The sequence below is a fragment of the Colwellia asteriadis genome, assembly GCF_039523295.1.
GTDB classification, from domain to species: Bacteria; Pseudomonadota; Gammaproteobacteria; order Enterobacterales; family Alteromonadaceae; genus Colwellia; species Colwellia asteriadis.
In genome coordinates, this window is sequence record NZ_BAAAFA010000001.1 from 57,672 (window position 1) to 115,342 (window position 57,671).

Below are 57,671 nucleotides of genomic sequence, written 5' to 3' on the forward strand. Positions count from 1 at the left end.
TAATGAACTTGAAGCAATAGCTGAACCACAACCGTAAGTTTTGAATTTTGCATCTTCAATAATGCCAGCATCAGAAATTTTAAGTTGTAATTTCATTACATCACCACAAGCTGGTGCGCCTACCATGCCCGTTGCTACTGATGGATCATTTTTATCCATAGAGCCAACGTTACGTGGGTTTTCATAATGGTCGATTACTTTTTCACTATAAGCCATAATACTCTCCTAGCCTTTGCTAAATAACTTCCAGCAGTTACTTAGCTTAATTGTTAGTTAACCTAAATTAGGTTGGTTAGCACTTACCTAAATAGGTATTAGTGCGCCGCCCATTCAATAGAGTCTAAATCTATGCCATCTTGAAACATTTCCCAAAGTGGCGACATGTTACGTAAATGACCAATTGAGTTTTTAATAAGCTCAATTGCATAATCAATTTCTTCTGTGGTCGTGAAGCGACCAAAACTAAAACGAATTGAGCTGTGTGCCATTTCGTCATTTAAGCCTAAAGCGCGAAGTACATATGACGGCTCTAAACTTGCTGATGTACATGCTGAGCCTGACGATACCGCTAAGTCTTTAAGTGCCATAATTAACGACTCACCTTCAACAAAGTTAAAGCTAACGTTTAAGTTACCAGGGTAACGTTTGTCAAAATCACCGTTAACAAAAACTTGCTCCATTGAGTTAACGCCTGCCCATAAACGGTCTCGCATTGCGGTAACATGAGCAAGATCTTGTGCCATTTCTTCTTTAGCAATTCGACAAGCTTCGCCCATACCTACGATTTGGTGTGTCGCTAAAGTACCTGAACGCATACCACGCTCATGACCACCGCCATGTGTTTGCGCTTCTAAGCGAACACGTGGTTTACGACTTACATACAATGCACCAATACCTTTAGGTCCGTACATTTTGTGTGCTGAAATTGACAGCAAATCAACTTTTAATGCTTGCATATCGATATTAATTTTACCGGCACTTTGCGCGGCATCGACATGGAAAATAATTTTACGTGCGCGACACATTTCGCCAATTTCTTGAATGTCTTGAATAACACCAATTTCATTGTTTACGTGCATAATGCTCACCAGTACGGTGTCATCACGCATTGCGTCATTTAACTTAGTTAAGTCAATTAAACCATTATCTTCTGGATCTAAATAAGTCACTTCAAAACCTTGGCGCTCTAATTCACGACAAGTATCAAGTACTGCTTTATGCTCAGTTTTAGACGTTATAATGTGCTTACCTTTTTTCTTATAAAAGTTAGCAGCGCCTTTAATGGCTAAGTTATTCGATTCTGTAGCACCTGAAGTGAAAACAATTTCACGTGGGTCAGCATTAATTAATTCAGCAATTTGATTACGAGCAACATCAACCGCTTCTTCTGCTTGCCAGCCAAACTTATGTGAGCGAGAGGCAGGGTTACCAAAGTGGCCGTCGGTTGTCATGTATTGAACCATTTTTTCTGCTACGCGTTTATCAACAGGCGTTGTCGCAGAGTAATCAAAATAAATAGGAAGCTTCATTAGCTAACACTCTCCAATAGTAATTCAGACTAAAACTCCAATAAAACCGAAGCTCTAATCGACTAAAATAATAGTTAAACAAGCACGGTGGTAACTACCAGTCGTGCATTATATTCTTTGTAGTAATCAAGGTTTCTAGTGCTATATTTTTCTTGGCACCGAGTTGTAAGTCATCTTGACGCTTGGTAACTTCTACAACATCTTCTTTAGACACTAATTCAGCTAAAGTAATATTTTGTAAAAACTCTTCAATGCGTTGGCTTAAGCCTAACCACAGCGAATGAGTTAAACATTGTTCGCCATCTTGGCAATTTCCTTTTCCTAGGCACTTAGTCGCATCAACGCTTTCATTAACGGCACTAATAACATCTGCAACAGCAATTTGAGCTGAGCACTTACCTAATCGGTAACCACCACCTGGCCCACGTATGCTTGTTACTAAGCCCTTTTTGCGTAAACGAGAAAACAATTGCTCTAAATAAGAAAGCGAGATCCCTTGACGCTGAGAAATATCAGCTAAAGAAACAGGTCCATGTGCTGCATGTACAGTAACATCCAACATTGCAGTAACTGCATAACGACCTTTAGAGGTAAGTTTCATAATTCGCTCTCAAACACTCACTATTGAGCTGGTAAAAAATATCATTTAGCAGGACAACCAAACGCTAATACCAAAACATAGTTTAAACTGGCAAATGCCGCGCAATTTTACATAACCTTATAAATTAGTCAAATATATACCCGACTCTTTTACTCAAGTATTATATACCTTATAAACTAAGAGAGAAAGTAATACTTGACCTTTTTAGTCAAGTATTACTCATTTATTTATAGGTGTTTGAAATAGAATTAAATTTCAGGATCAAAGCTAGCTATTTTACTTTCGCGGCGTTTAGCGGCTTCTTTTTCATCTTCGACGAACTCCCCTACTTTTAGCTCGGGTAAGTTATTAGAGCAAACATCACCACCTAAGCGGTTAACTTCTTTGCATAAGTCTGAAACTCGTGAGTCCATTAAATGTACGTGATCAAGCAAGCGGCCAATAGCTTTGGCGACAGGGTCAGGGTTTTCTGTAGATACAGCATAAGCATCGAAGCCAAACTTTTTCGCCGCCTTTTCACGTTGTTGGTTTTCTTCAGCGCTATCTTTATCTGGTACGATACGACCCGGAATTCCTACAGCAGTAGCATTAGCAGGTAAATCTTTTACGACAACTGAATTAGAGCCAACTTTACCACCTTTACCAATAGTAATAGGACCTAATACTTGTGCACCAGCGCCAATGACAACGTTATCTTCTAAAGTAGGATGACGCTTACCGGCTTTCCAACTAGTACCACCTAAGGTAACACCTTGGTATAAGGTAACATCGTCACCAATTTCAGCCGTACCGCCAATAACAACACCCATGCCGTGATCAATAAAGAAACGTCTACCAATAGTAGCACCGGGATGTATTTCAACACCCGTTAACCAGCGCGAAAAGGTTGATAAAAAGCGCGCCAATAATTTCCAGTTAGCACGCCATAGCTTATGGCTAAGACGGTGAAACCAAATAGCGTGTAAGCCTGGATAATTAAATAAAACTTCAAAGCTATTACGTGCGGCTGGATCTCTATCAAAGACACTATTAATATCTTCTTTGATACGACTGAACATATTCTTCCCTTCCTATTTACATTTTATCGTTATTTTTTTGCCGTTCTTTCCATTGATGCCAAAATACCACGCATCATTTTAATCTCTTTAACATCAGGACGAGCGCGATTAAATAATCGTCTTAATTTTGTCATCACTAAACCCGGATGGTTTTCAACAATAAAGCCTGTTGCTTTAAGCGCTTTTTCAAAGTGCTCATAAAAACGCTCGGTTTCATCAACAACAGGGTAAGCTTCATCATCTTCACTTATTGGTTTTGCAATAGAGTTACCGTTACCTGTACTACGCTCTTGATAAGCTTGATCGTGAGCTAACAAATAACTCGTTCTTACTTCGTAGCTTAAAGTTTGTACTGCCATCGCTAAGTTTAATGAACTGTAGTCTGGGTTTGCTGGAATTTGTACATGAAAATGACAAAGTTGTAGTTCTTCATTAGTCAAGCCACTACTTTCACGACCAAAAACTAACGCTACAGGATATTCGGTTGCTTCTGCAATCATCTTTTCCCCACAACCGCGCGGCTCAAGCATAGGCCAAGGTAAAGTACGTGAGCGTGCACTTGTACCAACCACTAATCCACAATCTTCAATCGCTTCTTCTAACGTACTTACGACTTTTGCATTAGCTAATACATCCGTTGCGCCAGCAGCAAGTGCTTGTGCTTGACCATTAGGCATTTCAATGGGATCAACGAGGATTAATTGACTTAATCCCATAGTTTTCATTGCGCGAGCTGCAGAGCCAATATTACGACAGTCTGAGGTGTTCACTAAAACAATTCTTACTTGGTCTAACAATGACTTAACTGGTTTTTCTTGATGAAGATCTGACATTATTTACTCTACATAATTGTGTACAAAGGCTAATTAGCCCATCTAGATGGCTATTATACTATCATAAAAGATTACTACTGTAGCTAAGAAAAGCACCAATATTGATGATTTTCCCCTATGGTAATTTGCTATTGGCTAGTTTATTTTCCTCTATAAAATATTTACTAAATAGAGAGAATAAAGGCCCTCTAATCATTGATGCACAAATATCACACAATATTTTATGATAGTTGTCGCTTCCTATATTTTTTTTTGCTATAATTCGCGCCCTTGATTTTCTGGTATCTATGAATACTTGAAATCCACTTGCTCTTTTAAAAATTATTTACAAATAGGTACTCTATTATGCATCCAATGCTAAATATTGCCGTGCGTGCTGCCCGCACCGCAGGTAAAGTAATCGTTCGCTCTTTTGAGCAACTTGATAAAGTTGAAATTGAATCAAAAGGCACTAACGATTTTGTTACTGACGTTGATATTAACGCTGAACAGGCAATAATCGAGACTATTCGTAAATCATACCCTGATCACACTATTATTGGTGAAGAGTCAGGTATTTTAAAAGGTAAGGATGATGACTATCAGTGGATTATTGATCCTCTTGATGGCACAACCAACTTCGTCAAAGGCATTCCTCATTTTTCAGTATCTATTGCTTTAAAAGTAAAAGGTAAATTAGATCAATCTGTTGTTTTTGACCCTATCCGTGGTGAATTATTTACTGCAAGTCGCGGTAAAGGTGCTCAACTAAACGGCTTCCGCATTCGTGTTAAAAATCATAAAGACTTGTCTGGTACAATCTTAGCGACAGGCTTCCCATTCAAGCAGAAGCAACATAGCGTGGCTTACATGGCAATGTTCAGCGCTTTATTCCTTAAATCATCTGATATGCGTCGTACTGGCTCGGCAGCATTAGACTTAGCTTATGTTGCTGCTGGTCGTGTTGATGGCTTTTTCGAAATTGGCTTAAAACCATGGGATACTGCCGCAGGTGAATTACTTGTAATTGAAGCAGGAGGTTTAGTAACTGATTTTGTTGGCGGCCATAACCATGTACAAAGTGGTAATATTGTTGCTGCAAGCTCACATATTCTTAGAGCCGTATTAAAAGAAATTCGCCCACATTTAGGTGATGCGCTAAGTAAGTAATGATTGCCGTAACTTAACACATATTAAGTTACTCATGAGTTATGATAAATTAAAGCGCCCTGGGCGCTTTTTTTGTATTAACTCAACAATATGACAATAAAACCCACAGCTGAAAAGTACTACCGTTATACTAACTTAACGGTAATCAAAGTAAGCATATTGCAAAGACCGAGAGCATGGAAAATTTACATTCAACTAAACAAGCATTTGTTGCCGGTGAAGTGGCCTTAGTTGGCGCAGGTCCTGGTGATCCAGACTTACTTACCTTACAAGCATACCGCTTTATTCAACAAGCAGAAGTAGCAATTTACGATCGTTTAGTAAGTCAAGAAATTATGGCTTTATTACCTGATACTTGCGAAAGAGTTTATGTTGGAAAAATGCAAGCCTCTCATCGTGTACCGCAAGAAGATATAAACCAATTATTAGTTGATCATGCTCTGCAAAACAAAAAAGTAGTGCGGTTAAAAGGTGGTGATCCTTTTGTATTTGGTCGTGGTGGCGAAGAAGCGCAATTTTTACTCTCTCATGATATTGCTTGTCATATTGTTCCTGGTATGACTGCTGCATCAGCCTGTAGTAGTTATGCGGGCATTCCTTTAACCCACCGTAAAGTTTCTCGCAGTTGCACTTTAATCACAGGTCACGTACAAGAAAATGGTGAGTTAGATTTACCGTGGCAATCGCTCAATGATAGTGAACAAACAGTTGTTTTTTATATGGGAATTAAAAGCTTACCTATTATTACTAAGCAGCTGATTAATGCGGGCCGTGATGCCAATACGCCAGCAGCATTAATTAGAAATGGTACCCACGCTGATCAACAAATCGTTCACGGTAATTTGATTACGCTACCAGACTTAGTGCTTAAACATAACATTAAGCCGCCAACATTAGTCATTATTGGCGATGTGGTAAATACATTTGATAGTGAGCAATTAACCAATTTAGGTTACTTACAACCAAAAGGTTAGTCAAAACATTGAAAAGGGCTAAGTTAGCAATAACTTAGCCCTTTTCATTATTTATTACGGTTAGGCTGTGCCGAAGTATTTCCTGTACTTTTATTATTAACGTGGTTTGCACGTCGAGGCTTTGCTTTAGGCTTATTTTGCTCGCTTTTAGCTTGATTATTGTTAGCTTTCGCTTTGTTTACGGCTTTACCTTGATTTGGTTTACCGCGGTTAGTACGCGGTTGATGGCCTCGAGCATTCTCACCAGAGCGCTGGCCATCTTTATGTTCAACCTTATCTTGTTTTAATTTTTTAGGTTTTTTCGCTTTTAATGGCTTCAATGGGCGTGAAGCGCCTAATTCATTAACTGGCACAAATGCTTCTAACACTTTACGCTCAATGTGCTGTTGAATAACATGCTCTATATCCCACAATAACTTCAACTCATCAGCACAAACTAACGAAACGGCTTGTCCGGTATTGCCTGCACGAGCCGTACGGCCAATACGATGAACATAATCTTCAGGCACATTAGGTAAATCAAAGTTAACCACTTGAGGAAGTAAGTCAATATCAATACCGCGCGCTGCAATATCAGTGGCAACAAGTATTTGTACAGTACCATCTTTAAAAGACGCTAACGCTTTAGTACGCGCACCTTGACTTTTATTACCATGAATAGCCGCAGCGGTTAAGCCCTGCTCTTCTAAATACTTAGTGAGTTTATTAGCGCCATGTTTGGTTTTAGTAAATACCAAAACTTGTCGCCAGCTATTTTCTTTGATCAATGACGTTAATACCGCTGGTTTACGCTTTTTATCAACCGCTGTTAGCCACTGCGTTACCTTTTCTGCCGTACTATTTTCAGGACTAACCGAAATTTCTAATGGGTTATTAACCAGTCCTTTAGCTAAGGCTCGAATATCTGGTGAAAATGTTGCTGAAAATAATAAGTTTTGACGCTTTTTAGGCAGTACTGAAATAATTTTCTTAATATCACGAATAAAGCCCATATCTAACATACGATCAGCTTCATCTAAAATCAGCACTTCTAGCTGGCTAAACTTAACCGCATTTTGATTATATAAATCCATCAAACGACCTGGAGTGGCCACCAAAACATCAACACCTTGGCGTAAACGCATCATTTGTGGATTAATTTTAACCCCGCCAAAAACTACCGTTGAATGTAAATTTAAATACTTACCATAATTAGTAATACTCTCACTTACTTGTGCCGCTAATTCACGTGTTGGTGTTATGACTAACGCTCTAACATTATTGGCTTTAACAGCCGGCCCTTTACTACTTGAAAGGCGCTCTAATAACGGTAAGGTAAAACCAGCAGTTTTACCTGTACCGGTTTGAGCTGCTGCCATAATATCTCTCCCTGAGATGACCGCAGGAATCGCCTGTGCTTGAATGGGAGATGGTGTATCGTACCCTTGGTCTCGAACGGCTTTAAGTAGTGGCTCAGATAAACCGAGGGCAGAAAAACTCATAAATTATCTCTTATGTTAAACAAAGTGAATTCAGTAAAAAAGTTCAGTAAAGGATATGCTGATAGCAATTAGAATGAACGGGCGTGCAGCATACAGTATGCGTAAGTGTAGTGCAATTTACTCTTAAGTTTTTAAATATTGTAGCAGCAACGAGTATTGTATCGAAGTACCGATGGCCCTATAAGAAATACCATATAAAAAAGGACTAAAGCCAACACCTTAGTCCTTTTTAAAAGCTATTAACGCTATATTAAATAAACAATTTACATAGCAATTAATACTAATGCTATTACACTTTAAATTGTGAAACTAGCTTACCTAAGGTTTCGCCCTCTGTAGCTAAATGGTCACTCACTTTAGAAGTATTTTCACTAGAGGTAGTTAACTCATTAACGATTTCTTGTATCGCAAAAACATTACGATTGATTTCTTCTGTCACTGTACTTTGCTCCATAGCTGCGGTCGCTATTTGAGTACTCATATCGTTAATAGCAATCACAGAAGACGTTACCGCCCCAAGGCTCTCTGAAATAGCTTGAGAGCTTTCCACTGAACGATTACAGCTTTGCTGACTTGAGTTCATGGTACTAACCGCATCAGAAACAAGCTTGTGCAGCTCAGATAACATATCGCCTATTTCTAACGTACTTTCTTGTGTTCTACTTGCTAAATTTCTAACTTCATCGGCAACAACAGCAAAGCCTCGCCCCTGCTCACCGGCACGTGCTGCCTCTATGGCAGCATTCAATGCTAATAGGTTAGTTTGTTCGGCAATACCGCCAATAACGGTTAACACGCTATTGATCTTTTTAGATTGCTCACTAAGCGAGTTAATTTGTGATGCTGCGGTATCTATTTCAGACATTAACTGAGAGACTTCTGTTAATGATAAGTCAACACACTCTTGAGCTTTAGCAACATCACCTGTTGCTGATTGAGTCGATTCAGCTACCTGCGTTGTATTTTGAGCAACTTCACTTGCCGTTGCTGACATTTCAGTAATGGCCGTTACGACCAGTTCGGTTTCATTGTTGTGATTACCTAACTGAGTTTTCATCAAGTTGGTTTGTTCGTTAATATTATCAGCGGCCGCTTTAACATCACGAGTTACATCAGTTACGTCTTTAATGATGCCTTGTAGTTTATCAACAAATAAATTAAACGAATTACCTAGTTGGCTTATTTCATCGTTACCTTCAACTAGTAGGCGTTTAGTTAAGTCCCCCTCCCCTTTAGCAATGTCATCTAAATTCATCACCATACGCTGTATTGGTTTAACAATAGTATTTGCCGCAAATAAAACGCCCAATATGGTCAACACCACCCAAAAAATAGCGATTAATAGTAAGTTAATTGCTTTGTCTTTCATGTGGTTTCTGGCGGTAGTATTATAACTAGTTAACTCTCGCTCAATATCATCCATATAAGTACCCGTACCGATTAGCCAATTAGTATTAGGCACCATAGCAACATAGCTAATTTTTTCGATTAACTGATCAGTATTGGGTTTTTGATAATGATAGGTATAAAACCCGCCACCAGCTTTGGCTTGCTTAATTAAGCCAACAATAATTTTTTTACCATTAGGGTCGGTAAGTGCTATTCTGTTTTTCCCTTCGTTTTCCGGCTGTAGCGCATGAAAAATTGTTTCACCTTCGGTGTCGTACATAAAGAAATAACCATCATCACCAAAGGTCACATTACGCAAAGCATCATTCACTTTAGCGTTTTCACCTAGGGATAGTTGATATTCAATAATTTTTATTGCAATTTCAATTTCTGTTTTTAAAAGGTTTTGCTTATCAGCTAATAACCGCTCCGAGAAAGTATTCATCTCTACTTTCAAATTCTTTGACTCAATATAATAAGTGCTTGCCAGCAAGCTAATAAGTAATAACGTTAATGGTAAAATAGCTAATAATAATAGTTTTTGCTTTAATCCTAACCTGGCCATGTAACTCTCCTTGCATTGATTAACGCTTATTAATCAAGACGAATAATTTTTCTGTATCCATATTGTATGCACAGAAATGGTTTTTAGCTAGAAATTAGTACTATGCACAAGGAAATAACCTTTAATAACAAAAAGATAATAATATGAGGCAGTAGAAAGTAACGTACTAACGGTGAAAAAAATCCCCAATCAAAGATTGAGGATTAAATTAACCTGAGTTCAGATTAAATTCCAAACATAAAACCAATTAACGCTTAATAGCAGTACGCTTATTGACTGAGACCGTTGCCATTATACGACGGTTTTGGGCATGAGCTGCTTCAGTATTAGCAGTATTAATAAGTCGACTTTCACCGTAACCAATAGCAGTTAGCCTACTCTCATTAATGTGGTATTCATTAACCAGTATTTTAACAATAGCATCAGCTCTTTGTTGAGATAGGTTTTTATTGTAGCTATCAATGCCTGGCGTTGACGCATGCCCTTCAATAGTAATTTTCGTCTCAGGGTTAGCGATAAGAAAATCAGCCATTGCCTGAATTTCAGTATGATATTCAGGCTTTACAATAGCTTGGTTATTATCAAAAGCAACTAACAGCTCAATTGACAATTTATCATTAATAAATACTGTACAGCCCTTCGCATCAACTTTATCAATAATAGGTGTATTAGCACAGTTGTCACGTGAGTCTTCCACGCCATCATTATCTGCATCTAATATTGCTGCAGTAGCTGCCGCGGGGGCTGCTTGACTCTTATCATTATCACCAAAGAAGTACACAAAACCGAGCTGCGCAGTAAGATCATCATAATGCTCTGAAAATTGATAGTGCGCTTTGGTCTCAAAATACAACGCCATGCGTTCGTTTAAGTAGTGGCGGTAACCTGCACCGATATTAGCTGAGATTTGTGACTGTTCAATATCTAAACTATTAACTCCCGTTAATAGATAGAAGTTTTTCTCTGTTGGGAAATATAACATATCAACAGACGCTGCAGAGCCATCCGAAGCAGCATAAGCACTATTGCGACTCTCTAAGTTAAATTGACTATAAGAAAAACGAAATTCTGTTGATGGTAACCAGCGGTAGCCGACCTCAAGACCTGCACCATTACCATAGTCTAACGATGACTTAGGATCAGCAGTCATCAGACGCTCATGGTCAGTTTCAATATGCATAACATGAACACCACTATACACTTTACCAACTAAGTCAATTGCATTAGGTTGGTCTGCTGCGGCATAAAAAGGCAGTACTAATGTAGAAGATATGGTCAGCGCTAATAAGCTAGGTAATAAAGATTTTTTCATTTTGGGGGCCTTATCAAGTTGATTACCTTATTGTATCTATAATAAAGTCATTGATACATAACTATCAAAGATAAATTATCGAGTTTAACGTATTAATAATTATGCGGTTGCGCAGCTTTTTTATGGTGGCTTTGTCCTCGTAATAAATGTCGAGATTGCCACGCCAATGTTAATACCAACACAAAATAACTAGCGTTTGCTGGTGACTGTAAATTAAAGTCAACACTACTATGAATAAGCATGCCAATGATTGCCATCATACAACCAAAAGCAGTGCCCTTCATCAAGCTGTTTTGTCGTTTCCGCATTGTATAAATTGTTTGTTTCAAACTCATTAAAACAATAGCAGCCAATAACATAGTAATGGGAATACCGTATTCAATAGTAAACTGCAAATAGTCATTATGAGCATGATCATAAAACAGCTTGATATCATCGCCCTTTACCATAGGAAAAATGGTATAAAAAGTTCCAGCGCCTGTACCCGTTATAGTAAAATCATTAATCAGTTCCAAACCATAGATATTAACTTCGTCGCGACTTTCCTGACTAAGTGCCGTTTGCTCAATACGAGTTTTTAGTTTATCTAAACCAAACCACGCACCTAAAATAAAGGTATCTATAACCAATAGGCTAACAAGTAAAATACTCAAACCTTTGCTGCGATGCTTATAATAGATAAAAGCGAAAATCCCCGTTGCACTCATTGCGATAAAAAAAGCAGCATTGCCCATGCGTGAGCGTGACATAACTAAACCAATAACCATTAATGCAAGCGCAATACGAAGAATGGCTTTCCCTTTTAACAAACTACCAATAAGCTCCCTTATTTGAGCCCTTTTATTGATGAATTTATTCTTTGATAAGCTGGCAACCAACAAACCAACTCCCATTGAAAGGCATAATAATAAAAAATTCGCAAAGTGATTTTTATAAATAAAACTCCCTGTAGCAATCGTGGAATTTTGCACTTCAAATATCCATGATAATTCATTACCAGACATGGCTTGTAAGCTACCATAAACGGCTTGAAAAGTTCCTGAACATACCATAACAAGCAAAAGCTGCTTTAAACGCTTTTCGCTTGTTACTAGTAATATAGAAAGTAACATTAACGCTAAATAGGCTACCCCTTTCAGCGAAGCAATATAGCTATCACTCGGTGATACAGAGAACGTTTGGAACTCATTTTTAGGTGCGCCATAAACGTCAATTAAATGAGGGCTAATCGCATAAACTAAGGAGCTAGGCAAAGGTGTATATTGAATAACAACCCATAGCTGAACCAGTAAAAAACTAACAATTAAAAGCTTGTAAGGTTTTAAAGCGTTAACTACGTTTTCATTAGTTTTAATCGCTAACAACAAGTAAGTAGCCAACATCAAAAAAGCAGCAACTTCTATGATGCCCCACGCCCAAGCTCGGTTAGAGCCTAAAGGGATAGGCAGCCAGAAAATAAGCAGTAAAAAACAGTTAAATAAAAGTACGTTAATATTTTTTATAGAGTTTGAAAACATAGGTATAAAGTAATATGTGGCCTGTATTCAATAAAAAAGGCCCTATAAAGGACCTTTGATAGCTGAGTTAAACTAATAATTCAGTGAATTAATTATCGGACGCGATCACGCCACCGTTTCGGCCACCTATAATTGGAGGAGCTGTGGCACCTGAAGGTGGAACAATAGCTAAATTACCACCTGCTGTAGGCTCTGATAAAGTTGCAACATCTCCGCCGCCAGCAATAGCAGCTAATAAAATATCGCCTGGTAACATCACACCTGTGTTAGCAACAGTCTGCATAATTTCTTGATGTTGTGCAGCAGGTGCTAACCCAATAGCTTGTTCGACTATTTGATCACCAAAATTAGGGCAACTGGTTGTTAAAACAGATACCGTATCTAATAAGTTAGTATTTTGTGCTGCTGTGAGTAACTCGGTAAAATTAGCACAGTCAACTTCTGTCACTTGACCTACTGTAGATTCTGCCGCAAAAGCAGTACTTGTAAGGGCAATACTTAAGCTTAAACCTAATACAACATTTTTCATGGTTTTCTCCTTTAACTAACTTAAAACACTTAAGCTAGTTAGTACATATAGTTATTATTCTAAATGCCATAGCATAAAAAATCAACAAGCTCTTTGCTATATCAATACTCTAAACACATTATTGATCACCATTGTAAAGGTTTATCAATGAAGTAGCCCTGAAAATAGTCAACAAATAATTTCTGAAGCTGGCTTTCCTGAGCTTCATTTTCAATTAATTCAGCAATAACTTCTATCTGTAAACTGTGCGCGATATTAACTAGAGATTGCACAAATAACTGATTTTCAGGTGATGAATCAATTTGTTGACTATAGCTGCCGTCAATTTTGACGTAGTCTGGCTTCACTTTCATCAGTTGAGTAAACGATGAAGTACTTGCCCCAAAATGCTCAAGGGTAACCTTGCAGCCTAACAGTTTCAGCTGCTTACTTAAGTAACAAACATTATTTGCATGTTGAATTAAGCTTTGTTCATTAATCTCAAATATGAACAATTCACAAAGCGGTTGATTTTCTGCTAGCGTATCAATTAGCCACTGACAAAAGCTTAAGTGCGCCAATGAAGCAGAATTAATATTAATAGCGACAGGAACAGTCAAAGCAGCCGCTTTTTGAATCACAGTATTAATAACCAGTTTATCAAACTCATGTGCTAAATTAACGCGCTGAGCCACAGCCATTAAGCTACCTGTAGGTATTAAGTCCCCCGTTTCAGTATGATTGAAACGTACATAAAGCTCCTGATGAATAACTTCACTTGCGCTATTTTTTATGTTTTGAGCAAAAAAGCTGAACTCCTTATTAGCTAATAGTTGCTCTAATTCTGCTTTCCATAATGTATTACCATGTTGCATTACCGAGTTAGGGGCAAACTCCCAACCTTGCGTTGTTGATGAAGCCATCATTAACGCCGTATCAGCTTTCATAAGTACTTCAGCCATACTATTTTCAGTTGAAAAGTCAGTAATACCAATATGCGCAAAATGATTCATATATGTATTATCCTCAACTTGACTAGCAGCTTGGTTAAATTTAAGCATCAACTCAACAGCAAGGTGGTGACAATTTTCTTTGTCTATATCTGGCAAAGTAACAGCAAAATCAGCACCCGCTAATCTATAAGCATTACTTTTACTCAGTAATTTGGAGTAGTTTAATGTGCTATTAATAAGCGAGACTGCTGTTTTTACATATTCATCACCAGCGGTATAGCCACTTTCTTTATTGATACTGTCGAGGTTCGACAAACGAATTATCATCAAAAAACCTGTTGTACTTTGCTCTTTATTGATCAGTAATGCTTCGAATTGATTATTGAAAGAGCGCCTATTGGCGAGTAAAGTCAACTCATCAATATAAGCGACTTTTTGGTAGTTTTCAGTTTGCTTAGTTAACTCATTAAAGAGGGTTTGTAAAATACGAGACATTCTATTCATCGCATTAACAAATAAGTTAAGCTCAATAGGTTTTGGAATTTCATTAACCTGAATAAAGTTACCTTGGCAGATTTCATCAGCTTGTTTAGCGGCTTTTTTGATAGGTGTAGTTATTGTTTTAAGTACAAGAGAGACTAAAGTGCCGGCAATCAAAAATAAGACTAAAATCATCCCTGTACTTTTTACAGCACTCTGCCAGAGCTGCTCATAGCCAATACCGGGGTGACTAGTTATTTCTAAAGTGCTCGGTTTTACCCAGCCATCATGCACCTCTGTTGATGATGTTGGCGGTGAAAGAGGAAATAAGCTAACAAACCATGAAGGCACACTTTCAAAAGTCATCGGGTTATTTTTACTTAAAATCACTTCCCCTTTGCTATTTTTTAATAACATCGATTGATAATAACCACTATCAAATATTGCACTCATCATGCCATCGACCATAGGTAAATCATCAGGATTACCAATAAACGGCTTAATCGATAGCCCTAAAGAAGTGGCAGTGTCTTTTGCATGAGATGATAACTGGCTATCAATATAATGACGTGTGTTATCCACATTAATCCATAAGCTCCCTAAAAATACTAAAGCTAAAACTAACGTTAATCCCAAATAAAGCTGTCTAGATAAACTCATAATTCTTTATCTCTTTATTAGCCTTATAAATATAAAGCAAATTAGTAGTGTAAATATACCCGATAAAACTCATAAACTAATGACCATGTTCAATTTTATTCATCAGACTTTCCCATGCACTATGCCCACCTTTATTTTTAATTTTTCTTCCTCGACCTTGTGCTTTAGCAGCCCATAAACCGTCAGCATTAAAACTATAAATAGGCTGTAGATCTCGTCGATAATTAGCAGGTAGTATTTGTTTATTGATATTATCAAGAATTAAAGGCATGGATTCAGGCTCTTTAAAGTAAGCCAATACCATATGTGACTGTTTGAGCTTGAGCGCTCGAACATACATTAGTCTTAGTTTTTCGGGTGCTATACCTAAAGCACGTAAAGTAAAATACTTTGCAATAGCAAAGTCTTCACAGTCACCTGCATTTCTTCCTAGAAATTCAATCGGAGTTGCCCAATAATCCTCTTGTTCCCAAACACGAATATCATCAACAAATCTTACTCGATTAAAAAAACGATTTACTTGCGCTAACTTTTCTTCTTCTTTTTCAGCTTGAACCGATAACACTAATTGCTGCCATTGCTCAACACGCTCTCTAGCTTCTTGGTTATATTCTTTTTCTACTTTATTAAATAAGTCAGGAGAAAATATATCAATAACAGCATCCGCATATAGCAAGCCAGAGCACCAAAAGAGCACAAACAATGTGAGGCGCAATTGCTTTTTAATTTTAATGCTTTGTACTACTATGCGTTGTGAGTACACTCAACGACCAACATTAGTAATAAATATTTGCTGTTTATAAAAGAATGCAATAAACATTATAAGTCTTCGCTATAAAGTAATTAATAGTATTGTATACATAAATTATAGAATCAATCCTCGGCAATAGTAAGCGTATTTGGTATTTTTCATGAATTTGAATGAATTAGTAACAAATAATTTAGTTATAGTCAGCTATAAACAAAAAAGACCTTAAGCTTTTCAGCAAAAGGTCTTTCTATACACTATTAGTAAATATTACTTATAGTAAATTATTTACTAAAACGTCTAAAACCAAATAGGCATAGCGCGGTACCAAATAAAACAATAGCTGCAGGCTCAGGCACTTCAACTTTAGCTGCGGTAATTACTCTAAGTTGGTCAGAATAAGGTGCTCTAGCAAATAAAGATAAATCTATTTGATTACCTGATACTGTAAATACATCATTTGTACCGTTAGCACCATAAAAGTCAGCCTCTAACTCTAAACCACGACCTAAAAAGTCAGTTGGGTAAGTAACACCTGCAACACCTAAAACACTGTCACTTTTACCTAAGTTCTTCGCAGTTTGTGGTTGAGCACCAGGTCTGCTTCCTGTCCAGATAACAGCAAGAATTTTAGTGTCGAAAAAGTGTGTACCCGTAGCATTGAAAGAGCCACGACTATAGTCGGTACCCACAGCATCATAGTTAAAAATAAAGCTATTCACCGTAGTACCAGCAAGCAAACTACCTGAAAGACCCGTTGCTGCAAGAAAATCAACATCAAGGTCTGCACCCAGCATTACATTTTGACGTTCTGCATATAAAAAGATATCGGTATCACTTTCAGGGTTAGAGTTAACCTCTAATGATGATGGAATTGCGTTACCCGAAATAATACCTGCATTAGCAAAATTAACTAATGAAGATAAAGTGATAAGTGAAATAAGAATACTTTTAAGCATGGATGTTACTCCTATAAATTATATTAACCATTTCAATACAGCATGTTAGTGCAATATAAATGGACTGCAAACATTATACCGAGAACTATGCATAATTTACGCCAATAAAAATAAATACTTTATTTACAAAGTGTTAGAAACGTCGTATTTTTAAAGAATGAAATAAAAAAGCACTATGTAAAGAAAGCTGACACAAAAAACATCTAATATTTCAATAATTTCGCTTTATGTTATAAAGTACTTAGGGACTGTTGATCTTTCGAGATTGTTTTTGCAGTTTTTTGTTGGTGTTTGTATTTATACAAGGCAGAGCCTTAGTAATGTAGTTATTCAGGACAATAAGCGCCTGCATTGTCTAATAAGCTACATCCATGTAGCGTTACCTAAAAAGGCGATAACGCAGTAAAAATGACCTACAAACGCTGCCCTAAGGATTCCGCTAGATACTATTTGGCTATTATTCCTTGCAATGACAAAGAGACTAATATGAACACCAAGCTCACCGTAATAACACCTGTTCTAAATGGTATTAACACCATTGCTGATTGCATAGCCTCAGTTAAAGCTCAAAATTACAAGTATATAGAACATATTATTATTGATGGAAACTCCACTGATGGCACCGTAGCTTTTGTTTTATCACAAGGGCTTAGATGTGTAAGTGAAAATGACACGGGTGTTTATGACGCTTTTAATAAAGGGATACTCATGGCTGATGGTGATGTTATACATATATTAAATGCCGATGATTGCTATGCACATGAGCAAGTCGTTAGCAATGTTATGGCGACCATAACACAAGAAGAGTCTGACTTATGTCATGGTTACATTCATCAGGTTAACAGCCAAGGGAATGTAGTACAACGCGTTGGTAAGCAATTAACTAAGAATGAATTATTACAAAAAATGCGAATTGCCCACCCCTCCGTTTTTGTGAGAAAGTCGGTTTATGATAACTACGGTCGCTTTAGCCAAGGCTTTAAAGTAGCTGGCGATCATGAGTTTCTTTTGCGTGTTTGGTCTAAAGTACGTATCAGCTTTATTCCTGAGGTTTTAGTTAACATGCGCTTAGGTGGATTAAGCAACTCGCAAGTAAGTTTAAGTTATCGTGAATCTATGGCTGCTGCGCTAATACACGGTGCAAATCCTTTAAATGCCTTAGCAAGATATTACCTTGAGCTGTTAAAAAATAAGTTACTCAGCTTTCGGTCCATAAAATAATGAGTGAGTATTAAGCGATGACATTACGTCCCGTATTATGGGGGTTTAGAACATTAATAATCCTGTGCTACTTAAAAATATTTCATCAAGCAAAGGGTTGGAAGTACTTTTTTGGCTCCTGGAATAACTTTAGATGCACACAAGGTAAGCTGAAGCTTTCAGGCGGAATATGGATTGAATCACTGGCGTTATGTCATTGCACTGGCGGCAACATTTCCATAGGGAAACGAACCTTCATTAACCGTTTTGCAAGTATTGTCAGTAGAGAAAATATTATAATTGGCGATGATGTGCTTATTGGCGATCATGTATCTATTTATGATCATGATCACCGTTTGTCTAATTTACCTACCACTTACGGACAGCAAGGTTTTGTTTCAGCTGAAATACATATTGCCAATAATGTATGGATTGGCTGCCACAGTACAATATTAAAAGGGGTAAATATTGGTGAAAACAGCGTTATTGGTGCAGGCTCAGTAGTAACAAAGTCAGTACCTGAAAACGAGCTTTGGGCTGGTTCGCCAGCCAAGTTTATAAAAAAAATAGCGAACTAACCAAAGCGCTAGTTTTAAAACGAATATTAACCCGAATTTAACAGAAATAAGATTAATAATATGACGCCAGTATTTATATTTTCTACCCCTAGGGCAGGCTCCACTCTGCTACAAAGAATACTTGCTTGTCATGAAAAAATAGCAACTAGCCCTGAACCATGGATTTTACTCCCGTTACTGTCAATGACAAAAAGCAGCTCAGCTTGTCATACTTATACCTCAAGTTACTCTGTTGAAACCTGTGCAAAAGCCATTAAAAGCTTCACCAGTAACATCAATCAAGTAGCGGATAAAAATAACTCCGCGCATTACCAAAAGCTACTTGAAAACTTTGTCTTATCACTATACCAAGCAGCCTCAGAAAATAATGAAGACTTTTTTGTTGATAAAACCCCTCGTTATTACTACATCGTTAATGAAATTATTAAGTTACTTCCCCATGCAAAATTTATTTTTTTATTCAGAAACCCACTGCAAACATACGCCTCAGTACTAACAACATGGAATAATAATAATTTCTTTAAGTTGTATAGAAATAAAGATGATTTATACCTCGCCCCCAAGTTATTATCGAGTGCTTATAAAAATCATCAAAACCAGTCTATTGCTATCAATTACGATGATTTAGTCACTAATACTGCCGTAACTCTCAAGCAAGTTTTTGAATACCTTAACATTGCAGAATTAGCTCCCGAGAAACTCTGCTTAACAGAACAAAAATTTGCTCCTAATGAGATGGGTGACCCCACAGGACAATACAAATACAAAGAAGTAAGCGCTAACTCCATTAATAATTGGCAAGAAATAATAAATAACCCAGTACGAAAATGGTATATGAAGCGCTACCTAACTCACTTAGGTGAAAACGTTGCACAACACTACGGTTATTCAACGCAAGCATTACAACAGCAAGTAGACTCTCTCCCCACTCAAAACAATGCCGGATTACTTTCTGATCTACTTGGTATTATTTATCATAACTTAGTTTGCAAGTTGAAATTAAACTTAATATTTTCAAAAAAGCACAACCAACGTAATAGCGGCTTTTATGACTAAGAGCACTCCTCAGGTAGAAACACCTATAGTTACTAAACCAAGTAAAGTGATGAGAATACTATTTTGTCATAATTATTATCAACAAGGTGGCGGAGAAGATGTCGCTTTAGAAAATGAAATGGCCTTACTTAAAAAGCAGGGTCACGATGTGCAACTTTACAGCGTGTCGAACCATCAAATAGTGAGTTTTTGGCAAAAATTGTGCGTCAGTTTTCACCTTACTTACTCATGGTACTACAAGGCAGAGTTTACAAAGTTTATTCAAGACTTTAAGCCTGATGTGGTTCACGTACATAATTTTTTTCCACTACTCACGCCTGCAATATTTGATGCTTGCTATGAACATAACACCCCTGTTGTACATACCTTGCATAACTATCGACTATTATGTCCTAGCGCTACGCTGTTTATTCAAGGTACAAACAACCAAGAAAGCATTACCAAAAGCGCCTATGCCGTAGTGAAGCATAAGCCTTATAAAAACTCCTTCTTGGGTACTTTTATCCTTGCTAGAGCCATTGAAAAGTATAAAAAATCACGCATCTGGGTTACAAAAGTAAATCATTTTATCGCCCCTTCCTCTTGCTTAAAAAACATTTACGTTAATGCTGGTTTCTCCGCAGAAAGCATAACCGTAAAACCTCATTTTATAGACTCTATTGAAACACCTATAACATCATTAACACGCACTGATAAATATGCCGTATTTATTGGCAGGCTTACACACGAAAAAGGTATAGAGCTATTATTAGAGAGTTGGCGTGAAAGTGACATTGAGCTACGTGTTTATGGTGCTGGCCCACTCACTTATAAAGTAGGCGCTAAAAAACAAAAAAACATTCGCTATATGGGTGAGGTCAGTAAAGAGCAAGTATTAAAAGCGCTGGCCACTAGCCAATATTTAATCATGCCAACATTATGGCAAGAGCCCTTTGGTTTTGTGGTTATTGAGGCATTCTCACAAGGTATTCCTGTGATTGCCAGCAACATTGGGGCTATGCCTGAGCTAATTAAACACCATAAAAACGGTTTATTGTTCAAAGCAAATAGCCGTAATGAATTGCAAAATCAAATAGATGTAATGAAAAATATTGAAAAACGCGATAATATGGCACAACAAGCGCAACTCGACTTTAACCAAAAATATAGCGCGCAAGTAAATTACCCACAACTGCTTTCTATATATCAAAGTGTGATTGCTAGGAAACCACAACGTGCTAACTAAAAGTAACATTTTATCGCTCAGCGTAAATGTCATAAGTATTGCCCAAGCGGTTGAGCATATTATAACGCTCGCCGTTAAAAAGTCAGCCGCTTACGTTTGTGTCTCGAATGTGCATATGTGCATGGAAGCCTTTGACGATATAAGCTTTCAACATATCATTAACAATGCTGACTTAGTTGTTGCTGATGGTAGGCCTATTTATTGGGCACAAAAAATATTAGGCCACAAGCAAGCACAACAAGTACGAGGTCAAGATTTAATGACTGAACTTTGTGCATACAGCGCTGATAAAAAATTAAATATAGGTCTTTATGGCGGGAGTTGCGATAAGGTATTAACTAAGGTTATTCACGAGCTAAAACAACAGTTTCCTAATATCCGCATTACTTATTATTTCTCGCCGCCATTTCCTGAGCTTGCTGAGTCTAATGCGGCAAAAAAATCAGGTATTAATGCCGAGTTAAGTCGTGATACAGACCAGCAATTAAATGTCACTGTAATCGACAATATCAATAACGCAAACGTTGATATATTATTTGTAGGTATTGGTTGCCCAAAACAAGAACGTTGGATGGCTGAAAACTCCGTAAAAACATCCTGTGTTATGCTAGGTGTTGGCGCTGCTTTTGACTTTATTGCAAGAGAGAAAAAACACGCGCCTAAGTGGATGCAACAGTCGGGGCTGGAATGGTTCTATCGTTTATTAGCAGAGCCTAAACGTTTAGCGGGTAGATACCTAAAGCAAAACCCCAGATTTGTTTACCATTTTTTAAAGCAATTATTGAATAAAAGCATACAATAGCACTCTTTTTGGATGATGAACCTTGAAAATTAAAGTAACTCCAACGCCACTAAAAGCAATAATTGCCTTGTTGATATTGGTTGCTCAGTCTTTTATTCAAAAGTTAGCAATATCTGAAAGCATCTCATTTTTAAAAATTATTGATGAGCTAGTAGTGCTCTACTGTATTCCTTTTGCAATAAGAGTAGGCTTGCGTTTATTCCATCAAAGTAAAGTATTTAAAGGTTTCTTCTTTCTAATAAGTATCTATTGGTTATTTGCCATAACTTCATCATTATTCGGTGTAGGTAGTATTGCTCAAGCACTTTATCAGTTTGTACTCGACTCAAAATACATTATTGTTTTTCTTTATTGCTATGGTGCATATCGCGAAGGCATTAGTGAACTTTACTTAAGTCGATTTTTCAAAATAATGGTGCTTGTTAACGTTCCTTTTGTATTACTACAGTTATTAGCTCCTTCCGCTTACGATGCTATATTTCCAACTGGCGCGCATCACGGATCATTTTTTACCACTAGCGGCGATGCATTAACAAGAACAGCAGGAATATTTTGGTTTACTGGGCTACTGGCTTTCTTCTCTTCCTTAGCCTCAGGTTTTTTCTTAATAAGCATATGGAAGGGAAATGCAAAAAAATCTAATTACCTTTATTTAGCATTGTCATTACTACTTTTAATATCAACCTTATCACGCGGTGAAATAGGTGCGTTTATCTTAGCCATTGCTGCAACCTACATATTCTTTATTTCGAGTCAGAAAATCAGGCATATCAATTTAATATTCATTAGTGCTATTTTAACCTCTCTAATCTTAAGCAATCTGGATATGATTAGGATATCACTAGAGGAAATAGGCTTTTCGCAAACAGGTGCAGGATTAACCCCTTCTCCCAGAGCTCAAATGATGTCATCAGCAATCAGCGAGGCCAATGAAAATTTTCCTTTAGGCGCAGGACTGGGAACTTTAGGCGGACAAGCGGCGGTTGTGTACGATAGTGATCTTTTTTACAAACATGGCTTTCAATATTTGTGGTACTTTCACCATGGTTTATTTCTAACGGATACTTATTGGCCCAAAGTGTTTGCCGAGGTCGGTTGGGTTGGTGCAATAATATTATTCTTAGTTTATGGTTACTACCCAAAATCATATTTGCGACAACCAAACAACCTCCCATTTGCTGGAAAATTTAGTTTCTTTGCTATGACGGTATTATTAATTAATAGTTTTTCAGCACCTGTATATAATTCTGTGGACTTAATTATTATGGTTTTATTTTTAGCGGGCTTTGAGAGACATAACAACATGAAAAATATTAATAGTGCTCAATAAAATTAATAACAAAATATTGCCTCTGATAACGGTTGGTTTTCCTGGCGGCTATAAATTTCTCATTGTCTTGGTTGTTACTTCTCTTGCCAGTGCAGCAATAGCAACAGACTTTTCTAAAATGTTCTTTTGGGTAGCCTTACTAGTTACATTTTCAGGACTGCCTGTAGCATCATTAATGGTTTCACCGCAGTTTATACTCACAATCAAACATAAAGGCATTTTGATTTTGCTATCATCAATCATCGCCTTTATTGTTGCCTATTCCATTGAGTTACACCAATACAGTTATATCGATAATTTATTTATTTATTCCTCGGCATTATGCTTATCAATATACGAAATTTTAAAGCGTGATTTTCTAAATAACGCAGACTTTAATTCATTATTTATGGCCTCATGCCTTAGCTTAATGATAGTTTTCACCTTACTTTTAGTTTTATACCTTTTTAAAACCTCAAGCGCTGAACTTATACTAATAGCAACATTTACTGCGCTAATGCTACCTCTACTTTATTTACATACAATTAAGAAGCCAGCACCCATAGCGAATCAATCATCGTTTTCTGATATAGCAGCAGGCTTTGTCAAATACACTTTATCTAACGCAACATCAACATCACTGTTGTTTGCACTCCCACTTGTATTACTTGCTGAAATGGGTGATGTAATCGCGGCCGATTTAGCTCAAGTTTTTTACTTTACCTCACTCACCTATTTAATTCCTCATGCTTTATCAGCTAAGCATATACCCAACATGCGTCAATACGGTATAGTACCAGGTGATGTAACAAGCTTTTTCTTGTCTATTTTTATCTTTGTAGTATTTACTTCACTTCTTGCCCTACCGCTCATTCAACACTTTTATACACAATGGATAGTTTACTTGATGTTATTCATTGCAATGCAAATATCACAGCTGAGCCTACCATTTTCTAATGTTTTAATGGTAAAAGGACAAGCGAATAAGATTTTAAAAGTAAATATTGTTGCCAGTACAGTACTTGTTATATTAATTACACTAATTATGTTTAATGTAACCGCAGGGGATAATCGTGCGAAATTATTATTATTAAGCTTTATCGGGTTTCAACTACTTAAACTACTCCTAAACTACTCAAGCGCCAAAGAGTACATTCGAGTAACTCATTAAATCATCTGATTAAACGGACAAGAGCATGTTTTTATACCGAATAGGCCACAAATTACATCAATATAAAATTCCTTTGATACCTAAGGTTATTAACGCACTCATTCGATTAATTCATAATTGTGCGATTTATAGCGAAACAACAATAGGCAAAGGAACGATATTCGGTTATGGCGGTATTGGCGTTGTTATTCACAAACGCTCAATCATTGGAAGCAATTGTATCATTGGTACTAATGTTACCATTGGAGGTCGCTCCAAGAGCTTAGGTGTCCCTATTATTGGTAACAATGTATATATTGCTACTGGAGCAAAAATATTAGGTGATTTAACAATTGGCGATAATAGTGTTATTGGTGCTAATGCTGTCGTTATTAACAATGTAGCCGCTAATTGTGTTGCTGCAGGCGTGCCAGCAAAAATAATTAAAACTAACATCGATATTAATGATTTTATTTAAATCATTTTAAGAGTGTGAGCGATAAACTATGGTAAAAGATTTTTTTTGGTGGCTATTTAAAGAAAACATTGTAATTAATCTTATTTATCGAGAGTTTTTTACATTGTTCTTTTCTAAAAAACAAGCTCAATATAATTTAGAACAAGACGATGTGATCAGTAAAGAGTATATAATTGAGCATTATAAAAATAAGCAGCCCCGTTGGGCAATTAAAGGCTATAGCAGCGGAACAACAAATACTCCTTTAACAGTGTACCGCAGTATTCCGTCAATTTTTCTTGAAGAGTATATTGTAAAAAGTTATTTAAAATACATAGGGGTTCCCTTGCGCCCTAATATTGTTATTTTACGTGGCGACAATATAAAAACCACGGCACAAAAATTTTGGATTAAAATGCCTTTTAGCCAACGTTTAATTATGTCCTCTTATCACATATCAGAACAAACAGCCTTAGCCTATTTCAAGGCACTAGAACAATATAAACCCCATATTATTTTTGCTTACCCTAGTTCAATTACTTTACTTGCTAAGTATGCACAAAAGTTAAACTGGAAACCTAGCTGGAACTTATCGGGGGTATTAACCTCAAGCGAAAATTTTTCAGCGACCAACCAAAAAATAGTACGAACCATTTTTGGTCAAGTTTATGATCACTATGGACAAGCTGAGCGTGTTGCAGTATTACAGCAATGCAAACAAGGTAACTATCATGTTAGAAATGATTACTCGTATGTAGAGTTTTTAGTGGACGAACATGGCACTAAAATTGTTGGGACCAATCTTCATAATAAGTCTATGCCACTAAAGCGTTATGATACCCATGACTATATTGAGGGCTTAAATAGTGAAGGAAGTTGCATATGCGGAAATAAATCCGATTATGTAAAACGAATTCTAGGACGAGATGATGACTATATTATTTTAAATGATGGACGTCAGATTGGCCGGCTAGACACAGCATTTAAAGGAGTTAACGGTCTAATTGAGTGTCAATTAGAGCAAACACGATTAACTGAGCTAATTGTTAGGTATGTTCCCACACTAAATGCAAACACAAGTAATTTACAACTGACTATAAAACAAAACCTAACACAAAAGTTAGGTAACGATATCAATATATTGTTTGAACAGGTAAACGAAGTACCAAGAACCAAAGCAGGTAAATTTAAAAGTGTTATAAGAAGTAAGGCTGTTTCTAATGCTTAGTAAGAAGAACTTAATGATAAGCACCGACCCTAAGGGACAAGGAGGGATTGCAACGGTTGTTAGTAGTTATAATAAAGATGGCTTATTTAATACATCACACTTTACTTTGATCAAAACGCATTCAAGTGATAGTAAAAATAAATTAAGTGCTGCTATATTATTTTTCAGTAGCCTGTTAAAAGTTATTTTTTACGGGCTACTTTTTAACTTAGGTATTGTTCATGTTCATATGGCCTCACGAGGAAGTTATCTTAGAAAATCAATAATTTTACGTGTTGCCAAAAAGCTTGGTGCTAAAACGATTATTCACTTACATGGTGGTGAATTTGAAAGCTTTTATCACAAAGAGTGTTCTGACAAGAAAAAAACACACATTAAAAAAACCTTCAACATGGCTGATAAAATTATTGTTTTATCTTCGTCTGCGTTAACTTGGGTTAATAGTATAGTTGATGATAAAACCAAAACTTGTATCGTTTACAATGCCGTTCCAGCTATATCGCTCCCACCAAAAAAATCAGTGCAAGCTAATATTTTGTTTTTAGGACGGTTAAGTAAAAATAAAGGCGTTGACGACCTTATTCATGCTTTCGCTCAACTCAGTGTTACATACCCTCATCTGAAATTGTTACTGGCTGGCGACGGTGATCCGACAAAGTATAAAACCTTAGCCGCAAAGTTAGGCGTTATCAACCATGTTAATTTTTTGGGCTGGGTATCTGGGACTCAAAAGAAACAATATTTAGCTGATGCTACAGTGTATTGTCTACCTAGCTATTATGAAGGTTTTCCCATGGGAGTTTTAGAGGCAATGTCCGCGGGTATTCCAGTAGTTGCTTCCACTGCAGGCGGAATTCCCGATGCTATTACCAATAAACAAGAAGGTTTGTTAGTGAAAGCTGGCGATGTTGGCGCTCTTACAGAAGCTTTACGCTCTTTGCTCAGTGATGAGAAGTTAAGAGCCCAATATAGTGATGCTGCGAAAATAAAGTATCAAGAAAATTTCAGCCCTGATGTGATAATTCCGCAATTAAAAAATATTTACAAAGAGCTCTTGGACAAGTAACCATGCAACAACCTATGGCATTAATTACCCATAACATCCTGATGGACGCACAACACTATAATTACGCCGGCCAAGATCCCTTTGACGGTTTAAACAGTAAATTTTTCACTGTTTTTCCTAAACTAAAAAAAGGCTTATTTGGCTTAGCGTGGATACAAGTAAATAAACGTTCCGTTGTAAATTTACGCCCACTATTAGCAGTACCTAAAAAACGTAACCCTAAGGGTATTGGCTTATTTATTTTAGGATTACTTGAAGATTATCAACGCACGCAAGAGCCACATTATTTAAATGAGGCCGTTAAACTTGGTGATTGGTTGTTAACTCAACAAAGTGATATATCACTTTGGCAGCATGCTTGCTGGGGGTATCACTTTGACTGGAACGCACGCGCCTTTTTTGTCCCCAAAGGTAAGCCTAATATTATTACCACCATTTATGTTGCGCAAGCGTTGTACGCGTTAAGTGAAGTAACCAATGAAAATAAATATAAAGAGCCTGCATTAGATGCTGCTCATTTCATTGTAAAAACCTTATATTGCGAACATGAAAATAGAACGTTTTTTGCCTATATTCCTGGTGAAACTGCTTTTGTGCATAATGCCAGTTTGTGGGGCGCGGCATGGGTTGGTTTTGTTGGCTCTTTAACGGGTAATACTGAATATAAAAACTTAGCGCTGCGTGTTGCCCACCAATCAGTTAAAGAACAAGCAACTGATGGCTCTTGGGTGTACGGTGCTAGGCATCATCATCAATTTATTGATGGTTTTCATACTGGCTATAACTTAGAGGCGCTACATATATTAGCTACTGCATTACAAACTTCAGAGTTTGATAATGCTATACGACAAGGGTTAGCTTATTATAAAGCGCATTTATTTGAACAAGATGGTACGGCAAAATACTATCATAACAATCGCTATCCACTTGATATGCATTGTGTATCGCAGGCGATATTCACTTTATTAAAAGTGGGCGGCACACAAAATGATTTTGACCTTGTTGAGCAAATAATTAATAAATCTATAGAAACTTTGTACTTACCTAAAGAAAAGCGTTTTGTTTATCAAAAGCATAAGAATTTCATCAACAAAGTAAACTACATTCGTTGGACGCAAGCTTGGGTGTATTACTCATTCGCTTACTTTAATCGTGTCAGCACACAGTAAAGGAAAAACAAGGAATATAATGGCTAGAATCACCTTCTTAGGCATACCAATGGACAGCTTAACCATGGCAGAGTCTGTTGCTTATATTGAACATAAAGTTCAAAGTAATGCGTTTTTACAGCACGTGGTGGTTAATGTTGCCAAGTTAGTGCATATGCAAAAAGATCCTAAGCTGACGGAGTCGGTGACAGCCTGTGAAATGATTAATATTGATGGCATGGGCGTAGTGCTAGGCGCTCGTTTTTGTGGTCATCAAGTACCTGAGCGCGTTGCTGGTGTTGATTTGTTTCATGAGTTACTCATAATGAGCGCCAAACAAGAGTTTCCTGTATTTTTACTCGGCGCTAAAGCTGACGTGGTAGAGAAAACCGCATCAACAGTAAAGTCCCTCTACCCTAAACTAACAATTGCTGGTTTTCATCATGGTTACTTTTGGGATAACGACGGCGCTGATGAACAGGCTGTTGTTGAACAAATTAAAGCTTCTGGTGCCAAGTTATTATTTGTTGCTATTACCTCTCCTAAGAAAGAAAACTTCATTAACAAATGGCAAAATCAACTGGGTGTTAACTTCGTTATGGGCGTAGGCGGTACTTTTGATGTGGTGTCAGGTACAGTAAAGCGCGCACCTAAATGGATGCAAAACTATGGTTTAGAATGGTTTTATCGTATTATTCAGGAGCCTAGAAGAATGTGGAAGCGCTACTTAGTTACCAATACACAATTCTTATGGTTATTAATCAAAGAAAAGTTTTCGCCTAAAAAGCACCAATAATAAAATCGCTAAAGCAAGGTAAATACCCGATGAAAAAAGCACTTATCACAGGCGTAACTGGTCAAGACGGCTCATACCTTGCTGAGTTATTATTAGAAAAAGGTTATGAAGTACATGGTATTAAACGTCGTTCATCATCATTAAATACCGAACGCATAGATCATATTTATCAAGACATTCATAGCAGCAACCCTAATTTTTTTCTTCATTATGGTGACTTAACAGACACTTCAAATTTAACACAAATTCTGGCTAAAGTAGCGCCCGATGAAGTTTATAACCTTGCAGCACAAAGCCATGTAGCGGTCTCATTTGAGTGTCCAGAATATACCTCAGAAGTTGATGGCTTAGGTACATTACGATTGCTAGAAGCGATACGATTTTTAGGTATGGAAAAAAAGATACGTTTTTTTCAAGCCTCAACATCAGAGCTTTACGGTAAAGTTACGCAAAGCCCACAAACTGAAACTACCCCTTTTCACCCTCGCTCACCATATGGTGTTGCTAAAATGTACGCTTATTGGATTGTGGTTAATTATCGTGAAGCTTATGGGTTACATGCAAGCAATGGTATTTTGTTTAACCATGAATCTCCACGTCGTGGTGAAACCTTTGTTACCCGTAAAATAACTCGCGCCCTTGCTAACATCGCCCAAGGTTTAGATAAGTGTTTATATTTAGGTAATTTAGATGCGTTACGAGATTGGGGACATGCCCAAGATTACGTAAAAGCACAATGGTTAATGTTACAACAAGAGCAAGCAGATGATTATGTTATTGCCACAGGTAAACAACATTCTGTCCGTCAGTTTGTAGAGCTTGCTGCTCAAAAACTTGGGGTAACTATAACTTGGCAAGGTCAAGGTATTAATGAGCAAGGCATTGTTAGCGCAATTTCTGGCGATGAATGTCCTCATATAAAATGCGGTGACGTTATCGTTAAAATTGATGAGAAATATTTCAGACCCGCCGAGGTCGACAGTTTATTAGGCGATGCCAGTAAGGCTCAGAAAAACCTCGGTTGGCGAGCTGAAAAAGACTTTACCACTTTAGTTAGTGACATGTTGCAACACGATTTGCGTATAGCCAAAAAGAATGCATTATTAAAGTCTCATGGTTATGATGTTAACTAATCAGTTTCAGCAAGCTCATAATAGCGCGGTAATAAGTAAATGAAGAAAACACGGGTATTTGTTGCTGGTCATCAAGGTATGGTTGGCTCCGCATTAGTTAAGTTGCTAGCTTCTCGCTCTGATTTAGAGTTAGTTGTACGATCGCGTGCCGAGCTTGATTTATCAAACCAACAATTGGTCAGTGAATTTTTTCAAGAGAACGCAATAGCACAAGTTTACTTGGCTGCTGCTAAGGTAGGAGGAATACAGGCAAATAGCAGTTACCCTGCTGATTTTATTTATGAGAACTTAATGATTCAGTGTAATGTTATCCACGCTGCTCACGTAGCAAATATCAATCAATTATTATTTTTGGGATCATCATGCATCTACCCGAAAATCACTGAACAACCTATTAGTGAGTCGGCATTATTAACCGGGGAGCTAGAGCCAACTAATGAGCCTTACGCTATTGCAAAAATTGCCGGCATTAAATTGTGTGAAGCATACAACCGTCAATATGCCCGACAATATCGCTCAATTATGCCAACAAACCTTTATGGTGAAAATGATAACTTCCACCCAACTAACAGTCATGTTATTCCAGCATTGATCGCACGTTTTCATCAGGCTAAAGTGAGTAACGCTTCAACAATCAGTATTTGGGGCAGTGGCAATGCACAGCGAGAGTTTTTACACGTTAATGATTTAGCCGCTGCTGCTATTCATGTGATGGAATTACCAGAGCAAACCTATAATGCACACACTCAACCTACCGTAAGTCACCTTAATATTGGCACAGGAAAAGATTGCACTATAAAAGAGTTAGCGCAAACACTTGCGAGTATTATTGGTTATCAAGGTGAGATAGTTTTTGATCAGTCTAAACCTGATGGCACACCAAAAAAGTGCTTAAATGTATCGCGTATGCATGCATTGGGTTGGCAGCATAAAATTTCTCTTGAACAGGGTTTAGCAGATACTTATCAATGGTATTTGAATCAAGAAACCTTACGTCACAGCTAATCGTTTGAACGGGTTCATTTGGGTGTAACTATTTAACTCACTTAAGGACAACAACCTAGACCAAAACTAAGGTTTTTCATGTGAACTTATTACCAACAGCACTAAAACATAAGTTATTTTCATGGGTTGCTAGCAGCCCTACTTTACTTAATATTTATTACGGGCAACGCCAGAAGTTTAAAGGGCTATTAGTAAATTCATCAACAGATATTGTTATTGAGGGCTTTCCGCGTAGCGCTAATACTTTTGCGGTCATTGCTTTTAAACAAGCGCAAGTAAAAGAATACCAAGTAGCGCATCACTTACATGCTGAAGCACAGCTTAAGCTGGCCGTAAAATACAATACCCCCGCTATTGTTGTACTGCGTGAGCCAATATCGGCAATCAGCTCGTTACTAGTGCGTGATTCAAACTATAACGCTACTCAGGCTTTACAACGCTACATTGATTTTTATACCGTGGTTAAAGCGCTGAAAGCTCAGCTCGTTATTGCTGAGTTTAATGAAGTTACTCAAAATATGGGTGCTATTATTAAGCGCTGCAATACTCAGTTTTCTCGAAATTTTTTAAGCTTTGATCATACCAGTGCCAATACTCAAAATGTATTTGACGAAATAAAAGCAATTAATCAAAGAAAAGAACAAGGTAAACCATCAATGATAGCGATGCCAAACAAGGAAAAAGAACATCGCCAAATAGAATATTTATCTGAAATAAACAATCATCCACTATTCACAACAGCCAATAATTTATATATTTCATTGAAAAGCACTCCATAGCGACACAGCTAAAGCTATTGAGATAATGCAGAAAACAGTTAAACGCTATTAACTATTAATATGCAGTTCTATTAATATGCATTTTTATTAATAAACCCTTTGAATATTGTTAGCAATATAATTTTCAAATCAAATAATAATGACCAGCGATGAATATATTTTAAATCAAACTCAATACGCCTTTCCATTTTATCTAAAGTATCTGTTTCACCGCGCCAGCCATTAATTTGTGCCCAACCAGTAATACCTGGTTTTGCTTTATGACGCAGCATGTAGCCGTCAATGAGCTTACGATACTCTTCATTGTGCTGTACTGCGTGCGGCCTTGGGCCAACAATAGACATATTACCTTGTAATACGTTAATAAATTGCGGTAATTCATCAAGTGAAGTTCTTCGCAAGAAAGAACCAAGTGGCGTTATTCTGGCGTCAAAACGAGTGGCTTGAACCACATCATCAACTTTTTTATTAACCAAAGTCATCGAGCGGAATTTATAAATACAAATCTCTTTACCATCGAGACCATAACGCTTTTGTTTAAAAATAATAGGACCTTTAGAGGTAAGTTTTACGGCCAGTCCAATAAATAACATAGGCACAGAAATAATAGCGAGAATAATAGAAGCTAATACCAAGTCTTCAAGACGCTTTACAGCCCTATTAAAGCCATTGAAAGGCGAATCAAAAATACTTAATGTTTGCATGTTACCTACATTTTGCCAGCGCGCATGCAATAAATTAAAAATGAAGAAGTCAGGAATAATATGAACTGTCGCGGTGGTGTCACTACATTGGTTTAATATATCAGTAATACGCGCCTCTGCTTTCATTGGCATAGCAATGTAAACATGGCTAATTTCAGGGTTAGCTTTTACCAATGCAACCCCTTCAGCAACAGTGCCTTTAACCTCGTAACCTTCCATATCAGGTAAGCGTTCTGCCGGCCTATCCTCATAAAAACCATATAGTTTTAAGCCATGTTGTGGGTTTTGGTTAATTTGAGCCGCAAGGTTTAAGCCTGTTGGGGTCGCACCAATAATAATGACTGATTTAGCATTTAGACCTGACTTACGAAAATGAACGAGTAATGCTCTAAATAGAACACGCCATGCACAAAGTCCGAATAAAGTTGCAACTAACCAAATCCCCATAGCGACACGAGAATAGTTAGCGCCTGTTTTAGTAAAGTAAGCCAGTATCATTAAAACAAGGCAACAACTAACCCATACTAAAGAGGTATAACTCAATAAAGCAAAAGTGGTTGATGTACGCCAAGAACGGTACAGTTCAAACGTCTGAGATAAAAATAAAAAGCAGCTTAAGCTAATTAATAACACCAAGTAATAATGGGTGTCTAATTCAACACCATAACTATAAGTGGCAATAAAAAACACCATACTAATGAGTAATAAATCAACAATACGATAGAACGTTGAAAAACTACTTTGAATACTACTTATTAGACCACTAGACATTTGAAATACTTATTCCTTAACTATTACTAACCGCAGTTTAACGCCTAACAACAATTACACAACGAAAATGCTTGAATTAATAAAGATAAACTAACAATAAATATCATATGCAACTATACCTATAGCTGTATATGTTATTTATTGTTATTATTGAGTTAACATAAAAATAATAATCAGAGCTTTCAAGGTATATTTCATGGATATTGCTAAAATCATTTTACTTTTAGGGATTGCTTTTCCCCTATCATCTTACGGTTCGTCTTATAACATAGACAGTGAACGTAATGATCAAGCGATTCCTGTTGGTGGCTTTTTATTAACCCCCCTAGTGAAATTTAAACAAGGTTACGATGATAACGTTACCAGTGCTAAAGTAGACCCTATTAGCTCATGGATCACTATTTTTCAGCCAAGCTTAAAGGCAACCACTGAATTTGGTGAGTTTGGTAAGCACAATTTTGAAATGGACTGGGTATTTACCCACGGTGCTTATCATGCCAGTCGCGAAGATAGCTATAACGACCATGATGTTTCAGGAAAACTCAATTATGAATTGGCTGAAAAACACCGTTTAATGGCTCAGGGTGGTTATATTCAAGCCCATGAAGAGCGTGGTAGTCGCTTCTCACTTGGTGCTGGAACACAACTAGCTGAGCCTGATACTTATGAACAACTGTACGGCGGTGTTCAATACACTTATGGCGCGCCAACCGCTGATGCAAGAGTAGAGTTAGAGCTTGGTTATTTAGGTAATGACTATGACAGTCGCTTTATTGATATCCCAAACAGCACTCCTTTTGATACTACAGCAGCTCGTGATCGTAATACCATAAAATACGGTGGTACCGCTTATTATAAAATTGGCGCAGCAACAGACCTTACCTTTGAATTATGGAATAGTGATATTTCTTATGACTACACTCCTCGACCAGAAGACTTACTAGATAGTACTGAAAATCGCATTATGGTTGGTGCCAAATGGGAAGCGACAGCATTAACAACAGGTTTTGCTAAAATAGGTTACATTAAAAAAGACTTTGATCTTGAAACACGTAATACCTTCGACACCCCTGTGTGGGAAGTTGAAGTATTATGGGAGCCTAAAACCTATTCAAAAGTAAAATTTACTACCGGACAAACGGCTGATGAAACCAATGGCGAAGGCTTTTTCTTTAGCGATACCATAAGCCCAGTAAAAGCAAATGTTGTAGAGAACACCCAATACGCTGTGGAGTGGACTCATCAATGGCTTGAACGTTTAACAAGTAAGTTAGGTTACGCAATTAGCCAAGATGAATATTTTGGCACCGACAATAATACTGAATATAAAGTACGTAAAGATGATAATACTGCGATAACAGCAGCCCTATTTTATGATATGAACTATTGGCTAAGCTTTTCATTAGACTATCGTTATACCGAGCGCGATAGTACTCGAGATAACTTTGTTTATGATAGACAGTTTATTAACTTAGGTGCCCGTATAGCTCTGTTTTAAGGTATTTCATCATAATGAAAACAACAACAGTTAACACGCTTGTTCAGTATATTATTTGGCTATGCTTAATTGTCTTTAGCTTTTCATCGATAGTCCATGCTAACGACAATTATAAACTAGGCTCTGGTGATACCATAAAAATAACCGTGTTTGGTCAAGAAGATCTATCTATTGAGGTACTCTTGAATGATAGCGGTAAAGTGGATTACCCATTTTTAGGGCAATTACAAGCAACGGGAAAAACCCTGACACAATTTCAACAGCAAATTCATACAGGATTAAAAGGCGATTATTTAATAAACCCTAACGTTTCTGTGAGTATTGTTGAGTACAGACCTTTTTTTATTGACGGTGAAGTTAATAAACCTGGCGGCTACCCTTTTCAACCGGGGCTAAGTGTAAACAAAGCGGCAGCATTAGCCGGTGGTTATACCGAAAGAGCATCTTTAACTAAAATATTTATCATTCGCAGTAATGATCCTGAGCAAAAATCGGTTAATGTGCATGCAAACACTTCTGTTATGCCTGGCGATATAATCACTGTCAAACAAAGTTACTTCTAAGAGTGCCGTTATAATGAACTTCCCTGCCCAAACGAATACGGTTACCGCAAATGATGACACGATAGACTTACAAAACTTTTTTCAGGTTATCTTGCGTTTCAAGTGGCGAATTCTGTCACTCGCTTTTATTGTGACATTACTCGCTACCGTCATTGTTTTTTCTCTGACACCTAAATACTTTGCTAAGGCGACATTACTGATTGAAGCAGAGCAAGCCAATGTAGTTTCCATTGAAGAAGTTTATGGTATTAATAGTAACTCTCAAGAATATTTTGTTACCCAACTAGAAATACTTAAATCAAAACATATTTCTGCGCGAGTAATTAAACGCCTTAACTTAGTTAATCATCCTGAATTTGATCCCGACCAACAAGCAAAAAAGTTTAACCTTGTTAGTTTTATCAAAGAAAAACTGCCTTTTTTACCCCAATCTGTTGAAGATATATCAGAAAAGCAACAAGCTTATATTAGAGAGCAAAAAGTACTTACTGAGTTTATGTCTCGGTTATCAATAGGCTTAATCAAAAAAACTCAACTAATTACTATTAGCTTTGAGTCTGAATCACCAGAGCTCGCTGCAGAAGTAGTGAATACCGTGGCGGAAGTCTATATAGATAACCATTTAGAGTCTAAGTTAGCAATGACCGAAAAAGCATCTAGTTGGTTAAATGAACGCCTAAGTGCGCTAAAAACAAAGTTGGACGACTCTGAAAACTACTTACAAGCTTATCAAAACCAAGAACAATTAGTTGATATTGATGGCGTTAAAGGTATCGAAGCTAAAGAGCTCCAAGAGCTAAATAGTTTATTATCTACAGCGAGCCAATTACGTAAAAAAAATGAGAATATATATAAGCTAGTACAAGATAAAAAAAGCGATCCTCGCTCATTAATTTCTGTACCCGAAGTACTAAACCACAAATTAATTCAAAGCGTTAATGAAGCAGCACAAAAATCAAAAACCAAGGTATATGAACTGCAAGGCACTTATGGGCCTAAACATCCGGTTATGATAGCTGCACAGTCAGAACTACGCTCTGTTAATGATAACTTAGTTCAACAAGTTGAGTTGTTGGTTTCAGGCATTACCAACGAGTATCTTTCAGCAAAAGCTAATGAAGAAGCTCTTCAAGCGGCAATAAAGGCGAAAGGGCAACGTTTCAGAGAGCTATCAACACTTGATACCAAACAAAAAGAGCTAAAGCGTGAAGTTGAAACTAATGAACAACTTTACAATGCATTTTTTACTCGCTTAAAAGAAACAAAAGAAGTCGGTGAATTTCAGTCGGCAAATGCTCGACTAACCGATCCTGCTCAACCGCCACTATTGCCTGCAAAACCTAATAAAAAATTAATTATTATCATGACATTCATTTTAAGTTTAATTTTTGGTTTAGTTCTGGCCTTCTTATTTGAGTTTCTTAATGACGGTATTCGTAGCGTTGATGATATTGAAAACAAGCTAAAACAGCGCCTATTAGGTTTATTACCATTACAAAAAACACCCAGAAAGCAAGGTTTGGCATTACGTCATTTTTTCTCAAGTGAAGAGCATAGTTTTAGTGAAGCGGTAAGAACCATCCGAACCAGCCTCTTATTACTCAATATTGAGCATGACGCTAAAGTTATATCGGTTACATCATCAGTACCGGGAGAAGGTAAAACGACGGTCTCATTAAATCTGTCTTTTGCATTAGGGCAACTTGAACGAGTATTACTTATTGATGCCGATATGCGTAGACCTTCCGTCGCAAAAAACTTTGAATTACCTTCTTACCAAACCGGATTATCTAATATTATTGCTGGTACGCACAGTGTTGAAGAATGCCTAATTAAAGATACGCAATCAGGGGTTGATATCATTACAGCGGGTACTCTCCCACCAAACCCCCAAGAGCTTTTAGCCTCAAGTAACTTTGCTAACTTAATAAGCTCACTTAAAGGTAAGTACGATCGTATTGTTATTGACACGCCACCAACACAAGCGGTAAGCGATGCAATTTTAGTTGCTCAGCATAGTCAATCTCTTGTTTATGTGGTTAAAGCTGATCATACACGTGAAAAAATGATCCAGTCAGGTCTGGGTAGATTACTGAGTGCAGGTGTACGTATTGATGGTATTGTTTTAAATCAAGTTGATTTAAAACAAGCAGCCAAGTATGGCGAGTATACCGGTTATTACGACCAGTATGGCTATAATGCGCAAGTGGCTAGTGATAATACTATTGCCACCAGTAAACCTGAAACATCTCACTCATGATAGATTTACATTGCCACATTTTGGCAGGGATTGACGATGGCGCTCAGCATATTGATGAAAGCATTGCGTTACTTCACGCCGCTATTAACGATGGCATTACTCATGCGGTATGTACACCTCATATTCAATTCGGCCGCTTCGACAACACTATCAACACTATTGAACAAGTATTTAATCAATTACAACAGCAAGTGCACGCTGAGGCGTTGGCAATAAAAATAGCCTTTGCAGCTGAAGTACGTATATGTCCTGAAATAATGCTGTTAGCTAAACAAAATAAATTACCTTTTATTGGTCAATGGCAAGGTAAAAATGTGCTATTGCTTGAGCTTCCCCACAGCCATATTCCTGCAGGTACAGAGCAGTTAATTAAGTGGCTTAATAACAATAATATTATCCCGATGATTGCTCACCCAGAGCGTAATAGAGATATTATTGCCGATATAACAAAGCTTTCACGTATTCCTACCTCAAGCTGTTTATATCAAATTACCGCAGCCTCTTTATGTGGAGACTTTGGAGAAGCACCTCAAAAAATAGCTGAGCAGTTACTTAGAGAAGACAAGGTGACTATTATTGCAACCGATACTCATAATCTTAAGCGTCGTCCACCTAAGCTAACAGCCGCTAAGCTTATTGCAGAGCAACTTATTGGCGCTGAAGTTGCTCAACGACTTGTTTACGATACCCCTAAGCTTATTAGTGAAAGTAAGTTTAATTAATCTGCGTTACCAATGAGCCTTTAATGACGTCATTACAAAAAACACTACTTACCCTACTCTTTTTTGTATTGCTTTACCTAGCGGCTCAAGCAGTAACTATGCTTAATGCTAATTTGCATTATTATAAAGCTTTTCAACTCAAAGAGCTTTGGCTAAAGAATCAAGCACTCTCCGATAAATCACAATATCTAACAGCCATTAACGCTATTAATAACGCCAATAATAAACACCCAAACAACCCACACTACCTTGTCACTCAAGGGTTAATTCTTGAGTGGGGCGGAATTAGCTCTATATTTTCGCCCTCTGAGCAAAAAAGTAATTTGGTTGAAGCAAAAAAGTATTACTTAAAATCGCTTGAATTACGCCCTACTTGGCCAGTAACTTGGGCTACGCTAGCTATCTTGAAGTGGCGTTTGAATGAAATTGATCAAGAGCTGATTAATTATTTACATCAGGCAGATAAATACGGTAGTAATATTATTGAAGTGCACCAGGCTTGGGTTGATATTGGTTTTTATCTTTATCAAAATAAAAGCCCCTACACGGCGCAAATAATGTCGGGATTACGTCGTCATTTACAACTAATGCTACAAGATAAACAGCCTTGGGTCAGACGTTCAGCGATAAATATTATTAAACGTCACCATAAAGAAGCTTTAGTTTGTAAGTGGCTACTTACATACAGTTTTGATACTAGTGAGCAGCAACGAGCTATTTGTCAGTAAGATAGCAAGGTGGCTTTACTAAAGTAACCTCAACTGTAACTATTAGTAATAATGACTATTACCAAGCAGGTAAACTATCAGTCTTTCCAGCGCTCTTTTATTTTCATTATTTTAGGTAACTGTTGTTCAAAGCAGTCAACTAACTCAGGATCAAAGTGTTTCTCTTTTTGGCTATGAATAAACGCCATTGCCTTTTCAACCGACCAAGCATCCTTATAAGGGCGAACACTGGTTAAGGCGTCAAATACGTCTGCTAGAGCAACAATTCTCCCTTCAATAGGGATTTCTTCGCCTTTGAGCTGGTTAGGGTAGCCTGAGCCGTCCCACTTCTCATGATGTGTTAAAGAGACTAACTTAGCTAACGCAATTAAGTCTGAATCCGACTCACCTAAAATTTCAGCACCTATTTCAGGGTGTTGTTTCATTATCGCAAATTCTTCATCGGTAAGCTTGCCAGGTTTAAGCATAATGCTATCGGGGATACCTATTTTACCAATATCATGCATTGGCGCAGCATTAAATAAGTTCTCTGCCTCTGCTTGAGAAAAGCCATGTGCTAGTGCAACTACCCGAGAGTAATGACTCATACGCATAACGTGCATGCCTGTTTCGTTATCTTTATATTCAGATGCCCTCCCAAGTCGTTGTATAACCTGTAAACGGGTACGCCTAAGCTCTTCAGCATCCACTAAGGATAAGTGCGTTTTAACTCGTGCTTTAACTACGGCAGGTGAGATAGGTTTAGAAATATAGTCTACCGCTCCGAGGGTCAGCCCTTTTGCTTCATCATCGGAATCATTTAGTGCGGTAACAAAAATAATAGGAATCACTTTAAATTTAGGGTGTTTTTTGAGGTATTCACACACCTCATAGCCTGTCATTTCAGGCATCATGACATCAAGCAATATTAAATCTGGTCGCTCTTTTTCAATCAAACGTATAGCTTCTTGGCCACTTTTAGCAAATGTTAATTTATAGGTATCATTTAAAACTTGATTAAGGATACGCAAATTAGTTGGCTCGTCGTCAACAATTAAAACGCTTTGTTTATTTTCTAGCATAATAGATTACTCAACTTACTTATTTACTTGTTCAGCTTGTAACTGAGCAATTAATACGATTATTAACTCAGTGGCCTGTGAAAACTCAAAATCGTTACAAGCATTAACTATAGCGTTAATTTCGTTAGGCCGTAATGGCGCTAATGATTGCAACTTGTCTAGCAACTCATCATCAAATTCATTATTACTTACAGACTGTTCAAGTTGCCCTAAAATGTCAATGGCATCTGTGACGCTACTTTGGCTACTAGTTTCAGCCTCACTAGCCTCTTCTTCACCGTCACTCATTTTACTGACACAGTTTTTGATACAGCAAAACTCGGCTTCAATATTTTCTATAATTAACTGACACTTAGTTAATTTCAGAGCACCCTCTTCTTTACATGAACCTTCTAGTTCATCTAACATTTTCATTAAGCGGTTTAACGCTAGGTTACCTGCACTACCTTTAAATTTATGCGCTAATTGCCCTAGCTCTTTTGCTTTACTCTGCTCAAATAGCTGTTTAAATAGGGGGAGTTCAACTTCAGAGTGCTTAATGAAACGATCAATTTCAACATAAAGGTTCGTTTTAGAGCCCCACAATTTAGCCCCTTTATCGATATCTATTTTTAATGTTGATTTATCAACATTTTTTACTTCATCAACTACTGTATGTTCAAGCTTTAATACACTCGCTATTTCTGCGTTAAGGTGATCCATATCAATAGGTTTATTGGCAAACCCATCCATACCCGCCTGCTCAGCTGAAAGCCTATCTTGCGGTAATACACTGGCGGTTAAGGCAATAATAGGTACTCTTTTTAACTCATGATCACGTTCATATTTTCTACGTTGTTTAGCGGCGGTCAAGCCATCCATCACCGGCATCTGAATATCCATTAACACCACATCAACAGGGTTATTTTGTATTTGTAACAGTGCTTGCTCCCCGTCCCTCGCTTCAGATATTTTATGTCCATTGCGTTTTAGCAAAAGTGTTAATAAATCAATATTCTGATCAATATCATCCACGACTAATATATGTAACTTAGGCAATGCTTGTTGATTTTTCTCAGTTGTTACTTTTCTTGAGTACTCGATAGGAGTTAAAGGAATAATAAAGCTAAATTCCGAGCCTACGCCCTCGGTACTTTTTGCAAAAATTTCACCTTGCATCAGTTCAACTAATTGCTTACTGATAGTTGTTCCAAGCCCTGTCCCGCCAAAACGACGACTCATCGACTCATCAGCTTGTGAGAATGCATCAAATATCGTTGCTAATTGCGACGCAGTAATACCAATGCCAGTGTCTTTTATCGTAAACTGAATTGCCGGCTTAGCTACTGTGGTTGATTCAACTGAAGTGATTTCAATGGTAATTTTTCCTTGCTCTGTAAACTTAATAGCATTACCTAACAGGTTTGTTAACACTTGCCTAATTCTATCGGGCGCACCATTAAAATAACCTTGTGCAGCAGTATGAATATTAAGATCGAGCGTCAAACCTTTATTTTGAGCTTGTAGCCATAAAGTAGAAACCACAGCATCAACTTCTTCCACAAGCGAAAAGTCTCTATATTCAAGCTGAAACTTCCCTTTTTCTAGCTTTGCACTGTCTAAAACATCGTTAAGAATATGCAATAGCGATTTTGCCGATTGATTAATAATGTTCAAATGTTTACGCTGATTAGGCTTTAGCTCTTCATCAAGTAAAATATCACTAAAACCAATAACCGCATTCATCGGGATACGGATTTCGTGACTCATATTAGCTAAGAAAGCTGACCGGGTCTCCGCTGCTCTTTCTGCCTTATCTTTGGCAGCAAGCACCTCAGACTCCATTTGTTTTCGGTCACTAATATCCATGATAAAACCATCAAGATAATAATCTTCACAACCTTCTTTTTTAAGCGCTCGCCCGTGCCCTAAAACCCACTTTACCTTGCCATAACGATCAATAAATCGAAATTCCATCTTAAAACCATCTGGGTTACGCAAATCCGTTGCTTCAATAAGACTAAAATCATCAGGGTGAACAAAGTCAGCTAAACTACGCTTAGGATCTGGCAGTAAAAAGTCGCTCGCGGGGTAACCAATAATATTTTCAACTTCATCATTTATATAAATATTAGGCCAACCTGTAGTGTCTATGCAGCGATAAGCAATACCTGGAATATTAGTTAGTAAAGAGCGGATCCTTGCTTCATTGTTACGCAGTGCTGCTTCCATTCTAAGGCGCTCACGTAAGTCCGAAATAAAGGCGACAAACATTTGCTGATCATTTAATTCAACACAACCAATTTCAAGTTGTACGGGGATTTTTTCTCCGTGGTTGGTCACCGCCTCAATTTCACGGCCCCTTACGGTAATTTCAGCAATATAAGCTTGCAAGTCTGCTTTCGTAAATTTAGTATCGTGAGGCTGAAAAGGCTCAGGAACAACTCGATTAATATTATTATTAGTTAAATCCTCCTCTTCCCAACCTAGCATTCTCGTTACAGCGGTATTAATGCCAATAATATTACCTACTTCATCAATAGTGATAATGCCATCAACTGTGGTATCCATAATCGCACTCAAACGCTTTTCATTTTGAGTAGCGGCAGCTGAAATATCCTTATGTCTAAAAACTAAGTTAACAGCAACAACCAAACCAATAATAACAACCGTAATTACCGTAATACCCAAAGCAAGGTAAAACGAAATATCATTAGTTTGCTTTGATAGCTCGACTCCTGGTGGCAAAACAAAACGTGCAGCGGCCATTCCGGTATAATGCATTCCTGAAATTGCAGAGCCCATCACACAGCTCGATATAAAAGTTTTAATTCGATAACTCAGACGAATATTGCCAATAGTATTGAGCGCAAATCGTATCCATAAAGACAAAATAGCGAGTATTACAGCAACAATAATTGAAATGCTAAACATCCATAAATCATAACGCAGTAGCGGTGCCATTTGCATTGCAGCCATACCCACATAGTGCATAGTTCCGATACCGGCCCCAACGAGTACACCACCAAGAATTAATTGAGTGATTTTTATTTTTTCTCGAGTAATTAAGCTTAACGCGACCCAAGAAGCAATAATCGCGGGCAACATAGAGATAATTGTAATATCAACTTGATAAGAAATTTTAGTGCATAACTCTAACGCCAACATGCCAATAAAGTGCATTGACCAAACACCGCCCCCAAGCGCAAAACTGCCAACCAATAATGAAGCATGTTTACGACGGTTTGATGAACTAACTGCAGCTTGTGATGCAACTTGAAAGCCCATAAAAGAGGCAAATATAGCAATAGAAACAGATAAAGCGACTAACCACGGATCATGTTCAGCGACTGCCAGCAAACTTTCGCTGCTATAGTCAAAAATTTCTGAGAGTTGATTTTGCATAAGAGGTTCCCATACTTCGAGAATAGAATTTAAAGGCAATACGCTAAAGCCATTGCTTTATCGTAATATAAAAAGCACAGTCACTTATAGAGAGCACACTTGAGGATCTATATCGGCCTGTTAGCAGTATACTTAACAACAATATTAATGAAAATATTTCCTAGTAATAGTTTAAAAGCCGTTAGGGTGCTAAAAGCTTTAACACCAATAAAAACAGAGCTTTTCACCTATATTAAGGCGCCTCTATACACTGTAGTTCGGCTTCATTATAACCCCAAGAAATTAGTGCTTCTCCTTGATGCCCCCAAAAAGACTCATTACGTCCCTGGTATTTACTGCCACTAGCTGAGCGCTGAATGTGCATAAGCGATGTGCTATCGCCGCGCTCTGCAATTAAAGTTGGCGGGCTAGTATCAAAGAATGTAACTACCACTTCATTCGCAGGGTTCGCACCACACATATACTTAACAGGGTCACTAGAGGGTACCAACCTATATTTAGCTTGTAACTCTGCGGTACGGCGAACGTATTCGGTTTCAATACATTCTCGCTGATTATTACTTTTCCAGCACTCATTACGGTCTTTTATCCAACCTCGCTGCTCTGCTTGTAACAGTGGTGGGTGCTCATTGTGGCTTTTCTTTTTGGCGGCAGTGTAAATAGCTGCTAATTTCACATCAAGCTCTTTTAATTTATCGTCTTGGCAAATCATTTTTTCTACACCAGAGAGCTTACTAGACTCACAAGAAAAAGAAGGTTCAAGTCGCTTGGGTTCACTGTCAGCACTATCATTTTTCAAGCGTTCATCTATATATTCACACCAAGCCATGCTATCTCGTTGTGGAATATTAGCCATGCCTCGGATGTTCAATTTAAACTCTACAACTGACTTCCATTCATCAGATCCAACATCAGGGCCATGCCCATGATTATCACCTGTTGTTAAGTGTTCGTCGACCATCTGTTGCCAAGCAGATGAGCACAACTTAAGTGGATTTTTTGTATCACTCGCAGTGGTTACACTTAAGGCAACTAAGGCACTTACAATAATAAACGCCATGAACATTCTCTTCATGCTTAGCCCTTCATATTATTAAACTTGAAAATAAATCGAACTGCTTATCAGTCCTAACGACATACTATGTTAACTCACTATAGCTAACGAGTTAAAATATGCACCTTGATAAAGTAAAAAGAAAAGCTCAAATAAAACCACTGAGATTTCAGTGTCCAGCATCGACGCTACGCTAAAGTTATCTTATTAACTTCCCGAGTAAAGTAAAGCGTAAAGTAAAGAATAAAGGGTGGATTTTAGGCATAAAAAAACCGACATAATGTCGGTTGTTTCTGTTACAGCTTAATATTATTAAGAGTGGTACCAGCGGTCGGACTCGAACCGACACGTCTTGCGACAGGGGATTTTGAATCCCCCATGTATACCAATTTCATCACGCTGGCACTGCTTTCTATAACATCAAAATTTATGCTTTATAGCAAAGGTTTTGCATCCTACAGCATTATAAATATCAACAAATTGATAAAGATAAGTACTTACACTTCACACTGTTGTTGAAGTGTTTGGCATTATACGAAAAAACACTTAGTTAGCAACTACTTTTTAAGTTAAACGGGTTAACTGCTGTTTATTTCTTCGTCCGGTTTAGCGGCAGTATTATTTCGTCGTCTCGGTGGTATGCGCTTTAATAAAAATAGCTACAGCATTAGCAACTTGTTTCTTGATTTCTTCATCGGTTGCTAATGTATCTGGTAATAGTAAACTGCGGGTATATAGCGGCCCCTCTGACATTTTCAATAACACTTGCGCTGATGTATGAGCATCAACCACTTTTAATATACCTTGTTCAGTTAACTCTTCTAAGTACTGCGCTAATGGTAGTACAGCTTTCATAGGTCCTCTGTCGAAAATCATTTCGCCAAACTCAGGGGATTTCACCACTTGTTGTACAACAAGTCTAAACAACGATATTAACGTTTTCGACAACATTCCCTGAGCAAATCTAAAGCAAACATCGTTAAGGGCTGCTTCTGCTGATAACTCCCGATTAATACTCGTTAGCATTTCAGTTTGTTTGATTAACTGTCGGTTAATTACCGCCACTAATAAACCGTGTTTGTTGCCAAATTCATTATATATTGAGCGACGTGACCCACCTACCTCATTAATGATCATCTCTAATGAGGTTTCATCAAACCCTCGAGTAAAAAATAGATGCTGGGCAGCATCAAGTAACAGCGTACCTCGAGCGCTTAACGGCTGATTATCGTAATTCACTAAAGCTCCTTTTATTCGATGTATTTATCATATGCAAAATACGTAAATAATATTTTATTGACTTTGGTACTCCATAGTACCAGAATAATACGGTACTGAGCAGTACCAACTTACAATAATTTCACCATATTTTACTTTATAACTATGCACTACACTGTTAATAAATTGGTGTATAAAGGAATAATTATGCGCACCTTATCTTTACTTGTAATAACCTTATTAATTGGTGGTTGCAATGAAAAAACAACAACCAATAATACGGCTGTTCGCCCTATTGCCTGGACCGAAGTAACTTTATCAACGCTAGAGCAAGTTCGAGTTTTATCAGGAATTGTTGCTCCCGTTGAAGCGACTAAACTTAGTTTTGAAGTCAGTGGTAAAATTGAAGGTATTAGTGTTAATTTAGGGGATGAAGTCACTAAAGGGCAAACCTTAGCCTTTCTGAATAAGCGTAGCTTTACTTTAGAGCAACAATCGGCCCAAGCTAAGTATGAGCAAGCAAAAGTCAGCTTGGCTGATTCGAAAAGCACTTATGCACGCTATCAACAACTACTTAAGCAAGGTGTAGTTTCACAATCAGGCTTTGATAACGCTAAAGCGACATTTGAAAACAACAAAAGTGCTGTAGATGTTGCGAAAGCACAACTTGATATTACCACCAAAAACTTACAAGACAGTATCTTAATTGCGCCTTATGACGCCATCATTACTCGACGTTTATTTGAACCATCACAGCAAATCACCTCAGGACAATCTGTTTTCGAAATTGAAGGTAAACATGGCTTAGAAATTCAAATTATGGTGCCTGAAACATTAATTCAAGAGTTAACCCGAGATGCCATTATACCAATAAAATTCCCGGTATTACCTCAAGTTAAAATCTCTGGTCGTATTAGTGAAATAGGAACTCGTGCTGAGTCGGCTAATGCCTTCCCGGTGACGGTGGTTCTGCAAGGTGAAAATCCCTTACTACGTGCAGGTATGAGTGCAGAAGTCGAGTTTATGTTTGCTGGAAAAGGGCGAACCGGTCACCAAGGGCCTTCCATTAGAATTCCCCTCACTGCCATCAAGGCAGGTTTAGCACAAAAAACCTATGTTTATGTGTTTAACTCTCGTGAAAAAATAGTAGAACAACGCGAAATAAAAACCGAAAACATTTTAAACAACCAAGTTTATATCTCTGCGGGTTTACAGCCTGGTGACATTATTGCTACCGCAGGTGTAGCTTTTCTTAGAGATGGTCAACAAGTCAGTTTACTGAGTACTCAACATCAATTATTCAACTAAATAACTCAACACGACTTTAGCCAGCGAGCTTGCAAGGACCCAAAATGAATATCACCCAAACCGCTTTTACCTTTCGCAAAAGCGTATTTTTATTACTGGCGGTAATGTTACTTAATGGCATTTTTGCCTACTTCACCTTACCTGCGCAAGAAGATCCTAATATCACCATTCGTGAAGCTATTATCAGTACTTCCTTTCCCGGCATGTCACCAACAAGGGTAGAACAGTTAATTACAAAAAAACTTGAGGAAGAAATACGAAAAGTCGCTGAAGTCGAAGAAATCAGCTCCACCTCAACTATTGGTTTGTCTATTGTTCACGTTAAAATTTATGATCGCTACTTTAATCTTGATGATATTTGGCAAAACGTGCGCAATAAAGTCACCGCGGCTCATAAAAGAATGCCTAATGGTACTTATGAGCCTTTTGTAAATGATGAATTTGGTGATGTTTCCGTAATTACTTTAGCCTTAACCGCCGATGGTTTTGGTATGAGCCAAATGTACGATATAGCTCAGCATATAAGAGATACATTATATGGTGTTGAGGGAACTAAAAAAATTGAAATACTCGGCCAACAAGCTGAGCGTATATTTCTCGAAGTATCAAACGCTAAATTAGCGCAATTGGGGATATCTCCCGATGCTTTGGTCAAAGAGCTACAAAATCAAAATATTATTAGCTCTGGTGGGCAAATAGATACCGGCCCCATTAGCTTTATTGTTGAACCGTCAGGTAATTTTAATAGTGCTGTAGATATTGCAAATACCTATATTAATATTCCTAACAGTGAAAGCTTTATCGCCTTAAAGGATGTCGTGACACTCAAACGTGACTTTATCGATCCCCCCGATAAACTTGCTTATTATAATGGTGAGCCAGCTATATTTTTTGCCATTTCAATGTTGCCCGAATATAACTTGCTCAGCTATGCGCCGCAAGTTATGGAGAAGGTTAAAGCCATTCAAACAACACTACCGATTGGCTACCAAATTAACACCGCAACTTACCAGGCTGAGCAAGTAGAAAAAACCATTTCGGGTGTGTCGGTTAACGTATTACAAACCTTAGCAATTGTCTTAGTGGTTGTTGTGCTATTTCTCGGTATTAGAACGGGTTTAGTGGTAGGTGCTATCGTCCCTTTTGTGATGTTAATTACCTTAACCGTTATGTTCTTCTCAGGGATGAAGTTAGAGCGAATGAGCTTAGCTACCTTAATCATTTCATTAGGGTTATTGGTTGATAATGGCATAGTTATCGCTGAAGATTTTAAGCGAAGACTAGAAGAAGGTGTTGATCGTTATAATGCCATGTTACAAGGTAGTAAAGAGTTAGCAATTCCGTTACTAAGCTCGTCTGTCACTACTGTGCTCTTCTTTTTACCGTTAATGCTTGCCGAGCATGTTGCTGGCGAATATACCCGTTCAATTTCCTTAGTGATTTTAATTACCTTATTAACCAGCTGGATATTAGCTTTATGTGTTACGCCGATATTATGCTATTTCTTTATTAAAATCCCAGTACCTTCTGGGCAGCCTCAACAATCAAGCAGTATTAATGTTAGTAAGCTTTACCGTTATTATGAGGCTTTTTTACATCAAATATTAAAGCGTAAAGCACTGTTTATGAGTGCAATGGTTGCACTGTTTATTGCTGCTGTATTATCGATGAGCATGGTTGCTAAACAGTTCTTTCCTGACTCAGATCGCACTCAAATTATTATTAATATTGACTTACCCAATGGGACTTCCTCTAAAGAAACCAATCGTCAAATGCAGGAAATATTTACTTGGCTGAAAAATAAAGATGATTTCGGTTATATTGAAAACTTTTCTGGCTATGTTGGTTTTAGTGGTCCCCGTTTTGTAATGTCACTTAGTCCAGAAGATCCTGCAGAAAACAAAGGCTTTATTGTCCTCAATGTTAAAGAAGGTACAAACATTTCAGCCGAAATACTAAACCTTGACCAAGCAATAGAACATCAATTTCCTAATGTGTCTCCACGAGTTAATAAGATGTTTTTAGGACCTTCAGACTCCAATACCATTGCCATTCAAGTAAAAGGGCCTGATAAAGACGTTATTTATAAAAAAGCCCAAGAGGTTATGAATGTACTTCATAATACCCCTAATACTTTAGATATAAGAAATGATTGGGAAAATCTAATTGTTAAGGTTGATGTACAAATAGATCAACAACGTGCCAAACGCTCAGGTTTAACCTCGTCAGAAATTGCACAAGCGCTAGAAACCTATTTCTCAGGCACACAAATAACCCAGTATCGTGAAGGCGACGAAATAATTCCAGTAATATTAAGAGCAGAACAAGCCGAGCGAGAAAACTTAGATAGGCTACGCACACTAACTATTTACGCTAAAAAAACAGGCCATAGTATTCCTTTATTTCAAGTGGCTGAGTTAGCTCCTAATAATCAATTTGCCATTATTAAACACGAGGACTTATTTCGTACTATCACCATTCAAGCACGAAACACCACCATGGCAGCAGAAGATTTAAAACGTTTAATTGATAGTGATATTCAAGCGCTAAAAGTGGACTTACCCATTAATCATAATATTGAATATGATGGCGTAATCAAAGAATCAGCAGAAGCGCAAAAAGCCTTAAAAGCCAGCATGCCTGTTGTACTTGGACTTATCCTGATGATATTGGTGGCGCAATTTAATTCATTTAAACAAGCCGCTATTATCACCTTAACCATTCCATTAGCCTTTATTGGTGCTGTTGCTGGGTTACTGATAATGAATGCACCATTTGGTTTTATGGTAACGCTTGGGCTTTATAGCCTAGCGGGCATTATAATTAATAACGCTATTGTATTAATTGATCGAATTCAAATAGAAATACAGGCAGGAAAGCGTGAGTACCAAGCAGTTATTGATGCTTGTTTAACGCGCCTAAGACCTATAGCTATGACCACCATTACAACAATTATGGGCTTATTACCGCTTATTATTGGTAAAGACCCACTATTTTATGGCATGGCTAATGTTATCGCCTTTGGCTTAGGTATTGGTACCATATTAACCTTAGCTGTTGTGCCGGTACTATATTGCAGCGTTTATAAGCTACAACGCTAAGGCTTAATTTCTATAACGACTATGAAGAATAACAGCCACAAAAAAAGCGAGATACTTGTTTAAGTAGCTCGCTTTCGTTAGCCGAATTCAGGTTATTTAACCTTACCCGTTAATAGTTACTCGGCAAATGGCTTACGCTTTACGCGAATAAAAGATTTTCTATTCACATAAAGTAGTGCTAATGCTAACGCAAATACCCATAATGTTGCAGGAGTAGGTACTGGCGTTGGTGGTGTTGAACCTACCGGCGTAAATGGGTTGTAATTAATTTGCATATTACCTTCCCAAGACTTACCAATAACTTGCCCCCAAATTACCGATGGGTTTGCTTTAATATCAGCATTTGGCGCTAATACACTACCGTATAAGTCTGATGCTAAATTAACTTGGCTAGCATCACCAAAGTTATATAAAATATTATTAGTCATAGTGCTATCTTTATAGCCACCTTTACCAGCAAGGTGTGAGCTTGCCAATACGCCATTAATACTAAGGTTGCTTTGGCTAAAGTGAACACAGCCAACTTGCCCTTGGCTACATTGACCGCCTTGGTTATTAGATTTACCCGCTATATTATTTGGGTTGGTAATATTAAATAGTATCGTTGCATCGTCACTCACCCCTTCAACAAACCAATCTGTGTTTGCATTCAGTTGTTCTTGAGTTACGTTAAAAACATAAACGTTATCACTTGGTGTTGATGTTGGTGTTGGTGTAAATACTAAAGGTGCTCCAGCTCTATTGCCATCTCTTACCGCATCGCCATGAGTAGTTGCCGCCATTAAATCTGTTGATAATTTATTTAAATGGGCAAAAGCACTGTCAAAATCTACCGGTAAATCGTTTGCATTAACTTTATTTAAGTTACCAAGAATTCCACCACTGCTACCGTTATCAATAACATCGCCTGCGTGAACAATATCACCTAATTCTGATGGGTGGTTTTCATAAACATTTAAAAAACCTGAGCCGCCCCACTGATTATTACCTTTAACAATATCACCACCAACGACTAAGCTTGGGCCTTCTCCCATGCCTAAATAAGTGATCTCAGCACCTACATCGTAACCACCATTAACAATAAAATCACCGCCAACGGCAATACGCCCTTCAGTATCTGAAGACGTTACTTTAAAGTCATTTTTAATAAAGGCGTTATATTTGCTCGCATCGCCCAAATCAATGGCAACGGCAAAAGCAGATGTTGCAACAAAAAGCCCTAAAGCTAGTGTCATTGCTACGGTTAAAAACTTACGCATGTTATTCCTTTTACGTTATATTAAGTTATTTATTAAGCTGTGAATTAGATAAGCTAATTTCACTACTGCCTAATTCTCGCTCGGATGTGCTAAGCAGCTTAGGCAGCTGAAATTTTGTGCGATTATATACTAACCAATAGTAAAGTTCTAGCAAAAATGACAGCGGTGTCATTTTTTTTATAATGCCAAAAATACAGTTTACTCGTTAATTATTTTACCTGTACTTGCTAGCTTTTAATCTTCGTTAGTAACTCGTTAATTACAGAGCGTAATTTATGTTGAGGTAATAAACTAATCGCCTTTTGGTATGCCTGATATGCTTGTTCCTTACGCTCAAGTAATGTTAAAGCGTAAGCAAGATGATAATAAATTTCGCCGTTTTGGGCATCTCGAGCACTGGCTTCACGCAACAAGCCTAACCCCTGTTCAATATTGCCCGTTTGAACATAAAGCCAACCAAGAGTGTCGTTTATCGCCGCATTTAATGGCATCAACTCGTAAGCTTTTTGAGCGTGGTTAATCGCAACGGTTAACTCTACAGCCTTGGGCTGCTCTGAAGTAAGCTGAATAACTTCTTTTTCTACTTCTTGTAAATATTTTGCAAGGTGATAGTTAGCCAAATTGTTTAAAAAGGCAGGGTTAGTGTCTAAATTGGGGTAATTTTCTAAGGTAGTAATAGCCAATGCTAAATCACCCTGCATCTCAGCTAAGGTACTTAACTGGGCAACGGCCCATTTATCACTAGGGGTATGTTCTAACCAACTAACCAGTAAGGTGGTTAACTGTTCCGTTTTTTCTTGCTGACTGTATAGTTGTGCTAATAGTTGTAATTGCTCTCTGCGTTTCTCATCTTGATAAAGCTCTTCAACAATTAATGTTGCTTGTTCAAATTGCTCTTGATTGATAAGTACATTAACTTTTAATGATAACCAAGATCGACTATTTTCATTCTCTTGCAATGCCGAATCTATAATAGTTAATGCTTTTTTATACTGCTGTTGGGCAATGTAGAGCCGTGTCTGTAATAACGGAGGTATAGGGTCTTGCTCTAAGCTTTGAATACGAGCTATCGTTTTAGCCGCGGCATTAGCGTCCATCACATCAAGCTGCGCTCCAGCTAATACAATAAGTTTTTTCGGCTCTTCATATAATAAACCGTACAGTATATTAAGTGATTTTTGCGCTTGAGCTTGTTCGCCTAGCTGAGCTTGTATTCTACTTTTAGTGAGTAACAACGCTTCGTTTAACGGGTAACCTTGTTCAAGCTGAGTTAATAAAGGTAATGCTAAATCAGGCTGTTTAGTGGCAATATACAAGTTAAGTAACGCTCGCCCTGTTTGAAAATTATTGTTAGCTGCCAAAGGTGTTAATAGTTTAATCGCTAATGGAAAGCGTCCTTGTTTGACCGCTAAATCGGCATAAAGCTGAAGCGCTAACGCATTATTTGGGTTAATGGTTAATAATTGTTGGTAATAGCTTTCAACTTCAGTCAATTTTTTTTGTTGTAAATAAACACCAGCAAGTGACAATATTGCAGGAGAAAAATTAGCATCAAGTGCCAGTGCTTGCTCAAAAAAGTAAATAGCTTCTTCACTATTTTCACGTGTTTTAAGTGATAACTCCCCCGCAAGTTGTAATACTTCAACTTTATCAGGGTATTCATTTAATAAGGCTTGTGTTGTTTGTTGAGCTTGCTCGAACAAACCGGCTTGCAACTGCATAAAACCTAATACCGTTTTATTTTGTAAACTACTGTTGATTTTTTCATTAGTTGCACTGCCGTTAGTGTTAGTTTTACTTAGCTCAGCAAGGGCCGTTTCTTGCTGTTCATTCGCTAATAAGCTGGCAATATAATGTTCGCTAATACGCTTGTTATCTGGAAAATTCTTATTCGCTTTTTCCAATAACGTTAACTGTTGAGTTAACAAACCCGCTTGACGATAAATTTCACTCGCTAATACATACAGCTCAACATCATTACTATTTTTTGCTAATGCTTTTTCAATGTGAACTTGCGCTTTTTCAATGTCTTGTTCTCTTAGCGCTAGAATGGCTAAATAACGGCGAGCACTTGAGTTTTCACCATATAAGTCAAGGTAACGCACAAACTGTTTCTTAGCTGAGTGGCTGTTTTGATTAATGAAATCTACCGTTGCTGACAGTAATAAAACGTCTTGATCGTCTTTATGTCTATTATCTACACCCGATAGTTGCTGCTTAACCTCTGATAAAATGATGCGAGCTTGTTTAGTATTACCTTGCTGAGCAACAATAGAAGAATGCAATAATTTAGCATAAGGGTCATAAGGAGAACTTTCGCGTAACTTCAATGTTATCGCTAACGCTAACGCCAATTCATTTTGTGCTAAATATAAACCCGCTTGTGAAAATAATGCTTGTTTGTTGTGTTCATCAAGTGAAAGTACTAAAGAAATAAACTGTTGAGCTTGCTGATATTTATTAAGTTTTTTATAAAGTTCAGCATTAAGTAGTAAAGCTGGAATATAAGTGTCGTCAATCAGTAAGGCTTTATTTAATGACTGTTGGGCGTTATCGGTATTTTCATTGCGGTACCACAAATCAGCTAAAGCGGTGTGATATTGTGCGCTATTTTCCTGCATGTTAATCGCTTGCTGATAAGCGCTTAATGCCAGGTCATACTTTAATAAGGCTTTATAAGCATTACCTTGAAAGTAATAATATTGCGCATCAGTATTTAAATGTTTTTGCGCTGTTAATAAGGCTAACGCCTCTTCATTTTTATCGAGTAATAATTTTACCTCAACCAACGACATGGTAACCGCATAAGAGTCGGCATGAAGAATTTTAGCTTGTTCAAACTCTTTTTCTGCCGACTTTAAGTTACCCGTTTTTAGTAATATATTACCGAGTAATAAACGTGCAGGTAAGTAGTCTAAATCTTGCTGTAAGCTATTTTTTACCGCAATTTCAGCTTCAGCTAGTTTATCTTCATTTAATAACTGTAAGGCATGTTCGTAGTGTTTTACAGCCTCGGTTGCCAATGCTGTACAAGAAAGGGTTAATAAAGCCGAAAAGAGTAAAAAACGCATTAATTTATATCCATTAAAAAATCACAATATCGAAAACAGTCAGCACACTTAATCACCTTTGAGTAAACACTAACCAACCTGAGATCGGCTTAACAAAGTATGTCTTGTAACCACTGTTTAGCTTCTTCGTCTGAGGTAAAAAATTTAAAATTCAACCCCGCTTGCTCATAAGCTTTTGTACATAAACTTTTGGTCGAGTTAGGCACATCACTACCTGCTAAGTTTATGGCAACCGCTTTAGTGTTACCTTTTTTTAAAAAGGCAACATGATAATCTAAAGCCTCGGCAACACTTATTGCTTCCCCCAGGGGAACTAACAGTACGGCATAGTTATTAAAATCAACCAATGTCACTGCTGCTATTAGATCTTGATGTAATAGGTGAAAGTATTCAATATTCCACGGACCAACACTACGAATAGTAATGATATTATTTTCAACAGTAATCTCTTTCGCGCCATGTACTGAAAATGCAGTAGACATATTTATCCTTCAATTTGTCAATAATCGATAACAGTGAAAGAAACCATTTTACGCTAGCTCAGGAAGATACTCAATTAAGATAATTTTTGTTAAACTAGCGCAAACCTTTCACTTTCATTTAAATTGAGATTTCATGGAAAATGCTATAACTGAGTCTTTCCCGCGCGCAGGATTTCGCCGACGCTTTGCCTCTTGGGTTTATGATTTATTAATCATTATTGCGATATTTATGCTATCTGGTTATGTCTGCGTTGCACTCTTTGTTTTGCTTGATCACCTTGGCCTTATTAATATTGTTCGTAATGACTTTGATATAGACTGGAACGCTTCACATATCATGTACCGCATTGCTTTTAATAGCTGGGGAGTAGCTTGGGTTTGTGGCTTTTTCATTTACTTTTGGTCACGAAAAGGACAAACACTTGGTATGAGAGCCTGGCGTTTACGCGTACAAAACCTTGACGGTTCACTGATCAGCTCAAAAACAGCAATTAAACGTTTATTAACAACCCTATTCGGTTTGGGCAATATTACCGTATTATTTGATCGAAAAAACAAACTGAGCTTGCAAGACCGATTAACCACTACTGAAGTGGTCGTATTATCACTTGAAGCTAATAGTGATTGATTATAAAAAAATTCGTGAGTAAGTGACAATTAGATAACTTACTCACTCCCGTTATTATGCTGGGCCTTATTTTTATCACCGCTCAAGGCTTTTTTCATGCGCATACTCATGCTGATATCCATACCGCTGGCAGAAGGTAAGTTGTCTTTATCAAGCGGGATATCTGTATCATTCTCTGACAAATGCGTTAATATCGCATTAAGCTGCTGTGTTCTGATCAATTCCAGCCACTTAGCCCTATTACGAGAAGCAATACCAATAGTATAATTATTTATACGCATTACAAAGTTCCCCCCTTTATTTGTGATTTTTAGCTAACGGCGTTAACTTACTTACCGGTAAGTCCCTCTCAAAGTACCCTGTGAGTAAGTACACCACAGGGCTGGCACTTCCTTTGCTCATGTTATGCATTATTATCGTCCTTGTGCTGCTAAGTTTGTAATCGCTATTGGACCTAATGTATTCAGGCCCCAAATACCACTTTCTTTTACTATTGCCTCTGCTTGCTCAGCGGTCACTATATTTTTTGTTCTTATGATACGCTTGGAAGGATAGAAACCGTTTTTACCACGTTCTTTTGAAAATTTTGCTACAAACTCCAATTGATAATCCTCTTCTGGAGAAAAAATAACGCCATTACCTTCCCCTATTTCTGAATGCTCTATTTCGGGATTGGCAATATTGACCCAATGAAAATGTGCTTTCGGCCTAGCATGAGTCATAAACGCTAAATATTTGCCATCCGGTGAAATACGGTGGTTTTTCATCTCCCACGCTCTTGGGAAACCAAAGTTCACTTTGCGTACTATCTCGCCATTAAATGTATGAATCCAAAAGCCATCGTGCTTTATCGCTAAAAACTCTTTATCACCGGGCAGTAAAAACAACTCCTCTGAGTAAATTATTTTACGTTGTGTAAGTGTGGCTGTGGATACGTTGTAATTGTAATGTTTACCATCTGCATAAAAAATCACATTGTCACTGTCTAAGGTCCAGTTAAACCAAGGGTAGCCACCACCGCCTGACATGGTAATGAGCTTTTTCTCTTTGGTGTCGTATAACTGGCGCGTCGCTCTGTTATTTAAATACCCTGAAATAGCGATATAGCGGTTATCTGGTGAGCGAGCAGGTGGATGCAATCCCGCAGGCTCCAGTTGGGTAAAAATTTTTTCAGGAATAATACGGCGTCTATCTGAGCCGTCTAAGCGCGATGACCAAAGTGTTCTTGTTTCGCTGTATTTGTATTTATTCCAAAACATTAACCGCGGGGTCGAAAAAGTATCTGCATCACCATACACTTCTTCACGAATTTCCATTGGCCATTCAGGGTGATTTTTATGCTCTTTAGCCCACGGGTATTTAGCAAGTTCGGCCTGAAGTTCGGCCTGAGTTTGCGATGATGATGGCTCTGAGCAAGCATTAAGCAATACGCTCATGCAAAGCGCTAATATAACAATAGGCGCGCTGCGGTGTGATATAGGTGTCACTTTAAAGAAGTCCTTTTCTTATTATCAATTTTAAAAGAAAACCGTAATATTAGTTATAAATACTAAGCAGCCTAAATAGAAGTTAACGATACAGAAAGCTTACGCCCTCCTTAACAACAAGTAGATTAATAGCTACCACTTTACTCAAAAATAAAATAGTAGCTAAAAACGAGGAGCTATTAATTTATGTAACTATTATTCGTATACATGGAGAGAATATTTTTGTAAAAATGCCAAGTTTTCTTTTTCTGATTGTAATCTTTTTACCTTAGTATCAGAGCCATACCAGTGTATTTCGCCTTGAAAATCCTCATCAAATGGTAACGCTATAAAAGAAGAGTTCTCTGAGCCTATCGCAGTATTAGGGTCATGCCAAAAAAGGTTAGTACCTTGTGATTTAACTCTTCCAGACCTCCCTATAACAAGGTAATGATAATATTTCCAATCAGGACAACCACCAAAAACAAACGCGTCTATTCCCTTAGACATACTAAGTGTGTTGTTCATTTGCTCATTGAAAAATATTCCTCCTGGACCATCTGTTTGCCCCCCCTTTAAACGAAACGTGCAGCTTAAATCAAGGTTATGCGCATTAATAAAATCTTTCCAGTAACTGATGTTCCTAGACCACAACGCCTGCCTTTTTTGACGTTTCTCTAAAATATTTTGCTCACGTTTATTTTCTAAAGCTAGTAAAAATGCCTCATCAACAACGTTACCATTT

Annotated in this window: 49 protein-coding genes and 1 tRNA gene (2 of these 50 cut by a window edge); 25 read left to right on the top strand and 25 right to left on the bottom strand. The window is 37.6% G+C overall.

All coding sequences use genetic code 11. The features are described 5' to 3' along the window. The 5 genes from iscU to trmJ form a co-directional block, all read right to left on the bottom strand. Positions 1-216: the 5' portion of a Fe-S cluster assembly scaffold IscU gene (iscU, locus tag ABD005_RS00260; RefSeq protein WP_215981664.1), read on the bottom strand. Its footprint begins 168 nt before the window's first position; the window shows 216 of its 384 coding nt (coding positions 1-216); its start codon is at positions 214-216; its stop codon lies beyond the left edge, outside the window. A 98-nt stretch (positions 217-314) separates the two neighbouring features. Continuing rightward, positions 315-1,529 carry an IscS subfamily cysteine desulfurase gene (locus ABD005_RS00265; RefSeq protein ID WP_215981665.1) on the bottom strand — a complete coding sequence of 405 codons (1,215 nt, stop codon included), beginning with the start codon at positions 1,527-1,529 and terminating at the stop codon, positions 315-317. 94 nt (positions 1,530-1,623) lie between these two features. Beyond that, positions 1,624-2,130, bottom strand: a complete 507-nt coding sequence (iscR, locus tag ABD005_RS00270) for a Fe-S cluster assembly transcriptional regulator IscR (RefSeq protein WP_215981666.1) — start codon at positions 2,128-2,130, stop codon at positions 1,624-1,626. A 248-nt stretch (positions 2,131-2,378) separates the two neighbouring features. Further along, entirely contained in the window at positions 2,379-3,188 is an 810-nt protein-coding gene (gene cysE / locus ABD005_RS00275) for a serine O-acetyltransferase (protein WP_215981667.1), read from the bottom strand. Between the two features lie 29 nt (positions 3,189-3,217). Further along, positions 3,218-3,985 carry a tRNA (cytosine(32)/uridine(32)-2'-O)-methyltransferase TrmJ gene (gene trmJ / locus ABD005_RS00280; protein WP_343814831.1) on the bottom strand — a complete coding sequence of 256 codons (768 nt, stop codon included), beginning with the start codon at positions 3,983-3,985 and terminating at the stop codon, positions 3,218-3,220. Positions 3,986-4,366: 381 nt separating this feature from the next. On the opposite strand from trmJ, the gene suhB reads away from it, so the two are divergent. Together suhB and cobA are read left to right on the top strand one after the other, a co-directional pair. Then, positions 4,367-5,170, top strand: a complete 804-nt coding sequence (suhB, locus tag ABD005_RS00285; RefSeq protein ID WP_343813525.1) for an inositol-1-monophosphatase — start codon at positions 4,367-4,369, stop codon at positions 5,168-5,170. 176 nt (positions 5,171-5,346) lie between these two features. Further along, entirely contained in the window at positions 5,347-6,144 is a 798-nt protein-coding gene (gene cobA / locus ABD005_RS00290) for a uroporphyrinogen-III C-methyltransferase (protein WP_343813527.1), read from the top strand. 47 nt (positions 6,145-6,191) lie between these two features. Here the strand turns inward: cobA and ABD005_RS00295 are convergent, their stop codons facing one another. The 8 genes from ABD005_RS00295 to ABD005_RS00330 form a co-directional block, all read right to left on the bottom strand. After that, the gene (locus tag ABD005_RS00295) at positions 6,192-7,625 is read right to left on the bottom strand and encodes a DEAD/DEAH box helicase (RefSeq protein WP_343813529.1); all 1,434 of its coding nucleotides are present in this window, start codon (positions 7,623-7,625) and stop codon (positions 6,192-6,194) included. Between the two features lie 289 nt (positions 7,626-7,914). Continuing rightward, positions 7,915-9,579, bottom strand: a complete 1,665-nt coding sequence (locus ABD005_RS00300; protein WP_343813531.1) for a methyl-accepting chemotaxis protein — start codon at positions 9,577-9,579, stop codon at positions 7,915-7,917. Positions 9,580-9,826: 247 nt separating this feature from the next. Next, the gene (locus tag ABD005_RS00305) at positions 9,827-10,891 is read right to left on the bottom strand and encodes an OmpA family protein (protein WP_343813533.1); all 1,065 of its coding nucleotides are present in this window, start codon (positions 10,889-10,891) and stop codon (positions 9,827-9,829) included. Positions 10,892-10,983: 92 nt separating this feature from the next. Beyond that, complete coding sequence (locus tag ABD005_RS00310; protein ID WP_343813535.1) at positions 10,984-12,408, bottom strand: O-antigen ligase family protein; 1,425 nt, start codon at positions 12,406-12,408, stop codon at positions 10,984-10,986. Between the two features lie 88 nt (positions 12,409-12,496). Beyond that, positions 12,497-12,937, bottom strand: a complete 441-nt coding sequence (locus ABD005_RS00315; protein WP_343813536.1) for a hypothetical protein — start codon at positions 12,935-12,937, stop codon at positions 12,497-12,499. A 125-nt stretch (positions 12,938-13,062) separates the two neighbouring features. Then, a complete protein-coding gene (locus ABD005_RS00320) occupies positions 13,063-15,009 on the bottom strand; it encodes a bifunctional diguanylate cyclase/phosphodiesterase (protein WP_343813538.1) in 1,947 nt (648 codons plus the stop codon). Between the two features lie 76 nt (positions 15,010-15,085). Then, positions 15,086-15,772, bottom strand: coding sequence for a transglutaminase-like cysteine peptidase (locus tag ABD005_RS00325; RefSeq protein ID WP_343813540.1), 687 nt, complete (start codon positions 15,770-15,772; stop codon positions 15,086-15,088). 269 nt (positions 15,773-16,041) lie between these two features. Further along, positions 16,042-16,716 carry a PEP-CTERM sorting domain-containing protein gene (locus ABD005_RS00330; protein ID WP_343813542.1) on the bottom strand — a complete coding sequence of 225 codons (675 nt, stop codon included), beginning with the start codon at positions 16,714-16,716 and terminating at the stop codon, positions 16,042-16,044. Between the two features lie 486 nt (positions 16,717-17,202). Between ABD005_RS00330 and ABD005_RS00335 the strand changes: the two genes are divergently transcribed. The 15 genes from ABD005_RS00335 (at position 17,203) to ABD005_RS00405 (ending at position 31,648) form a co-directional block, all read left to right on the top strand. Continuing rightward, entirely contained in the window at positions 17,203-17,937 is a 735-nt protein-coding gene (locus tag ABD005_RS00335; RefSeq protein WP_343813545.1) for a glycosyltransferase family 2 protein, read from the top strand. A 17-nt stretch (positions 17,938-17,954) separates the two neighbouring features. After that, positions 17,955-18,494 carry an acyltransferase gene (locus ABD005_RS00340; protein ID WP_343813547.1) on the top strand — a complete coding sequence of 180 codons (540 nt, stop codon included), beginning with the start codon at positions 17,955-17,957 and terminating at the stop codon, positions 18,492-18,494. Between the two features lie 60 nt (positions 18,495-18,554). Continuing rightward, positions 18,555-19,550, top strand: coding sequence for a sulfotransferase family protein (locus tag ABD005_RS00345; protein ID WP_343813550.1), 996 nt, complete (start codon positions 18,555-18,557; stop codon positions 19,548-19,550). Continuing rightward, on the top strand, positions 19,543-20,775 hold the full coding sequence (locus ABD005_RS00350; RefSeq protein ID WP_343813553.1) for a glycosyltransferase: 1,233 nt from the start codon (positions 19,543-19,545) through the stop codon (positions 20,773-20,775). The genes ABD005_RS00345 and ABD005_RS00350 overlap by 8 nt, the downstream gene beginning before the upstream one ends. Further along, complete coding sequence (locus tag ABD005_RS00355; RefSeq protein ID WP_343813556.1) at positions 20,765-21,577, top strand: WecB/TagA/CpsF family glycosyltransferase; 813 nt, start codon at positions 20,765-20,767, stop codon at positions 21,575-21,577. The genes ABD005_RS00350 and ABD005_RS00355 overlap by 11 nt, the downstream gene beginning before the upstream one ends. Positions 21,578-21,599: 22 nt before the next feature. Beyond that, positions 21,600-22,907 carry an O-antigen ligase family protein gene (locus ABD005_RS00360; protein WP_343813559.1) on the top strand — a complete coding sequence of 436 codons (1,308 nt, stop codon included), beginning with the start codon at positions 21,600-21,602 and terminating at the stop codon, positions 22,905-22,907. Further along, positions 22,897-24,057: a hypothetical protein gene (locus ABD005_RS00365; protein ID WP_343813562.1), complete on the top strand. Its 1,161-nt coding sequence runs from the start codon at positions 22,897-22,899 to the stop codon at positions 24,055-24,057. Before ABD005_RS00360 ends, ABD005_RS00365 begins: the two co-directional genes overlap by 11 nt. Before the next feature lie 25 nt (positions 24,058-24,082). Next, entirely contained in the window at positions 24,083-24,514 is a 432-nt protein-coding gene (locus tag ABD005_RS00370; protein ID WP_343813565.1) for a serine O-acetyltransferase, read from the top strand. Positions 24,515-24,542: 28 nt separating this feature from the next. Further along, complete coding sequence (locus tag ABD005_RS00375) at positions 24,543-25,721, top strand: phenylacetate--CoA ligase family protein (RefSeq protein ID WP_343813568.1); 1,179 nt, start codon at positions 24,543-24,545, stop codon at positions 25,719-25,721. 13 nt (positions 25,722-25,734) lie between these two features. Then, positions 25,735-26,787, top strand: a complete 1,053-nt coding sequence (locus ABD005_RS00380; RefSeq protein WP_343813571.1) for a glycosyltransferase family 4 protein — start codon at positions 25,735-25,737, stop codon at positions 26,785-26,787. A gap of 2 nt (positions 26,788-26,789) precedes the next feature. Next, on the top strand, positions 26,790-27,956 hold the full coding sequence (locus tag ABD005_RS00385; RefSeq protein ID WP_343813574.1) for an aspartate-semialdehyde dehydrogenase: 1,167 nt from the start codon (positions 26,790-26,792) through the stop codon (positions 27,954-27,956). A gap of 19 nt (positions 27,957-27,975) precedes the next feature. Continuing rightward, the gene (locus ABD005_RS00390) at positions 27,976-28,731 is read left to right on the top strand and encodes a WecB/TagA/CpsF family glycosyltransferase (protein ID WP_215978874.1); all 756 of its coding nucleotides are present in this window, start codon (positions 27,976-27,978) and stop codon (positions 28,729-28,731) included. A 29-nt stretch (positions 28,732-28,760) separates the two neighbouring features. Further along, positions 28,761-29,864 carry a GDP-mannose 4,6-dehydratase gene (gmd, locus tag ABD005_RS00395; RefSeq protein ID WP_343813580.1) on the top strand — a complete coding sequence of 368 codons (1,104 nt, stop codon included), beginning with the start codon at positions 28,761-28,763 and terminating at the stop codon, positions 29,862-29,864. Between the two features lie 39 nt (positions 29,865-29,903). After that, on the top strand, positions 29,904-30,869 hold the full coding sequence (gene fcl / locus ABD005_RS00400; protein WP_343813583.1) for a GDP-L-fucose synthase: 966 nt from the start codon (positions 29,904-29,906) through the stop codon (positions 30,867-30,869). 80 nt (positions 30,870-30,949) lie between these two features. Further along, the gene (locus tag ABD005_RS00405) at positions 30,950-31,648 is read left to right on the top strand and encodes a hypothetical protein (protein ID WP_343813585.1); all 699 of its coding nucleotides are present in this window, start codon (positions 30,950-30,952) and stop codon (positions 31,646-31,648) included. A gap of 71 nt (positions 31,649-31,719) precedes the next feature. Here ABD005_RS00405 and ABD005_RS00410 read toward each other — a convergent pair whose 3' ends face one another. Then, the gene (locus ABD005_RS00410; RefSeq protein ID WP_343813588.1) at positions 31,720-33,123 is read right to left on the bottom strand and encodes an undecaprenyl-phosphate glucose phosphotransferase; all 1,404 of its coding nucleotides are present in this window, start codon (positions 33,121-33,123) and stop codon (positions 31,720-31,722) included. Between the two features lie 196 nt (positions 33,124-33,319). Between ABD005_RS00410 and ABD005_RS00415 the strand changes: the two genes are divergently transcribed. From ABD005_RS00415 to ABD005_RS00435, 5 genes are read left to right on the top strand one after another with little or no spacing between them, the layout of a single operon-like run. Continuing rightward, a complete protein-coding gene (locus tag ABD005_RS00415; RefSeq protein WP_343813591.1) occupies positions 33,320-34,621 on the top strand; it encodes an outer membrane beta-barrel protein in 1,302 nt (433 codons plus the stop codon). 14 nt (positions 34,622-34,635) lie between these two features. After that, positions 34,636-35,184, top strand: coding sequence for a polysaccharide biosynthesis/export family protein (locus tag ABD005_RS00420; protein WP_343813594.1), 549 nt, complete (start codon positions 34,636-34,638; stop codon positions 35,182-35,184). A 13-nt stretch (positions 35,185-35,197) separates the two neighbouring features. Further along, the gene (locus tag ABD005_RS00425; protein ID WP_343813597.1) at positions 35,198-37,444 is read left to right on the top strand and encodes a GumC family protein; all 2,247 of its coding nucleotides are present in this window, start codon (positions 35,198-35,200) and stop codon (positions 37,442-37,444) included. After that, the gene (locus ABD005_RS00430; protein ID WP_343813600.1) at positions 37,441-38,166 is read left to right on the top strand and encodes a tyrosine-protein phosphatase; all 726 of its coding nucleotides are present in this window, start codon (positions 37,441-37,443) and stop codon (positions 38,164-38,166) included. Before ABD005_RS00425 ends, ABD005_RS00430 begins: the two co-directional genes overlap by 4 nt. Before the next feature lie 23 nt (positions 38,167-38,189). Beyond that, entirely contained in the window at positions 38,190-38,894 is a 705-nt protein-coding gene (locus ABD005_RS00435) for a VpsP family polysaccharide biosynthesis protein (RefSeq protein ID WP_343813603.1), read from the top strand. Between the two features lie 77 nt (positions 38,895-38,971). On the opposite strand, the gene ABD005_RS00440 is transcribed toward ABD005_RS00435, so the two are convergent. From ABD005_RS00440 to ABD005_RS00460, 5 genes are all read right to left on the bottom strand, one after another. Beyond that, positions 38,972-39,955 carry a response regulator gene (locus tag ABD005_RS00440; RefSeq protein WP_343813606.1) on the bottom strand — a complete coding sequence of 328 codons (984 nt, stop codon included), beginning with the start codon at positions 39,953-39,955 and terminating at the stop codon, positions 38,972-38,974. A gap of 15 nt (positions 39,956-39,970) precedes the next feature. Beyond that, positions 39,971-43,339 (bottom strand): MHYT domain-containing protein, encoded by a 3,369-nt coding sequence (locus ABD005_RS00445; protein WP_343813609.1) that lies wholly within the window; start codon positions 43,337-43,339, stop codon positions 39,971-39,973. A 232-nt stretch (positions 43,340-43,571) separates the two neighbouring features. Then, positions 43,572-44,399 (bottom strand): MliC family protein, encoded by an 828-nt coding sequence (locus tag ABD005_RS00450; RefSeq protein WP_343813612.1) that lies wholly within the window; start codon positions 44,397-44,399, stop codon positions 43,572-43,574. A 313-nt stretch (positions 44,400-44,712) separates the two neighbouring features. Further along, a tRNA-Leu gene (locus ABD005_RS00455) sits at positions 44,713-44,797 on the bottom strand. A gap of 214 nt (positions 44,798-45,011) precedes the next feature. Beyond that, complete coding sequence (locus ABD005_RS00460; RefSeq protein WP_343813615.1) at positions 45,012-45,632, bottom strand: TetR/AcrR family transcriptional regulator; 621 nt, start codon at positions 45,630-45,632, stop codon at positions 45,012-45,014. A 186-nt stretch (positions 45,633-45,818) separates the two neighbouring features. On the opposite strand from ABD005_RS00460, the gene ABD005_RS00465 reads away from it, so the two are divergent. Both ABD005_RS00465 and ABD005_RS00470 read left to right on the top strand, forming a co-directional pair. Beyond that, on the top strand, positions 45,819-46,919 hold the full coding sequence (locus ABD005_RS00465; protein ID WP_343813618.1) for an efflux RND transporter periplasmic adaptor subunit: 1,101 nt from the start codon (positions 45,819-45,821) through the stop codon (positions 46,917-46,919). Positions 46,920-46,963: 44 nt separating this feature from the next. After that, entirely contained in the window at positions 46,964-50,020 is a 3,057-nt protein-coding gene (locus ABD005_RS00470; RefSeq protein ID WP_343813621.1) for an efflux RND transporter permease subunit, read from the top strand. Between the two features lie 116 nt (positions 50,021-50,136). On the opposite strand, the gene ABD005_RS00475 is transcribed toward ABD005_RS00470, so the two are convergent. The 3 genes from ABD005_RS00475 to ABD005_RS00485 form a co-directional block, all read right to left on the bottom strand. Continuing rightward, positions 50,137-51,279, bottom strand: coding sequence for a collagen-binding domain-containing protein (locus ABD005_RS00475; protein WP_343813624.1), 1,143 nt, complete (start codon positions 51,277-51,279; stop codon positions 50,137-50,139). A 227-nt stretch (positions 51,280-51,506) separates the two neighbouring features. Beyond that, positions 51,507-54,350, bottom strand: coding sequence for an XrtA/PEP-CTERM system TPR-repeat protein PrsT (prsT, locus tag ABD005_RS00480; protein ID WP_343813627.1), 2,844 nt, complete (start codon positions 54,348-54,350; stop codon positions 51,507-51,509). Between the two features lie 89 nt (positions 54,351-54,439). Continuing rightward, positions 54,440-54,832, bottom strand: coding sequence for a hypothetical protein (locus ABD005_RS00485; RefSeq protein ID WP_343813629.1), 393 nt, complete (start codon positions 54,830-54,832; stop codon positions 54,440-54,442). A gap of 133 nt (positions 54,833-54,965) precedes the next feature. Here ABD005_RS00485 and ABD005_RS00490 point away from each other — a divergent pair, with 133 nt between their 5' ends. Beyond that, on the top strand, positions 54,966-55,460 hold the full coding sequence (locus tag ABD005_RS00490; RefSeq protein ID WP_343813632.1) for an RDD family protein: 495 nt from the start codon (positions 54,966-54,968) through the stop codon (positions 55,458-55,460). A gap of 38 nt (positions 55,461-55,498) precedes the next feature. On the opposite strand, the gene ABD005_RS00495 is transcribed toward ABD005_RS00490, so the two are convergent. The 3 genes from ABD005_RS00495 to ABD005_RS00505 all read right to left on the bottom strand — a co-directional run. Continuing rightward, complete coding sequence (locus ABD005_RS00495) at positions 55,499-55,741, bottom strand: hypothetical protein (RefSeq protein WP_343813634.1); 243 nt, start codon at positions 55,739-55,741, stop codon at positions 55,499-55,501. A gap of 132 nt (positions 55,742-55,873) precedes the next feature. Then, a complete protein-coding gene (locus tag ABD005_RS00500) occupies positions 55,874-56,896 on the bottom strand; it encodes a TolB-like translocation protein (RefSeq protein ID WP_343814834.1) in 1,023 nt (340 codons plus the stop codon). 246 nt (positions 56,897-57,142) lie between these two features. Beyond that, a protein-coding gene (locus ABD005_RS00505) for an ankyrin repeat domain-containing protein (RefSeq protein ID WP_343813637.1) crosses the window boundary here: on the bottom strand, positions 57,143-57,671 show its final stretch. Its footprint extends 713 nt past the window's final position; the window shows 529 of its 1,242 coding nt (coding positions 714-1,242); the start codon falls outside the window, past its right edge — the gene reads right to left on this strand; it ends in the stop codon at positions 57,143-57,145.

Excerpts from the sequence above, each read along its gene's own strand:
- ABD005_RS00300 (WP_343813531.1), bottom strand. The coding sequence starts at position 9,579 with ATGGCCAGGTTAGGATTAAAGCAAAAACTATTATTATTAGCTATTTTA.
- ABD005_RS00375 (WP_343813568.1), top strand. The coding sequence starts at position 24,543 with ATGGTAAAAGATTTTTTTTGGTGGCTATTTAAAGAAAACATTGTAATT.
- cobA (WP_343813527.1), top strand. The coding sequence starts at position 5,347 with ATGGAAAATTTACATTCAACTAAACAAGCATTTGTTGCCGGTGAAGTG.
- ABD005_RS00495 (WP_343813634.1), bottom strand. The coding sequence starts at position 55,741 with ATGCGTATAAATAATTATACTATTGGTATTGCTTCTCGTAATAGGGCT.
- ABD005_RS00345 (WP_343813550.1), top strand. The coding sequence starts at position 18,555 with ATGACGCCAGTATTTATATTTTCTACCCCTAGGGCAGGCTCCACTCTG.
- ABD005_RS00350 (WP_343813553.1), top strand. The coding sequence starts at position 19,543 with ATGACTAAGAGCACTCCTCAGGTAGAAACACCTATAGTTACTAAACCA.
- fcl (WP_343813583.1), top strand. The coding sequence starts at position 29,904 with ATGAAGAAAACACGGGTATTTGTTGCTGGTCATCAAGGTATGGTTGGC.
- ABD005_RS00490 (WP_343813632.1), top strand. The coding sequence starts at position 54,966 with ATGGAAAATGCTATAACTGAGTCTTTCCCGCGCGCAGGATTTCGCCGA.
- ABD005_RS00385 (WP_343813574.1), top strand. The coding sequence starts at position 26,790 with ATGCAACAACCTATGGCATTAATTACCCATAACATCCTGATGGACGCA.
- ABD005_RS00435 (WP_343813603.1), top strand. The coding sequence starts at position 38,190 with ATGACGTCATTACAAAAAACACTACTTACCCTACTCTTTTTTGTATTG.
- ABD005_RS00485 (WP_343813629.1), bottom strand. The coding sequence starts at position 54,832 with ATGTCTACTGCATTTTCAGTACATGGCGCGAAAGAGATTACTGTTGAA.
- ABD005_RS00415 (WP_343813591.1), top strand. The coding sequence starts at position 33,320 with ATGGATATTGCTAAAATCATTTTACTTTTAGGGATTGCTTTTCCCCTA.
- iscR (WP_215981666.1), bottom strand. The coding sequence starts at position 2,130 with ATGAAACTTACCTCTAAAGGTCGTTATGCAGTTACTGCAATGTTGGAT.
- ABD005_RS00335 (WP_343813545.1), top strand. The coding sequence starts at position 17,203 with ATGAACACCAAGCTCACCGTAATAACACCTGTTCTAAATGGTATTAAC.
- ABD005_RS00465 (WP_343813618.1), top strand. The coding sequence starts at position 45,819 with ATGCGCACCTTATCTTTACTTGTAATAACCTTATTAATTGGTGGTTGC.
- ABD005_RS00295 (WP_343813529.1), bottom strand. The coding sequence starts at position 7,625 with ATGAGTTTTTCTGCCCTCGGTTTATCTGAGCCACTACTTAAAGCCGTT.
- ABD005_RS00390 (WP_215978874.1), top strand. The coding sequence starts at position 27,976 with ATGGCTAGAATCACCTTCTTAGGCATACCAATGGACAGCTTAACCATG.
- gmd (WP_343813580.1), top strand. The coding sequence starts at position 28,761 with ATGAAAAAAGCACTTATCACAGGCGTAACTGGTCAAGACGGCTCATAC.
- suhB (WP_343813525.1), top strand. The coding sequence starts at position 4,367 with ATGCATCCAATGCTAAATATTGCCGTGCGTGCTGCCCGCACCGCAGGT.
- ABD005_RS00265 (WP_215981665.1), bottom strand. The coding sequence starts at position 1,529 with ATGAAGCTTCCTATTTATTTTGATTACTCTGCGACAACGCCTGTTGAT.
- ABD005_RS00500 (WP_343814834.1), bottom strand. The coding sequence starts at position 56,896 with ATGAGCGTATTGCTTAATGCTTGCTCAGAGCCATCATCATCGCAAACT.
- ABD005_RS00330 (WP_343813542.1), bottom strand. The coding sequence starts at position 16,716 with ATGCTTAAAAGTATTCTTATTTCACTTATCACTTTATCTTCATTAGTT.
- ABD005_RS00310 (WP_343813535.1), bottom strand. The coding sequence starts at position 12,408 with ATGTTTTCAAACTCTATAAAAAATATTAACGTACTTTTATTTAACTGT.
- ABD005_RS00450 (WP_343813612.1), bottom strand. The coding sequence starts at position 44,399 with ATGGCGTTTATTATTGTAAGTGCCTTAGTTGCCTTAAGTGTAACCACT.
- ABD005_RS00420 (WP_343813594.1), top strand. The coding sequence starts at position 34,636 with ATGAAAACAACAACAGTTAACACGCTTGTTCAGTATATTATTTGGCTA.
- ABD005_RS00410 (WP_343813588.1), bottom strand. The coding sequence starts at position 33,123 with ATGTCTAGTGGTCTAATAAGTAGTATTCAAAGTAGTTTTTCAACGTTC.
- ABD005_RS00425 (WP_343813597.1), top strand. The coding sequence starts at position 35,198 with ATGAACTTCCCTGCCCAAACGAATACGGTTACCGCAAATGATGACACG.
- ABD005_RS00470 (WP_343813621.1), top strand. The coding sequence starts at position 46,964 with ATGAATATCACCCAAACCGCTTTTACCTTTCGCAAAAGCGTATTTTTA.
- ABD005_RS00370 (WP_343813565.1), top strand. The coding sequence starts at position 24,083 with ATGTTTTTATACCGAATAGGCCACAAATTACATCAATATAAAATTCCT.
- ABD005_RS00380 (WP_343813571.1), top strand. The coding sequence starts at position 25,735 with ATGATAAGCACCGACCCTAAGGGACAAGGAGGGATTGCAACGGTTGTT.
- cysE (WP_215981667.1), bottom strand. The coding sequence starts at position 3,188 with ATGTTCAGTCGTATCAAAGAAGATATTAATAGTGTCTTTGATAGAGAT.
- ABD005_RS00440 (WP_343813606.1), bottom strand. The coding sequence starts at position 39,955 with ATGCTAGAAAATAAACAAAGCGTTTTAATTGTTGACGACGAGCCAACT.
- ABD005_RS00340 (WP_343813547.1), top strand. The coding sequence starts at position 17,955 with ATGACATTACGTCCCGTATTATGGGGGTTTAGAACATTAATAATCCTG.
- ABD005_RS00320 (WP_343813538.1), bottom strand. The coding sequence starts at position 15,009 with ATGAGTTTATCTAGACAGCTTTATTTGGGATTAACGTTAGTTTTAGCT.
- ABD005_RS00445 (WP_343813609.1), bottom strand. The coding sequence starts at position 43,339 with ATGCAAAATCAACTCTCAGAAATTTTTGACTATAGCAGCGAAAGTTTG.
- ABD005_RS00305 (WP_343813533.1), bottom strand. The coding sequence starts at position 10,891 with ATGAAAAAATCTTTATTACCTAGCTTATTAGCGCTGACCATATCTTCT.
- ABD005_RS00430 (WP_343813600.1), top strand. The coding sequence starts at position 37,441 with ATGATAGATTTACATTGCCACATTTTGGCAGGGATTGACGATGGCGCT.
- ABD005_RS00315 (WP_343813536.1), bottom strand. The coding sequence starts at position 12,937 with ATGAAAAATGTTGTATTAGGTTTAAGCTTAAGTATTGCCCTTACAAGT.
- prsT (WP_343813627.1), bottom strand. The coding sequence starts at position 54,350 with ATGCGTTTTTTACTCTTTTCGGCTTTATTAACCCTTTCTTGTACAGCA.
- ABD005_RS00475 (WP_343813624.1), bottom strand. The coding sequence starts at position 51,279 with ATGCGTAAGTTTTTAACCGTAGCAATGACACTAGCTTTAGGGCTTTTT.